The organism is Chryseobacterium soldanellicola (assembly GCF_900100115.1).
GTDB lineage: Bacteria > Bacteroidota > Bacteroidia > Flavobacteriales > Weeksellaceae > Chryseobacterium > Chryseobacterium soldanellicola.
In genome coordinates this window covers 1-57671 of sequence record NZ_FNKL01000003.1, presented here as the reverse complement: position 1 = coordinate 57671, position 57671 = coordinate 1, and the positions used below count along the sequence as shown (strand labels likewise).

At 37.1% G+C, this 57671-nt stretch carries 52 protein-coding genes and 1 pseudogene (1 of these 53 running past the window's edge); 28 read left to right on the top strand and 25 right to left on the bottom strand.

Features of this window, described 5'->3' with window-relative positions; translation table 11 throughout:
* A protein-coding gene (locus BLT04_RS09750) for a hypothetical protein (RefSeq protein ID WP_089755623.1) crosses the window boundary here: on the bottom strand, nucleotides 1-454 show its start. It extends 983 nt beyond the left edge of the window; 454 of the gene's 1437 nt are visible here — the first part of the coding sequence; the start codon lies at nucleotides 452-454; the stop codon falls past the left edge of the window.
* Nucleotides 455-471: 17 nt separating this feature from the next.
* A complete protein-coding gene (locus tag BLT04_RS09745; RefSeq protein ID WP_089755622.1) occupies nucleotides 472-1383 on the bottom strand; it encodes a hypothetical protein in 912 nt (303 codons plus the stop codon).
* Between the two features lie 355 nt (nucleotides 1384-1738).
* Here BLT04_RS09745 and BLT04_RS09740 point away from each other — a divergent pair, with 355 nt between their 5' ends.
* The 3 genes from BLT04_RS09740 (at nucleotide 1739) to BLT04_RS09730 (ending at nucleotide 3905) form a co-directional block, all read left to right on the top strand.
* A complete protein-coding gene (locus BLT04_RS09740; RefSeq protein WP_089755621.1) occupies nucleotides 1739-2125 on the top strand; it encodes a hypothetical protein in 387 nt (128 codons plus the stop codon).
* Between the two features lie 197 nt (nucleotides 2126-2322).
* A complete protein-coding gene (locus BLT04_RS09735; RefSeq protein ID WP_089755620.1) occupies nucleotides 2323-2709 on the top strand; it encodes a hypothetical protein in 387 nt (128 codons plus the stop codon).
* Nucleotides 2710-2783: 74 nt separating this feature from the next.
* Complete coding sequence (locus BLT04_RS09730) at nucleotides 2784-3905, top strand: aspartyl protease family protein (RefSeq protein ID WP_089755619.1); 1122 nt, start codon at nucleotides 2784-2786, stop codon at nucleotides 3903-3905.
* Nucleotides 3906-3909: 4 nt separating this feature from the next.
* Here the strand turns inward: BLT04_RS09730 and BLT04_RS09725 are convergent, their stop codons facing one another.
* Both BLT04_RS09725 and BLT04_RS09720 read right to left on the bottom strand, forming a co-directional pair.
* Nucleotides 3910-4143 carry a hypothetical protein gene (locus tag BLT04_RS09725; RefSeq protein WP_089755618.1) on the bottom strand — a complete coding sequence of 78 codons (234 nt, stop codon included), beginning with the start codon at nucleotides 4141-4143 and terminating at the stop codon, nucleotides 3910-3912.
* Between the two features lie 263 nt (nucleotides 4144-4406).
* A complete protein-coding gene (locus BLT04_RS09720) occupies nucleotides 4407-4763 on the bottom strand; it encodes a winged helix-turn-helix transcriptional regulator (RefSeq protein ID WP_089755617.1) in 357 nt (118 codons plus the stop codon).
* A 105-nt stretch (nucleotides 4764-4868) separates the two neighbouring features.
* Between BLT04_RS09720 and BLT04_RS09715 the strand changes: the two genes are divergently transcribed.
* The gene (locus BLT04_RS09715) at nucleotides 4869-5621 is read left to right on the top strand and encodes an SDR family NAD(P)-dependent oxidoreductase (protein WP_089755616.1); all 753 of its coding nucleotides are present in this window, start codon (nucleotides 4869-4871) and stop codon (nucleotides 5619-5621) included.
* 42 nt (nucleotides 5622-5663) lie between these two features.
* Nucleotides 5664-6422 (top strand): SDR family NAD(P)-dependent oxidoreductase, encoded by a 759-nt coding sequence (locus BLT04_RS09710; protein WP_089755615.1) that lies wholly within the window; start codon nucleotides 5664-5666, stop codon nucleotides 6420-6422.
* Nucleotides 6423-6502: 80 nt separating this feature from the next.
* Here the strand turns inward: BLT04_RS09710 and BLT04_RS09705 are convergent, their stop codons facing one another.
* The 3 genes from BLT04_RS09705 to BLT04_RS09695 form a co-directional block, all read right to left on the bottom strand.
* Complete coding sequence (locus BLT04_RS09705) at nucleotides 6503-7054, bottom strand: antibiotic biosynthesis monooxygenase (protein WP_089755614.1); 552 nt, start codon at nucleotides 7052-7054, stop codon at nucleotides 6503-6505.
* Nucleotides 7055-7349: 295 nt separating this feature from the next.
* Nucleotides 7350-8252 carry a DUF4267 domain-containing protein gene (locus BLT04_RS18905; RefSeq protein ID WP_170828463.1) on the bottom strand — a complete coding sequence of 301 codons (903 nt, stop codon included), beginning with the start codon at nucleotides 8250-8252 and terminating at the stop codon, nucleotides 7350-7352.
* Between the two features lie 72 nt (nucleotides 8253-8324).
* The gene (locus BLT04_RS09695) at nucleotides 8325-8903 is read right to left on the bottom strand and encodes a Crp/Fnr family transcriptional regulator (protein WP_089755613.1); all 579 of its coding nucleotides are present in this window, start codon (nucleotides 8901-8903) and stop codon (nucleotides 8325-8327) included.
* A 352-nt stretch (nucleotides 8904-9255) separates the two neighbouring features.
* On the opposite strand from BLT04_RS09695, the gene BLT04_RS09690 reads away from it, so the two are divergent.
* The 7 genes from BLT04_RS09690 to BLT04_RS09660 all read left to right on the top strand — a co-directional run bounded on the left by BLT04_RS09690 (nucleotide 9256) and on the right by BLT04_RS09660 (nucleotide 20994).
* Nucleotides 9256-9612: a response regulator gene (locus BLT04_RS09690; protein ID WP_089755612.1), complete on the top strand. Its 357-nt coding sequence runs from the start codon at nucleotides 9256-9258 to the stop codon at nucleotides 9610-9612.
* 514 nt (nucleotides 9613-10126) lie between these two features.
* On the top strand, nucleotides 10127-11689 hold the full coding sequence (locus BLT04_RS09685; RefSeq protein WP_089755611.1) for a T9SS type A sorting domain-containing protein: 1563 nt from the start codon (nucleotides 10127-10129) through the stop codon (nucleotides 11687-11689).
* A 5-nt stretch (nucleotides 11690-11694) separates the two neighbouring features.
* The gene (locus tag BLT04_RS09680) at nucleotides 11695-15147 is read left to right on the top strand and encodes an RHS repeat domain-containing protein (protein WP_139166234.1); all 3453 of its coding nucleotides are present in this window, start codon (nucleotides 11695-11697) and stop codon (nucleotides 15145-15147) included.
* A 5-nt stretch (nucleotides 15148-15152) separates the two neighbouring features.
* Nucleotides 15153-18593 carry a DUF6443 domain-containing protein gene (locus tag BLT04_RS09675; RefSeq protein WP_089755609.1) on the top strand — a complete coding sequence of 1147 codons (3441 nt, stop codon included), beginning with the start codon at nucleotides 15153-15155 and terminating at the stop codon, nucleotides 18591-18593.
* Nucleotides 18593-19132 (top strand): hypothetical protein, encoded by a 540-nt coding sequence (locus BLT04_RS09670; protein ID WP_089755608.1) that lies wholly within the window; start codon nucleotides 18593-18595, stop codon nucleotides 19130-19132. The genes BLT04_RS09675 and BLT04_RS09670 overlap by 1 nt, the downstream gene beginning before the upstream one ends.
* 204 nt (nucleotides 19133-19336) lie before the next feature.
* Nucleotides 19337-20419, top strand: coding sequence for an RHS repeat domain-containing protein (locus BLT04_RS19175; protein WP_089755607.1), 1083 nt, complete (start codon nucleotides 19337-19339; stop codon nucleotides 20417-20419).
* 17 nt (nucleotides 20420-20436) lie between these two features.
* Nucleotides 20437-20994 carry a hypothetical protein gene (locus tag BLT04_RS09660; RefSeq protein WP_089755606.1) on the top strand — a complete coding sequence of 186 codons (558 nt, stop codon included), beginning with the start codon at nucleotides 20437-20439 and terminating at the stop codon, nucleotides 20992-20994.
* A 575-nt stretch (nucleotides 20995-21569) separates the two neighbouring features.
* On the opposite strand, the gene BLT04_RS09655 is transcribed toward BLT04_RS09660, so the two are convergent.
* Entirely contained in the window at nucleotides 21570-22694 is a 1125-nt protein-coding gene (locus BLT04_RS09655) for an alkene reductase (protein ID WP_089755605.1), read from the bottom strand.
* Nucleotides 22695-22812: 118 nt separating this feature from the next.
* Between BLT04_RS09655 and BLT04_RS09650 the strand changes: the two genes are divergently transcribed.
* On the top strand, nucleotides 22813-23265 hold the full coding sequence (locus BLT04_RS09650; RefSeq protein ID WP_228421934.1) for a winged helix-turn-helix transcriptional regulator: 453 nt from the start codon (nucleotides 22813-22815) through the stop codon (nucleotides 23263-23265).
* A 192-nt stretch (nucleotides 23266-23457) separates the two neighbouring features.
* Here BLT04_RS09650 and pgl read toward each other — a convergent pair whose 3' ends face one another.
* The 5 genes from pgl to tkt form a co-directional block, all read right to left on the bottom strand.
* On the bottom strand, nucleotides 23458-24180 hold the full coding sequence (gene pgl / locus BLT04_RS09645; RefSeq protein ID WP_089755603.1) for a 6-phosphogluconolactonase: 723 nt from the start codon (nucleotides 24178-24180) through the stop codon (nucleotides 23458-23460).
* Complete coding sequence (gene zwf / locus BLT04_RS09640; protein ID WP_089755602.1) at nucleotides 24177-25700, bottom strand: glucose-6-phosphate dehydrogenase; 1524 nt, start codon at nucleotides 25698-25700, stop codon at nucleotides 24177-24179. Before zwf ends, pgl begins: the two co-directional genes overlap by 4 nt.
* 32 nt (nucleotides 25701-25732) lie before the next feature.
* Nucleotides 25733-27169: an NADP-dependent phosphogluconate dehydrogenase gene (gndA, locus tag BLT04_RS09635; protein ID WP_089755601.1), complete on the bottom strand. Its 1437-nt coding sequence runs from the start codon at nucleotides 27167-27169 to the stop codon at nucleotides 25733-25735.
* A 62-nt stretch (nucleotides 27170-27231) separates the two neighbouring features.
* The gene (locus tag BLT04_RS09630; protein ID WP_089755600.1) at nucleotides 27232-27696 is read right to left on the bottom strand and encodes an RpiB/LacA/LacB family sugar-phosphate isomerase; all 465 of its coding nucleotides are present in this window, start codon (nucleotides 27694-27696) and stop codon (nucleotides 27232-27234) included.
* 67 nt (nucleotides 27697-27763) lie between these two features.
* Nucleotides 27764-29773 carry a transketolase gene (gene tkt, locus BLT04_RS09625; protein WP_089755599.1) on the bottom strand — a complete coding sequence of 670 codons (2010 nt, stop codon included), beginning with the start codon at nucleotides 29771-29773 and terminating at the stop codon, nucleotides 27764-27766.
* Between the two features lie 309 nt (nucleotides 29774-30082).
* Between tkt and BLT04_RS09620 the strand changes: the two genes are divergently transcribed.
* The 3 genes from BLT04_RS09620 to BLT04_RS09610 all read left to right on the top strand — a co-directional run bounded on the left by BLT04_RS09620 (nucleotide 30083) and on the right by BLT04_RS09610 (nucleotide 31393).
* On the top strand, nucleotides 30083-30289 hold the full coding sequence (locus BLT04_RS09620) for a hypervirulence associated TUDOR domain-containing protein (protein WP_089755598.1): 207 nt from the start codon (nucleotides 30083-30085) through the stop codon (nucleotides 30287-30289).
* Nucleotides 30290-30374: 85 nt separating this feature from the next.
* On the top strand, nucleotides 30375-30680 hold the full coding sequence (locus BLT04_RS09615; protein WP_089755597.1) for a hypothetical protein: 306 nt from the start codon (nucleotides 30375-30377) through the stop codon (nucleotides 30678-30680).
* A gap of 233 nt (nucleotides 30681-30913) precedes the next feature.
* On the top strand, nucleotides 30914-31393 hold the full coding sequence (locus BLT04_RS09610) for a hypothetical protein (RefSeq protein WP_139166233.1): 480 nt from the start codon (nucleotides 30914-30916) through the stop codon (nucleotides 31391-31393).
* A 592-nt stretch (nucleotides 31394-31985) separates the two neighbouring features.
* Here the strand turns inward: BLT04_RS09610 and BLT04_RS18900 are convergent.
* Nucleotides 31986-32162, bottom strand: coding sequence for a hypothetical protein (locus tag BLT04_RS18900; RefSeq protein WP_170828462.1), 177 nt, complete (start codon nucleotides 32160-32162; stop codon nucleotides 31986-31988).
* Between the two features lie 284 nt (nucleotides 32163-32446).
* On the opposite strand from BLT04_RS18900, the gene BLT04_RS09595 reads away from it, so the two are divergent.
* The 12 genes from BLT04_RS09595 (at nucleotide 32447) to BLT04_RS09540 (ending at nucleotide 45074) form a co-directional block, all read left to right on the top strand.
* The gene (locus BLT04_RS09595; RefSeq protein WP_089755593.1) at nucleotides 32447-33301 is read left to right on the top strand and encodes an AraC family transcriptional regulator; all 855 of its coding nucleotides are present in this window, start codon (nucleotides 32447-32449) and stop codon (nucleotides 33299-33301) included.
* Between the two features lie 63 nt (nucleotides 33302-33364).
* On the top strand, nucleotides 33365-34192 hold the full coding sequence (locus tag BLT04_RS09590; protein ID WP_089755592.1) for an NAD-dependent epimerase/dehydratase family protein: 828 nt from the start codon (nucleotides 33365-33367) through the stop codon (nucleotides 34190-34192).
* Between the two features lie 83 nt (nucleotides 34193-34275).
* Nucleotides 34276-34845 carry a Crp/Fnr family transcriptional regulator gene (locus BLT04_RS09585; RefSeq protein ID WP_047400685.1) on the top strand — a complete coding sequence of 190 codons (570 nt, stop codon included), beginning with the start codon at nucleotides 34276-34278 and terminating at the stop codon, nucleotides 34843-34845.
* Nucleotides 34846-34922: 77 nt separating this feature from the next.
* Nucleotides 34923-35783, top strand: a complete 861-nt coding sequence (locus tag BLT04_RS09580; protein WP_089755591.1) for an SDR family oxidoreductase — start codon at nucleotides 34923-34925, stop codon at nucleotides 35781-35783.
* Between the two features lie 222 nt (nucleotides 35784-36005).
* Nucleotides 36006-36584: a Crp/Fnr family transcriptional regulator gene (locus BLT04_RS09575; RefSeq protein ID WP_089755590.1), complete on the top strand. Its 579-nt coding sequence runs from the start codon at nucleotides 36006-36008 to the stop codon at nucleotides 36582-36584.
* A gap of 116 nt (nucleotides 36585-36700) precedes the next feature.
* On the top strand, nucleotides 36701-37558 hold the full coding sequence (locus BLT04_RS09570) for an SDR family oxidoreductase (protein WP_089755589.1): 858 nt from the start codon (nucleotides 36701-36703) through the stop codon (nucleotides 37556-37558).
* A 210-nt stretch (nucleotides 37559-37768) separates the two neighbouring features.
* Nucleotides 37769-38773 carry a VOC family protein gene (locus BLT04_RS09565; RefSeq protein ID WP_228421933.1) on the top strand — a complete coding sequence of 335 codons (1005 nt, stop codon included), beginning with the start codon at nucleotides 37769-37771 and terminating at the stop codon, nucleotides 38771-38773.
* Between the two features lie 59 nt (nucleotides 38774-38832).
* Nucleotides 38833-39276 (top strand): nuclear transport factor 2 family protein, encoded by a 444-nt coding sequence (locus BLT04_RS09560; RefSeq protein ID WP_089755587.1) that lies wholly within the window; start codon nucleotides 38833-38835, stop codon nucleotides 39274-39276.
* Nucleotides 39277-39336: 60 nt separating this feature from the next.
* A complete protein-coding gene (locus tag BLT04_RS09555; protein WP_089755586.1) occupies nucleotides 39337-39969 on the top strand; it encodes a nitroreductase family protein in 633 nt (210 codons plus the stop codon).
* A gap of 264 nt (nucleotides 39970-40233) precedes the next feature.
* Complete coding sequence (locus tag BLT04_RS09550) at nucleotides 40234-42738, top strand: PIG-L family deacetylase (protein ID WP_089755585.1); 2505 nt, start codon at nucleotides 40234-40236, stop codon at nucleotides 42736-42738.
* 100 nt (nucleotides 42739-42838) lie between these two features.
* Nucleotides 42839-44530: a sodium:solute symporter family protein gene (locus tag BLT04_RS09545; protein WP_089755584.1), complete on the top strand. Its 1692-nt coding sequence runs from the start codon at nucleotides 42839-42841 to the stop codon at nucleotides 44528-44530.
* Nucleotides 44531-44555: 25 nt separating this feature from the next.
* Nucleotides 44556-45074: a DUF2911 domain-containing protein gene (locus tag BLT04_RS09540; protein WP_089755583.1), complete on the top strand. Its 519-nt coding sequence runs from the start codon at nucleotides 44556-44558 to the stop codon at nucleotides 45072-45074.
* A 283-nt stretch (nucleotides 45075-45357) separates the two neighbouring features.
* On the opposite strand, the gene BLT04_RS09535 is transcribed toward BLT04_RS09540, so the two are convergent.
* The 11 genes and pseudogenes from BLT04_RS09535 to BLT04_RS09485 all read right to left on the bottom strand — a co-directional run.
* Nucleotides 45358-45936 (bottom strand): Crp/Fnr family transcriptional regulator, encoded by a 579-nt coding sequence (locus tag BLT04_RS09535; protein ID WP_089755582.1) that lies wholly within the window; start codon nucleotides 45934-45936, stop codon nucleotides 45358-45360.
* A 244-nt stretch (nucleotides 45937-46180) separates the two neighbouring features.
* Nucleotides 46181-47206 carry an LLM class flavin-dependent oxidoreductase gene (locus BLT04_RS09530; protein ID WP_089755581.1) on the bottom strand — a complete coding sequence of 342 codons (1026 nt, stop codon included), beginning with the start codon at nucleotides 47204-47206 and terminating at the stop codon, nucleotides 46181-46183.
* A gap of 9 nt (nucleotides 47207-47215) precedes the next feature.
* Nucleotides 47216-47584, bottom strand: a complete 369-nt coding sequence (locus BLT04_RS09525) for a glyoxalase (RefSeq protein ID WP_089755580.1) — start codon at nucleotides 47582-47584, stop codon at nucleotides 47216-47218.
* 517 nt (nucleotides 47585-48101) lie between these two features.
* Nucleotides 48102-48749, bottom strand: a complete 648-nt coding sequence (locus tag BLT04_RS09520) for a response regulator (protein WP_089755579.1) — start codon at nucleotides 48747-48749, stop codon at nucleotides 48102-48104.
* Entirely contained in the window at nucleotides 48746-49480 is a 735-nt protein-coding gene (locus tag BLT04_RS09515; protein WP_089755578.1) for a sensor histidine kinase, read from the bottom strand. The genes BLT04_RS09520 and BLT04_RS09515 overlap by 4 nt, the downstream gene beginning before the upstream one ends.
* A 54-nt stretch (nucleotides 49481-49534) precedes the next feature.
* On the bottom strand, nucleotides 49535-51535 hold the full coding sequence (locus tag BLT04_RS09510; RefSeq protein WP_089755577.1) for a response regulator: 2001 nt from the start codon (nucleotides 51533-51535) through the stop codon (nucleotides 49535-49537).
* A gap of 27 nt (nucleotides 51536-51562) precedes the next feature.
* Nucleotides 51563-53002 (bottom strand): hypothetical protein, encoded by a 1440-nt coding sequence (locus BLT04_RS09505; protein WP_089755576.1) that lies wholly within the window; start codon nucleotides 53000-53002, stop codon nucleotides 51563-51565.
* A 10-nt stretch (nucleotides 53003-53012) separates the two neighbouring features.
* Nucleotides 53013-55817 carry a COG1470 family protein gene (locus BLT04_RS09500; RefSeq protein ID WP_228421932.1) on the bottom strand — a complete coding sequence of 935 codons (2805 nt, stop codon included), beginning with the start codon at nucleotides 55815-55817 and terminating at the stop codon, nucleotides 53013-53015.
* A 10-nt stretch (nucleotides 55818-55827) separates the two neighbouring features.
* The gene (locus BLT04_RS09495; protein WP_228421931.1) at nucleotides 55828-56628 is read right to left on the bottom strand and encodes a WxL protein peptidoglycan domain-containing protein; all 801 of its coding nucleotides are present in this window, start codon (nucleotides 56626-56628) and stop codon (nucleotides 55828-55830) included.
* Nucleotides 56629-56709: 81 nt separating this feature from the next.
* Nucleotides 56710-57255, bottom strand: a complete 546-nt coding sequence (locus BLT04_RS09490; protein ID WP_089755574.1) for a peptidoglycan-binding protein LysM — start codon at nucleotides 57253-57255, stop codon at nucleotides 56710-56712.
* A gap of 203 nt (nucleotides 57256-57458) precedes the next feature.
* Nucleotides 57459-57671: pseudogene (locus BLT04_RS09485) on the bottom strand (peptidoglycan-binding protein LysM); the annotation flags it as partial.

The following is a 57671-nucleotide window of genomic DNA, read 5'->3' as shown; positions in this document are numbered from 1 at the left end:
AAGCATCTAGTTTGGCAGCTAACAAATCAGTTCCCCCATGGAATGTAGTTCCAGGGATATTGTTAGATCCGGATCTGCTAACCACGATGCATCCGCCGTCTGAGGTTGCTGTGATGGCAGTTCCTAATTCGATTCCGTTTCCTCCAACAAGTCTCTGCCAGACTATTTTTCCTGTTGTGTCCCATTTTGTCACCCAGTTATCCCTGTTTCCTCCATTTGTTCCGGTGACGTCTCCATTAACGGATGATGTGGAATCTCCTACACCAAAATACCCTCCGTCAGCTGCCAAAGACAGCGCATGGGTCCTTGGGCTGTCTGCCCCGTTGCCTCCGTAAAGAAAACTGAAGGGGATATCGATCATGGGGATATAAGGTGTTCCTACTGCCTGAGCATTACTTGTAATCATTCCTCCCAGTAGAATAATAGGAAGGATTCCTTTTATATAAGCTTTCATGTTTAACCAATTAAAAATTAAACAGCAGTTGCAATATAAACGTAAATGAATGTGCCCATTACCACAAAAGTGTAAAGGGTATGGGTATTGGCGACTGTTGCACGGTTATTAATATATCTGAAAGTGAATCCGGTTGCTGTAAAAACAGATGTTCCGGCTGTTGTTCCGCGTACTGACAATGTGTATGTTCCTCCATCTTTCATATTTTGCAGTGTAAATGCGCCGGCATTAGCAGTAGTGTAAGCCAGATTACTTCTTGAAAAGTCTATTGTTGTTGATGCAACAGCATTATAAGAGGTAGAATTGGTAGAGCTTCCGTTGACTTCCAGCTTTGAAACAGGTGCTGAGACGGTTCCTATCCCTACATTTCCAGCTCCGCTTATGATAAAATTATTTCCGGCGGTTGCGATGTCGGTAGCCTGAGAAAGAGTACCTCCTAATCGGACATCGGTAGCTACGGCAGTAAGACCATTGCTGGCTGTTGTTAAAGGAAAGGTCGCAGATCTGAAACCTGAAAGCTCCCAAGTTGAGGCTGCTCCTGTCTGGCCTGTGCTGATTAATTCTACGCTTTGACCTGCTGGTATTAGTATACTCGCATTTCCGTTGATCGTTTCAGGGGTTGTGGGGCTTACGGTAACCGTAAAGGAAGAATTATTTTTAATTGTATACATCCGGCCTTTAAAATTTCCAGGTCCTGCTACGCTTGCAGGTAGGGTGAAAGAAGAATTTGCGGCTCCGGTATAGGCAACATAAAAATCAGAACCTGTCATTGCATAAGTGGATGCTGAAACTGCTTTGTACTGTGCGGACAGCGAACCGTTAATGTCTAATGTCGAGCCGGGATTAGACATATTAACACCAATATTTCCGGATTGGGCAGTCATAATTCCGAAGATTGGTAAAGAAACAAAGAAGAAGATTTTTTTCATAGTTATAAGATTTTAATTTTTATAAATATAATATAAAAATATAATACACACAGTAATGAATTAACATAAATTAATATAGATTTGTGAATCATAATTAATTATGTTGTTGTAATCGATTGAAATACAATCTTACTTTTTATTACTGTTATTTTTTTTCTCATCAATTCTAAATAAAAATAGGTCTGGGGGTATCAAAGTAGATTATCATTTAAGTCTTGGATATACAGATAAAAAAAAATTATCATTTATTTTAATACGTCGAGTTCTGTCGCCATACGCCGATATCTTTGTATCAGTAAACAAGAAGAGATCTCTAATTACTACTTTATTAACCAATTAACTTAACCAATTTATTATGAAAAAATTTCCATTTACTCCTGAAGGAGTACAGGCAAAACAAAGAGAGCTTAACGCTTTATCAATCGACGAAAGATTACAGATTGCTGAATATGTAGCCAACAAGCCGGTTGAATTTATTTCCGAAAATTTCGAGATGTCAGATGAGCAGCAGTCTTATCTCAGAGAACTTGAATTAGTGGATGTAAGACTAACGGGATTCAGCTTAGCGATTGGGTTTTTAGGGCAGGTTCCTGTTGATATGCAGGATACAACACCTCCTTCCACTTTTGCTGCAAGAGGTAAGAAAAAGAAAGAAGTTTCTACCAATGTAAGCACAACAACCAATCCTCAGACTGGTGCTACAACCGTAACAGGTTCTGTAGGCATCAAATGGTCTTGGTAATCTAAAGACAGTTTATTTTATAAGGCTGTCGATAAGACGGCCTTTATTTTTACTTAAAAATTTTCAAATTTTAACCAAATTAATTTTAACACGACGAGTTCTGTCGCCACCCGAAACTATCTTTGTATGAGTAAGAAAACAGGATAAGAGCTCTGTGATTTTATTAATTATTAACCAATTAACTTAACCAATTTATTATGAAAAAATTTCCATTTACTCCTGAAGGAGTACAGGCAAAACAAAGAGAGCTTAACGCTTTATCAATCGACGAAAGATTACAGGTTGCTGAATATGTAGCCAATAAGCCGGTTGAATTTATTTCCGAAAATTTCGAGATGTCAGATGAGCAGCAGTCTTATCTCAGAGAACTTGAATTAGTGGATGTAAGACTAACGGGATTCAGCTTGGCGATCGGATTTTTAGGACAAGTTCCTGTTAATATGCAGGATACAACACCTCCTTCCACTTTTGCTGCAAGAGGTAAGAAAAAGAAAGAAGTTTCTACCAATGTAAGCACAACAACCAATCCTCAGACCGGTGCTACAACCGTAACAGGTTCTGTAGGCATCAAATGGTCTTGGTAATTAACTCAGAAGACTGCCTCATTGGCAGTCTTTATTTTTTCTTATATTTGTCCGACACCATAAATCAATAGACAATGAGAAATCATAAAAAGCATTTGTTTTTACTTTTATTATTATTGTTTCCTTTCTTTTTTAATGCGGCAACAATACCATTTGAATTCATTGACGGAAAGATCATTGTGAAACTAAATATTAAAAATAATCCGCATAATTTCATTTTTGATTCAGGGGCTTTTACGATTATTTCATCTGAGCTGAAAAATCAGTTGAACGAAAAGAAAAGTACAACTGTTTTTGAAGGAATTGATGCAAACAATGCCAAATCAAAGATGGAAGTTTTTTCTACAGATAATTTACAGGTCGCAGATTTAAACCTCAAAGGCGTCAACTTTTCATTTGCAGATATAAGCTGGATGAGCGGCCGGGCATGTAAAAAAATCAGTGGAATTTTTGGAGCTAATATGATGAAAGGCAAAGTTTGGCGGATTGATTTTAAAAGTAATACGATTACGGTATTTGATAAGCCGCAGAACCTTCCCGATAATGCTGCAACGATTCCTTTTTCTGAAGAAAACTTCACGAGTGTCCCAAGAATTAATGCTAAGATAAGAAATCAAAACATAGAATTTATATTTGATACCGGCTCAGGAATGGGTTTTACGGTAAATCAGAAATCTTATGATCAAATAAAAGATAAAGATTTTTTGACTTTTGAAGGGCTTCTTTCCCAATCTTTAAACAGTATCGTTAAAGGGCAAAGACAGGTTGATTTGATGGATATTGAACTTAATAACACAAAATTAGGTAGCCAAATAGTAGACAGCAGCTCTGATTCACCCAATTTGATTGGCACCAGATTTATAGAAAATTATTTAGTTGACCTTGATTTCATTAATAATAAAATTATTCTTGCCAATACAGGAAAAGCTCCTGAATATCAGAGTTTCGGGGTTGCATTTGCGCCGGTTGATAACAGCCTTGTCATTGTAAATAAGCTGGAAATTCCTCAATTATCGGGATTACAGTTGACGGATAAAATCATTAAAATCAATAATAAAGATGTTTCTAAAATAAATGGTGAAACTTTCTGCGAAATAAAAGCAATGCTTGATAATAGCCAGACGATTACCATAGAAAATAACGCTCATAAAACCTTTACTCTGGAAAAGAAAAATGTATTGCAATATTTGAAATAAAAGTCTACCGGGCAGATTCTGTAATCTCTTTAGGTCCTGTAATCTTCGTGATCGGTATGTCAAAATAAAAAGTGGTCTGTTGTATCACCGGAATTCCAAAACCGTTATTGGCTTTATAGCTGTGAGTAATTTTCCATCCCTTAAAAACTGGTTTGTATGTTTTCTCTACAGTTTTGCATTGAGCTGAATAATAAGAAACACTGTCCTGATAATTTTTTTGCTTTGCAGAGGCCGCCAACAGTTATATGTTCTGTTTTTGATGTCATTTTAAATTATTGCTTTTCAAATACAGTTGATTATTGGTTTCTGCTTCCGACAGGACTGAAACAAAAGTATTATACCTATTAAAAAATGAAATATTTACTCATTATTAATACGTTAACGTGAAAATTTTAAATTTAATACAAATTTCATGAAAACAGCAATTATTTATAGCTATCTTGTTTTCAAAGTATATATATTTCAATAAATCTAAAAAGGGAAACAGATTTAAATTGATGCTTATTTTCCAACAATTTTTTTCCGGTGCGCAATTCCCCAATCTGAAAGATTAGTGATTATGGTTTGCAGCGTATCGCCGTGTTCTGTAAGTTCATACTGAACTGTTATCGGTTGTGTATTCAAAACGGTCCGTTTTATGAGCTGGTTTATTTCCAGTTCCTTTAATTCCTTGCTCAGCATTCTGTTGGAGATTCCGGTGACATCACCCAAAATATCAGAAAACCTTCTTTTGCCGTAACAGCAAATAGAGGAAATTATAGCAATCTTCCATTTCCCATTCAGCGCGTCCATTGCATCCTGAACAGATCTCATTCTTTTCTTTTGTTCCTGCTGGAACTCTTCTATTTTACACCCCATAATGTTACTCAGTTACATCTGTGTTACTGTTATTTTTCAGTACAAAGTTACTTAAAATAACTTAGTTGATCTAACTTTGCCGCTTAATCATTAAAAAAAGAAATAATGGATAAATTAAAAAACAAAGTAGCGGTTATCACAGGGGGAAATAGCGGCATTGGATTCGGTATTGCGCAGGAGCTAAAAAATGAAGGCGCCAGAGGAGTTATTGTCGGGCGAAATCAGGAAACTTTAGACCGTTCCGTAGCTCAGCTTGGAGATAATTTTAAAGCTATAAATGCTGATGTGACCAATCTTGACGATCTTGAAAGACTGTTTAAGGAGACATCTGAAAAGTTTGGTAAAATTGATGTAATTGTCGCCAATGCAGGTGGTGGAGCTGTCGGAACCGTGGAAACTATCGGTGAAGCCGATTATGACAAAACAATGGATTTAAACCTGAAAAGTGTTTATTTCACAGTTCATAAAGCGCTGCCTTATATGAATGATGGCGGCTCAATTATTCTGATCGGTTCAAACGCGGCACATCGCGCATATCCGAATTTTACGCTTTACGGTGCTGCAAAGGCTGCTGTTATCTTTTTTGCAAAAGCATTTTCAAGCGATCTTTTAGGGAGAAAAATCAGGGTAAATGTAATAACACCAGGTACAACAGATACACCTGCATTTGAAAAATTTGTCCCTTTGGAACAGATTGAAGCCATAAAAAAACATTTCGCAGGTGAAATGCCGACAGGCAGAATCGGTCAACCGTCAGACATTGGTAAAACCACAGTTTTTCTGGCCTCTGATGATTCCTCATTTTTACTTGGTGCCGAAATACTCGTTGATGGTGGTATGACTTATCTGGCTAAATAATTAGAATCTGGGATCATAAAAACAATTAAAATAATTTTTAAAATGAATAAATTAAAAAATAAAGTAGCTGTAGTTACCGGCGCTGCGAAGGGAATAGGCGCATCGATCGCAAAGCATTTTGCCGCTGAAGGAGCAAGGGTAGTGGTAAATTATGCCTCAAGTAAAGAGGATGCGGATAAAGTCGTTAAAGAAATAACCGACAATGGAGGAATTGCTCTTTCGGTACAGGCCGATATATCGAAAGAAGCCGATGTTACCAGGCTGTTTGAAGAAACTAAGGCTGCTTTCGGCGCATTGGATATTTTGGTGAATAACGCGGTCTATCAGCAGTTTTTACCTGTTGAGCAGGCATCGGCGGAAGCTTTTTACAAGCATTTCAATGTTAATGTTTTAGGTCCTGTACTTACCATTCAGGCGGCTTTGAAGTTGTTTGGCGTCAAGGGCGGAAATATTATCAATATAAGCTCCGGCGCAAGCAAATCGCCAATGGCGGGGGTCTCCTTATATTCTGCAACTAAAGCGGCATTGGATGCCATAACAATCTCTTTATCAAAAGAATTGGGTTCAAAAAACGTCCGGATCAACTCTATTTTACCAGGCGCTACGGAAACAGAAGGTGCAGCGAGTGCGGGTGTCACTGCCGGAAGTGAATATGAGAAAATGTTTATAGCCAATACGCCGCTTGGCCGCAGAGGTAAGCCCGAAGATATTGCAAAAGCTGCCGTTTTTCTTGCTTCAGACGATGCAGCCTGGATTACAGGTGAGCAAATTTCCGTGTCGGGCGGTATGTACGGATTTTAAGCTTTTATAATTATAATTTTCTTTTAAATCCCTGTTTCTTTAATGAGCCAGGGATTTTTGAGGCTTCAGATAATCTGTTTTTACTTATAAAGCCATTTCCGGATAAGAAATGTATATTTTGGCATAACTATAAATACCATTAGCAAAACAATTATTCCTGAGCTGAAAAAAGCATCTGAATAATGATATTCAGGGATATTCAAGAATCTCAGAACAGGAAATAAGATTACCGGCATTAATAAAGACAGCGGATAAATCGCCGACCAGGTTATCAGGAATTGTTTCCAGCGCACGGGTACTTTATTTCCTTCATTTTCTGAGTTAAAAAGAAAATCCAAACCGGAACTTATCTTGTATCTGTCATTTTTTCTAAAAAGAGGCATTGCTTTTTCGATCAGCTTTTTACGACTGTCGGATTCCATCCAGTTTTTAAGGTTATCAATCGTATCAAACCTGATAATTACAGTATAAACAAAGGTCAGCTTAGGAATCGGCCGTACAAACTGAAGATCGATAAAGCCTTCTGAATGTTTAGTTATAGGAACTATTTCATCAAGCCATTTTTCATATTCCTGCTGTTTCCCATCTATTATATGATGGGTAATAACTACAGATGCACCGGTATTTTCCATATTGTGTATTCTTGGGTAAATTTTTCATTATTATTTGTGGATGAGCGCAAAAAAAACAACCAAATGTGTTATTTACAGACTAAATTAAAAAAATCAAAGGTAAAAGGAATAAAAAACAGATTAAATTATCATGCAGGATTATCATATTATGACATTTAATATTAAAAATCATGACTTTAATATAAATTATTTAATTAATATTTAAACCTGATTTAATTCCTTTTTGTTGAAATAATTGAAATTTTTCACCTTTTAATCAACTTGTACCAATCATTTCTATCTTAATTTTTACGTCTCAGATATAGTATTTGTTTACGAGGTCATCCAAATATCCTTTCTTAAACGCTGAATGCGCAATATAATTAAATAAGGGTTCTGCAACTTTTTGGAATCCGAGCATTCTTGAGTTGCTTAAGTAAACGAAAACGGCCAGATCAATAAATTTTTTAGGCACCCCGGTATTGCTCGACAAGCCATCTTTTGCCAGCCCTTTCAGTAAAAAAAGCGATTTTTCAAAATTTTTATTTCCGGGATTAACAGTTACTTTTATTACGCATTCTTCTTGTGATCTATTGTGATAATAGTGTTTTTCGTTTGGCTCAATGGTAGCGGCTTCACCCTGTTTTAAATTGACTACGGATTTTCCTTTACCGACTTCCAGTGTGCCTTTTATGATTTCGAATGTCTCGGAAAAAAGAGTATGATAATGCCACGGCGTCTTTTCACCGGGAAGAATATTCAGCTCCATTATGCTTATCCCATCATTGTCATAACTGTTGAGCAGCCTGATGTAATTTTGTTCTTTGCGGGTATTTTTGATTGAAGGTTTATGAAGCATGATAATTATACCGGTAACGGCACAAATTATTATTGCAGAGATATGTGGGATGGCCTGTACGATGTCGTTATAATCTTTACTCAGCACGATAAACATATCCATCAACGGGATCATCGTTCCTGTCAGCAGTATTATGCCTAATGCTTTTCTTTGTTTGCTTAAAACGAGAAGACAGATGATGAGACCTGAAAACAGATCACGAATACCTTTGATATAGTGGAACGAATAATCTCCCTGCTCATTAAAATGTAAGCCATATCCTGTTTCGGCTATTTCCGGAGACAGGAGAAATCTTGCTCCTAAGAAGATCATTCCCAAGCCTGTTAGAAATGCAATTGCGGTTGCGGTTTTTTGTATCATGATTTTTTATTTAAAATTATAATACAAAGCTCGGTAACCGGAATACCAAATTCATGCACCTGGGTTAATAAATCAATTTTTGTCGTACATTCTTTTACGGATCCGGCTTAGCGACTGTGGCTTTACTCCTACATAGGATGCAATGTGGTACTGGGACAGCCTTTGCTGCAATTGGGGGTGTTTTTTTACGAACTCCTTATACCTTAATTCTGGTGTGTCGGTATAAAATGAGCTTAAGCCCAGTAATGTGTGTATAAATACTTGTTCAATAACCAGTCTTCCTAACCGCTCACCCTGTTGTAGGGCAGTATACATGGTTTGCAGGTCATCATAAGAGATCTGTAATATTTCGCAGTCTTCCAAAGCCTGAATAATTTTTGTTGAAGGTATTTTAGGGATAAAGCTTTCGTAATTGCAGATGAAATCGTTTTCCTGGGCAAAATCGTAAGTCTGCTCTTCTCCATCATGATTAATATAATACCGCATTAATCCTTTGGTAATAAATCCTGCGTGTTTACAAACCTGGCCTTCATCCAGAAAAAAATCACCTTTTTTCAGAAATTTAGGCTTAAATAGAGCTTGCAGGCAATCTGCCTCTTTTGAATCTATCTCAATAATAGAGCGTATTTTAATAAGCAGCTTTTCTATCATACTATTCAAATAATTTTAGTGATTGTATTGTGCTTTCCTGTATGGATCAATAGATGTCGATTTGATCTCTATTGAGATTAAGGGCTTTAAAAAAGAACAAAGGAATTATTATTTTTTTTGTCATAAACTTAAATCATCGGGATATTATTCGTTGTTAATTTACAAATTATTTACGTAGCCAAACAAACAGCACTTTTATTTTGGAAGATAAAACAAACAATAAATTATTGAAAATTAAAGATTTATACTTTACAATTTAAATTGATTTGAATTATATAATTCTGATTGAAAATCCTGCGAATATTTAAAGTCATAATGTTTTTTTCATTATTTTTATATAAAATTAATTCTTATGAAAAAGAAGGTTGTCCTTATCCAAGACAATGAAGAAATCTTGGATATTATGGATCAGGTATTGGAGGATGAAGGTTTTGCCGTTACTCCATCATTAAATACCGAAACCGTAGAAAAAATTGAAGAAATTGATCCGGATGTAGTCATCATAGATGATCACATCCAAGGTGGCAAAAAAGGGTCAAAAGTGATTGAAGAATTAAAATCTGATCCTAACACCGAGGAAATCGGTGCTATACTTACTTCCACTTCAAATGACCTGCCCCAAACAGCTAAAGAATGCAAAGCGGATGATTACCTCCAAAAGCCTTTCGATATTGATCATATGATAGATGTCGTCAAAAAGAATTCCTAATTTTTTGATAATGGCTACCGCTAAGTTTGAAGTTATTATTGAACCTTAACAAATCACTAATCCATCTTCTCAGGCATCATCGTTTCTCTATTAAATGATGGTACAGATTGCTATTTCAGGCTTTTCAGATTTCTATCTTCTCCAGAAAGCAGCTTCAATAATTTCTTTGGGTTCCTATACCTATTTGTGATTCCTGCATTTTTACTGATAAGAATAGCATTTTTAGTTAAAAATCTATACTATTGAATCCCATAATAAAATTAAAATAGTCTCGTTTATATTTGTCTTCCAACCAAAAAGAATAAAAATACATCTATAATATAATACGACATGGTTTGTCGCGTTCTAGAAATATCTTTGCAGAGAATAAAAAACATTAGAAAGACTATAAACAGTAAAATAATAAACCGGAATGAATTAAATCATTGTAATATGAACGTATAACTCGCTGTAAAATAATAAATTTGCACGATTTTAAAAAAAAATAAACTATTAACACTACATAAACACGGGAATGAAAAAACTCTCTATGAGTGCACTTACCATGTGCGCATTTTTGAGCCTATCAGCTCAGGAAGTGGTCTGGCAGAAAGACATCAAATCCAGTACCCAGGATTTTCTTTCACAGGTAACCACCACCATTGACGGGCAATACTTAATCACAGGAAGCTCAATTCAGAGCAGTAAGCTTCAGGCAGCAGGCAGTAAGCAGAATAACGGCTACGATTTCCATTTGGTAAAATTAAATCAGCAAGGCGAAGAAGTCTGGGAGAAATATTTCTCAGGACAGAACCATGATTTTCTCTCTGCTACGGTAAATACCCAGGAAGGCGGATTTTTGATCTCAGGAACGTCATTTTCGGGTAAATTTTTAGATAAAAAAGAAGATTCCAAAGGAGGATCAGATATTTGGCTTATCAGAATCAATGAATTTGGAGATGAATTATGGCAGAAAACTCTTGGCGGAACTTCAGATGAAGAAGCAAGATCTGTCATTCAGACCACAGATCTAGGATTTTTTGTGGCTGGGAATGTACAAAACTCTCCGAAAGGTTATGGTTCCAAGGATGTTTTAATTGTAAAATTAGATAAAAACGGAGGCATAGCCTCTCAAATTGTATTGGGAGGAAAAGGTTTGGATGAAGTTGAGAAAATGATTCCCACAAAAGATGGCGGGGCTTTACTCGGCGTTTATTCAAGAAGCAGCGCTAATGGTTCCAAGAAAACGGAAAACTTTGGCGAAGGTGATTACTGGATCATTAAGCTTTCAAAAGACGGAAAAGTAGAATGGGAAAAGAATTTTGGAGGAAAAGGAGACGATCATTTAAGAACTTTAGCGTTAACATCAACTGGATTTTTAATTGGTGGCGAAAGTCGCTCAGAAAGATCAGGAAATAAAACCGTTGGAATCGAAGAAGGAACAGACCTTTGGTTACTCTCACTCAATGAAAGAGGCGAAGAAATCTGGCAGAAATCTTACAATTTCAAAAACAGGGATGTCTTAATGGGAATGAGCGTTATCAATCAGAGCCAGGAACAAAGAGAAAAGAATAAAGATATTACAACAGGAATTTTGCTCGGAGGTTACACTCAGGCGGAAGAAAGAATAGAGAGTGACGATGAAACTTTCTGGATGTTGTATTTGGATGAAAATGGTGATGAGCAGTGGAGAAAGCACGTGAAAGGAGAATCAAGGAAGAAGGAGGAGAGATTATCTGATATTAAGCTCAACAGAGACGGTTCGATCATTTTAGCCGGAACCAGCGCAGAAGAGCTCGGAAAAGAGAACTGGAAAATTGTAAAGCTGGGCGATAAACAAATTGATCAGCTGATCGTAAAACAGGATATTAAAATTTATCCGAATCCTGTTTCGGATTATGCGTATGTAGAAATCGGCTTTGATTTTAAGGATGCTGAAATCATCCTTTACGATATGTCAGGAAGACAATTACAAAGCTTAAACACCAAGAATAAAGTCACAAAGATCAATACGCAAAATTTAATTCAGGGAGCTTATTTAATTACCATAAAAACTGATACGAACAAAACCGCTAACGCGAAACTTATTAAGAAATAATTGAGATGAAGAAAACCACAATAGCTATAATTCTATTATTAGCTTCATTCAACAATACTTTTCAGTCACAAACATCGGCCGTAAATGATCCCAAAAGCTATACGGATGGTATTAATAAAATGTTTGCAGCAGCACCTACAACTAGTAACCTGATGAAATTTGAAGAGGTTCCTGTAAGTTATTATACAGGTATTCCAGATATCAGCATTCCGATGATCAGTATTCCTACAATTAACCCTAATGTGGCGATTAATGTTCAGTTGAAATACCACCCGTTGAATGCTAAACCAGATGATAGAGCTGGGGAGACCGGTCTTGGTTGGAGCTTAATAGCTGGAGGTACAATTTCAAGAACGGTAAAAGGAGGACTTCCTGATGAAAAAGATGCATCCATAATCGGTTCTGTTCCTCTAAGGAAAAAATTTGGAATATATAATGAAGCTTATAACCCTACCGGTTTATTGATCAGAGACGAAGTTCAAAATGTTGATATGACTAGGTATAGGTTTTATACTGGATTAGGAAGATATGATACGGAGTATGATTTGTATCAATATAATTTCATAGGGCAATCCGGAAGATTCTACGTGTCAAAAGATGAAACAGGTGCTTTAAAAGTTCAGAAATTGGATAAAAATAATCTACAGATTAATATAGGTACGGATAGTTCTGGAATTATTAATTCCTATACCATTATTGATGATAAAGGAATCAAGTACATTTTTGAAGCGATGGAAACGTCTCAAAAGACCAATAGCAGTACTAAAGTTGGAATGACTACTGCAAATCAATATTTTGATGTAGGTTTTGATGTTTCTACATATTGGACAGCATTTCATCTAACGACTATTAAAGATCAAAATAATATTATACTCGCAACTTTCACCTACGGCCTTAGTTCAGAAGTTAAATACGATGAATCCGTTGTTTCGACACAAAGAATTGCAAAAGACGTCAATTATCAGAATACTACAGTGGGAAATGGTAGTGGAAATTTTCAAATTCCTGATGGAAGTATGTTGGGAATGTTTGATACACAAAAGACATTCAATGACTCCATGACACGCCTTCTGACAGGTATTAACGTAACGGGGAAAGGAACGATAACATTTACCTATGAACAGGGCAGACAAGATTCCAATTACTTTCTACCATCACAACTGTATAAATTAAAATCTGTAAAATCAGACTTTATTGGGCAGAATGATCCATCTAAATATATAGACAAATATATTTTTGATTATGATTATTCGAATACAGCATTTAAGCCTAAATGGGGCAGTATGGAAACTCTTAGTAAAATGCTTCTTACAAAAGTCACAAAAGTTAGTCCTGATCCTACTATCCAAAACCAAGAATATGACATGAATTATAGTGGCGGATTGGGTACGGTTTCAAAAGATGGTTGGGGTTATTACACTGGGGAAACAAATGCGGTTAAAACAGATGTTCTGGAAACACTTACTTATCCTACCAAGGGTAAAACAAAGTTTGATTTTGGAACTAATACATATAGTTATTTTGCGGGAATCAATCAAGGAAATCCCGTTGAACAGGTAACCGGACATTGGGAGCCTCAGGGAAATATTGAAAATGTAAATTTTGGACAGCTTAGTGATACGAAAAAATACTTCTTTACTGTAATTACAGCTCAGAATGTTCACCTGCATTATACTTTAGGAAATTTAATCAATTTCAACTGGAAACTTCATATTTATAAAAAAAATGCAGATAATACATTTACCGAAGTACATACTTATTCAAGAGGGAATCAGACCTGTAACAGACCACAACCTCCTGTATGTCCGATAACGGGACTAAATGCCAGCGGAGAAATTGAAGCTGATATAAATGATGAAGTATCTCTTCAGCCGGGTGTTTATTATGCTTCTTTAACAGGAAGCTACTCACCGTCGAATCCTGATGATACACTTGACTATTTTGAGGCTACCACAAACGAAAATGTCTATATTGATGAAAAAATACGTGGTGGAGGCGGATTAAGAATCAATGGTATTTCCTATTTTGCAGATGAGAATTCACCAGATCCTGCAAAAAAATATATTTATGATTATCGTCAAATCGATGACCTTCAGAAAAGCAGTGGAATGTTGGTATTTCCAGTGCCGGTTCTAAATTATTCTGATGTTTCCTATGAATATAAAAACAATGAGCTCAATACTACTATAATTTATAGTGCTAAACTTGATATTAGCTCAGATACCAATGTCATTTATTCAGATACTACACAGGGTTCACCTGTGGGATATAAGTATGTGACAGTAAAACAGGTGGACAAGGATGGGAATTCAAAAGGAAAGACGGAATATACTTTCAGATCTCCTATTGATTATCCTAATTCAGGGATTCTTTCTACTCAACAGCCTTTTTACCAGATTCCTAATGAGGATTACAGAAGAGGGCAAGTAACTTCAGAAAAGGTTTATAGCGAGAGCGGGCAACTTCTTACAGAAACTAATACTGATTACGTCACTACGGAATTTGAAAAAAATCCTGTAATGAAAATTATTGATAATTTTCAGTATAATCAGACATCACAATATTATGCTTATGGTACATATGAGGAGTTTGCCAGCCACATACTCATTGATGTTTTCCTTACAACTCCTTATAAAGGTTTTGAAAAATTCGGAGTTACACTTCCTACAGAAAAGAAAACAACCGATTATTTTTATAAAAACGGAATCCAGAATTCAGTTGTTACTAATAATAGTACAATTTACAATCCGGATGATTATCCTACGCTTATAACCCAAAGCATTCAGGGCGGAGATACTTATACGTCATCATATAAATATGCTAAGGAGAAAAATAATCAACAACTGATTAATGCTAATATGATTGGAATTCCTTTGGAAACAGAAACCAAAAAAAATGGTCAGACAAAGAACAAAGTAGAAACATTATATTCTAATCCAAATCTGTTACCAAGCTCTGTAAAATCTACAGGATTGACGGGTACTGAATATACAGAATTGACTTATGAAAAATACGATTCGAATGGTAATCTTCAGCAGTATAAAACAAAGGATGGAACGCCAGTGTCAATCGTATGGGGATATAACAGTACCCAGCCTATTGCCAAGATAGAAGGTATTGATTATACTACATTAATGCAAATTGCGGGCTCACAGCTTACGGCGGCTATTACAGCTTCTGATGCAGATGCAGCAGCAGGACCTACAGGAAATGAAGCCAGTTTGCTTTCGACGCTAGATGCACTTAGAACTGCATTAGGAGCACGTGAGAATATGGTGACAACATACACATATGATCCTCTTGTAGGAGTAAGAACTATTACCCAGCCTACCGGAATAAAAGAACTGTATTTCTACGATTCTGTTAACAGACTTAAAGAAATCAAACAGAGAGATGCCAATGCTGTTGCAGGTAGCGAGAAAACGGTAAAACAGTTCCAATATAACTATAAAAACTAAGAATCGTGAAAAAAATAATTATACCTATCATTATATCATTATTAGCATCGGGAATCATGAATGCCCAAACCAGCACGAATGAAAATTATGTGCAAAGCACAACCTATCTTGATTATCCTTCAAGCGGAAGTCCTAAAACGGCTGTAAGTGTACAATACCTTGATGGATTAGCAAGACCTAAACAAACGATAAATATTAAAGCCTCACCACAAGCAAATGATGTGGTATCCCACGTAGAATATGATGCTTTTGGGAGACAGGTTAAGGAATACCTTCCTGCTCCTCAACATGGAACTTTAAATGGAGCTATTTATACAAACCCTTTAAGTTATCCTACTACAAATCCTAATATTTACGGACCGGAGAAAATTTATACAGAAAAAATATTGGAAAGTTCTCCCTTAGATAGAGTTCTTGAACAGAGGCAAGTGGGAAATGCATGGAATGATAAACCAATGACTATGGAATATGGAACCAATGTATCTGGAGATGTAAATAAATATGTAGTTGTAACCAGCTGGGCAAGCGGAGCCACTTCTTCTGCAATAAATCTTTCAGGAACATACGGAACAGGACTTTTATATTCAACTACAGTGACTGATGAAGATGGAAACAAGACTATAGAATTTAAAAACAGTCAAGGACAAGTCATCTTAGTAAGAAAAGCATTGAATGCAACGCAAAATGCAGATACCTATTATGTTTACAATGAATATGATCAGTTAGCTTTTGTTATTCCACCATTGGCAGCTACAGCATCTAATGTGAATTCTGTATTGGATACACTGTGTTATGCGTACAAATATGATGACAGAAACAGAATGGTTGCCAAAAAACTTCCGGGAAAAAGCTGGGAATATGTAGTGTATGACAAACAGGACAGAATAGTACTGAGCCAGGATGCAGAATTGGGGAAAAATAATCAGTGGCAGTTCACAAAATATGATTCATTCGGGAGGGTAGCTTATACAGGAATCTATACCAGCACTGTAGCTTATGGAATGGAAGGCAGACAGACGGAGCAAAATAATGTCAATGCTTTAGGAAGTAATAATGAAACAAGAGGAGGCTCGTCTCCTGACAGTAGTGTAACTTCACTTAATTATTCAAATACAGCATATCCTACGGCATCGATTAAGATATTTACCATTAGTTATTATGACAGTTTTCCAAGAGATCCTTGGTTTCCTAGTGACCTTCCGGGAACTATACTTAATCAGAATGTAATTCTTAATACTCAAACAGGCAGTGCGAAAGGTTTGCTTTTAGCTTCATACATCAAAAATATTGAAAGCGATGACTGGACAAGAAGCTTTATGCTGTATGATACCAAAGGACGCCTTATCGGGACCAGAGAAACAAACCATTTAGGTGGATACACCAAAACAGATACAGAGCTTAACTTTACAGGTCTTCCGAATCAAACTATAACAAAGCATAAGAGACTAATTGGCGACACAGAAAGAATGATTACAGAAACATTCACGTATGATCACCAAAACAGACCTTTGACGCATAAACATAAAATTGATAGTAACCCTGAAGAATACTTATCGCAGAACGAGTATAACGAACTCTCTCAATTAAGCAGTAAAAAAGTAGGTGGAACAAATCCGGCACAGCCACTGCAAACGGTTGATTACAAATATAACATCCGAGGTTGGATGACTAAAATTAATGATCCCGTAAACCTTAATGGAAAACTGTTTGGATATGAAGTGAAATACACAAACCCTGTCTATTCATCTTTAGCATCGGGTAAGTTTAACGGAAATATCGCAGAGATAGACTGGAAGACTTCCAATGACGGAGTGCTGAGAAGATATGACTATCAGTATGATCTTTTCAATAGGTTACAGAAAGGTTTGTACTCAGAGCCGGGCTCATCGGTTCCTCAAAATAATTTCTTTAATGAGGAATTGATTTATGACATTAACGGAAATATAACCAACCTGAAAAGAAACAGTAAAAGCCTTTCAGGATCAGCGGAATTAATTGATAACCTGAACTACAATTATACCGGAAACAGATTGACTTCCGTTAATGAGACACAACTGAATTACAGAGGTTATCCCGATGTTTCAGGAAATACCATTGCGTATGATGATAACGGAAATATGAAAGACCAGAAGGACAAAGGTATTCTACAGATTCGGTACAATCATTTAAATTTACCTAATTATTTAGAATTTGACAGGCAGTATTTTACCCGAAATCAGTGGCAAAACGAGAATGTTTACAATTTTTACAGAGCAGACGGCGTAAAGTTCAGGAAAGAACACCGATACAGTGAAAACTCTGTCTACAAAAAAAAGACAACAGAGTATCTGGATGGTTTTCAGTATGAAATAATTGCAACAAGCGGAGATCCTACAATTAAATTTGTCCCAACTTCAGAGGGCTATTTTAATTTTGAAAATAATAAGTATATTTACAATTATGTTGACCATTTAGGAAATGTGCGCGTAAGCTACTTTAACAATGGTTCCAGCGCAGAAGTTCTTGAAGAAAACAACTATTATCCGTTTGGTTTAAAGCATGAAGGCTATAATGCTTTAGCCGGAAATCCTACATACAATTACAAGTATAATGGCAAGGAATTGCAGCAGGAATCCGGGATGTATGATTATGGGGCGAGATTTTATATGCCGGATATTGGGAGATGGGGAAAGGTGGACCCGCTCGCGGAAACCTCTCGTCGTTGGTCGCCTTATACCTATGCTTTTAATAATCCTATCCGTTTTATAGATCCTGATGGAATGCAAAATAAGGATATAACGTTTGGAAAAAGTGTTTCAGTAGATACACAAAATAAAATTGTAGGTGATTTAGAGAAAGAAACTGGTTTAACTTTATCTGTTGGAGATGATGGTAAATTAAGTTATAAAGAATCTGCTGATGCAGGAGGAAGTAAAACAGCTCGTGATATGCTGAAAGGAGCCATTGATAACCATAGAACAGATTATCAGGTTAATTCTGATAACACAAAAAGTACATCAATTGATACTGTCGGTTCTCGTGGAGAAACAATTGATGGGGTTTATGGAGCAACTATAACATATGATTTAAATATTAATACTAATCAAATTGATAAATTTGTTGCAGGAACTAGCGAGGCTCTAAATCCATTAACTATGGGATATGGCATGTCTACTTTACATGAAATAAGTCATAAATATAATAACTTGGAAGATCAAAATATAATTTATGGTTCAGCTGGTCCGAATGAAAAAGTTATTAATACTATTAGAAGAGAGCTAGACGCTTCTGGGCAATTTAATTTACCATTCGGCCAAAGAAATTCATATAGTCCAATAGATGTCTTATATAAAGGAAAGGTGCATAATTTTACACCTTTTGAAAGAGCGCCTGCTGTTATGGATGGTAATTTTAATAAAATTAATGTAAAGAAAAATTTATTTATGCTAACACCAAAAACTAAATAATGAAATATTTAATGATCATTTTATTCTTATGCTTTAATCTTTTAACATATGGACAATGTGTATGTGAGAGATATGAAAAAGGGATTGAATATATAAAACAAGATTTTAAAAATAAAGGGACGGAAAAGTATTATGAAGATATTTTAAATTCCGGAGCTTATGGAATATCCATTTATGAAAGTATTTTTCCATTATATAAGTCTGATAATTATTTTAGTTGGTTAAATATTGAAAAAACTAAGCCGATAAAAAAAAGTAACTGCTTATCTAAATTAAATAAAAAATATTGGGGTAAATCATGGAAATCATCAGATTACTACAAAAACCAAAATGTTTTTACTAAGGATAAATTTAAAGGACCTTCCCATATAGCATTTTTTAATGAATTCAAAAATGATTCTTTAAGAGTTGATGTTATATCAAATTCGCGTGAAGGTTTAAAATATTGTGGTAGTATTAATAAATACCTATTGATTTTTGATAAAGAGAATAATATCAAAGAAACCAAAACCTGGACTGATCATTACGAGTGTCTGTAACCCACTCACTACGCAAAGTCTGTGACTTTGCGTAGATAAAAATAAACCATCGCAATTGCAGTGGGTTTTGTGTTATACGTAGTTTCGTTTTCTAATGGAAAACGAATGTTATACTATTTGTGATAGCTTGATTTAAAGAAAAGTAGAGAATATAAAGCAATGATTATAAACAAACCAAAGCTTACATACCGGGACTAACAATACATCGTTTCACAGGTTCTTAAATTTGTCCCAACTTCAGAAGGATATTTTAATTTTGAAAATAATAAGTATATTTACAATTATGTTGACCATTTAGGAAATGTACGTATCAGCTACTTTAACAATGGTTCGGGCGCAGAAGTTCTTGAAGAAAACAACTATTATCCGTTTGGTTTAAAGCATGAAGGCTATAATGCTTTAGCCGGAAATCCTACATATAATTACAAGTATAATGGCAAGGAATTGCAACAAGAATCCGGGATGTATGATTATGGAGCAAGATTTTATATGCCGGATATTGGAAGATGGGGTGTTGTGGATCCAAGAAGTCAATATACTCATGAAGCTTACAATTACGTTTGGAATAATCCTATAAGTTTTAATGATCCTACCGGTATGGAGGGAGAATTGGGTTTTCCAATACGTGATGGTTTAAAAGATGGAGAAGTATGGCATGATTCGGACGGTTTATTTACTTGGAATGCAAAAAAAGGTACTTGGATTGACGCCAATAACAAAAGCGCAGTAATAACGCAAGTGTCAATACTAAATACTAAAAATAGTAACAATAATAATGGTCAATATGCAACTGCAACGGCTTTAGGATTGGCCAATGGAGAAAACCCTGGAGGCTGGGCTATATTGGTTGCCGTAGGAGCCCTTTGGTTTATAGATCAAGCTACAAAACCTTCTTATGAATGGTTTACACCTGCCCATACAACCATTGCTGATCCAGGAGCGGGAATGAGAAATCTCAATTCTGATTCTGAATCGGAAGAAGATAAGGATGTAAATGGTGTGAAAGTACCACAAGAAGGAAAGCCAGATGCAAGATATGAGCCAAAAGATTTACAAGAGCAGTTATCTATTGAGGAAGCAGAATCAGGTGAAGGAGATACAATTATGACTGGAAAACTGAAAGACCCAAAGTATAATCATAATACAAAAATGAAACACACTCATGATCATGGTGATGGTACCAAAACAGAGGTTCATTACGATATAAATAATCAAACTGGAAAGCGATCAGGATTTAAAATAAAAGATGGAACTAATGCTAAAAGTAGGGGACATCGCTATCCATAACATATAAAAAATATTTAATGAGAGTAAAATATATAAAAATAGACAATCCAGAAAAGGTAAAATATAAAATAAATTGGCAAATACCTTATGAACGCTTCCCTCTAATTATAGGAAAAGAGTATACTGTTTATGCAATAGAATACACTGAAGAAGGGGAAATAAATTTTTTTATTTTAGATGAAGGAGGTAATACTTATCCATATAATTATCCTTCCGAATTTTTTCTTGTTACAGACAAGAGAATGTCAAAATATTGGGAAGGCTTTACTGGTAAAGAAAGTTATCCTATAGATCCTATTTTTCCAAGTATGATTACCTTTAAAGAATGGAGACATAATAAATACTTTGAAGAAGAAATGATGGATAATGTAGGAAATGCTAATGCTATTTTTGAAAAATATCAAAATTTAATTAATAATGAATTTCCTGACAAGCAACTACAGAGTGCAATTTCTGTTGGAGATAATTGGGTAATGTGTTGTAATTGTGATAATTCTTGGAAGCTAACAAATGAAGAAAATGGGATAATTGAATGTTCCAAATGTCATACTAGACAAAACAATCCATATAGTTAATCTGCTGTATAGTCTTTGACTTTGCCTAAAAATAACCCACTGCAATTGCAGTGGGTTTTGTGTTATACGTAGTTTCGTTTTCTAATGGAAAACGAATATTATACTATTTTTTGATAGTGTGATTTAAAGAAAAATAAAGAATATAAAGCAATGGCGATAAACAAACCGAAACTTACAGACCGGGACTACCAATACCATCGTTTCACCGGTTCTTAAATTTGTACCAACTTCAGAAGGTTATTTCAATTTTGAAAATAATAATTATATTTACAGCTATACGGACCAGCTGAAAATATGCGTGTAAGCTACTTCAACAATGATTCGGGAGCAGAAGTTCTTGAAGAAAACAAACTACTATCCTTTCGGATTAAAGCATGAAGGCTACAATACTTTGGCGGGAAAGCCAGAAGTTTATTATTATATATAAAAGAATTTAACAGCAGATTCTCAGTTAACTAGCTTATAAAAAACTCAAATGCATTTGAATTAATCAATGAGATACCAAGAAAAAGAGATCCCTTCAAAAGAAAAGAATCTCTTTTGTATTTACGATTTTTAAGATTTCTTTATCAATTTTATTTGTAAGATTCAGAGTATACTGCTTTAGGATAAGTGATATATCCGTTATCTTCTCCCGAGTAATAGGTATTTCGGTCACTTTCCGATAAAGGCAAATTGTATTTGAACCTTTCAACCAAATCAGGATTAGCAATAAAAGGCTCGCCGAAAGATACTAAATCTGCATTACCTTCTTTCAGGATTACGTTGGCGCTTTCTTTAGAAAAGCCTAAGTTAGCCAGGATTCTTCCTCGGTAATTATTGCGAAAATGAGCAAAATAATTTTCTTGCAATTCTTCTACAGGAGTTCCTGATAAGTCTTCTGACGGTCCTACGATATGCACAAAAGCTAAGTTGTAATGATCCAGCTTATTTAAGATATATTTAAATAAAGGAATTGTTTCTTCATCCGGCTTCACAATTCCAACACTGCTTAACATGACCGGACTAAATTTTATGGCAACACGGCCACTTTCCCAAACTTCTGCAACGGCATCCAATATTTCAAAAATAATGCGAGAACGGTTTTCAATACTTCCGCCATATTCATCGGTGCGCTGATTAGCAGCTGTACTAAGAAATTGTGGAATGAGCATGCCCGCTATTGCATGTATTTCAATGCCGTCAAAACCAGCATCCTTTGCATTTTGAGCAGCTTTTTTATAATCCTGTACCGTTTTGTGAATTTCAGCAACTGTCATTTCACGCGGTGTTACAGTTTCCTTAAAACCTTCCGGAGTAAAAGATTGTGATTGTATATTAACTGCTGATGGGGCGACAGGAAGCTCTCCATTCTGCAAATCCGGATGTGCTCCTGCGCCAATGTGTCCCAATTGTGAAAAAATCAAACCGCCATTGTCATGTACAGCCTTAGTTACGCTTTTCCATCCTTCTACCTGCTCTTGGGTGTAAATACCCGGAACATTAATAAAACCAATGGATTGCGGATTCACCCAGGTACCTTCTGATAAGATCAGTCCGGCAGAGGCACGCTGTGCGTAGTATTCTGCCATTACAGCTGTAGGCACCAAGCCGGGATTAGCCGCTCTGGCACGGGTTAATGAGGCCATTACCACCCGGTTTTTTAATTTCAAATCTCCTAATTGATACTCCTCTAAAAGAGGTTGTGATATATTTTTCATTGTTGTTTATTTAAATTTTAACCTTGACAAAGTTCATACAATAACAATAAAAGAACAATATAGGAGAAATTAAGACTATAGGGATAAATTTATCCCTATGCCCCTTTTAGGTAATATAATGTATATTTGTTTAAATTTCAATTTTATGTACGAAAGAAAGATTCCTCTTACTATTGATTGTGGACTGCACCTGACGAGAGAAATACTCAACGGAAAATGGAAACCGGCGTTACTCAATGCAATTTCGATGGATGTGAAACGGCCAAGTGAAATTTTGAGAATACTTCCGGATGCCACGCGCCGTGTTTTAAATGTACAGCTGAAAGAACTCGAAGAGCATGGAATGATCCAAAAAAAAGTCTACCATCAGCTACCTCCTAAGGTGGAATACTCACTTACCGAGATGGGCTGGTCATTGATGCCCATTATCGATGCCATGAATGTCTGGGGTGATGAAAATCGGGATTTTTTAGAGAAAGTTATTGCTCAAAATCCAAAAATTATGAAAATATCAAAATCTCCTTGTGAGCTCATACAGCCCATGCCAAAAAGTGAAATAAAGAATATTTAGAGTTAGATTATCAAAACATTGTCTAAAATGGTTGGACAGAATTCTGTTGAGGTCATAACTGGAATTATTTATTTAAAACTAAAATTTTAACTACAATCGAAAAACACACGGATTTTTTAAAAATAGAAACAAAATATCCTCTATAGTCAACATTCGCTGAATCATATGTTGGCTATAGAGGATATGTGAATTTCAGAGTTTTGAAGCTGCAGAAGCATCCAAAAACCATTCTACTTTTTTATCTGATTTAATTAAACGTGCAGGATATTGATGGATTGAGCCTGATTTATCTTTCAAAATATGAAATACGGCTTCAGATTTTCCTTCTCCAAAAACTAAAAATGCAATGTTTCTTGCCTGATTAATCAAAGGTGCGGTCATCGTAATGCGAAACATATCAACCTCTTCCACAAAAATTGATTTTACAGTAGCTTCTGTCTCTTCCAGCACTGAAGTATCTGGAAAGAGTGAGGCTGTATGAGAATTATCACCAAGACCCAAAAGAATAAAATCAAATTCAACAGGCTTTCCTGAAAAATGTTTTGAAATAGAGTCCCAATACCATTGTGCCGATTCTTCCGGTGTCCCTGAAGTATTTACTTCAAAAATATTCGATGCATTGATTTTTAAAGGATTAAATAAGGCTTCTTTAACCATCACAGAATTCCTTTGAGCATCATCTGCGGGAACAAATCTTTCATCACCATAGAAAAAATAGGTCTTTTCCCAGTCGATTTTATTGTTAAACTTTTCGGATGCCAGCAATTCATATAATTTCTTAGGTGAACTTCCACCGGAAAGCACAAAATTAAATTGCCCGCGCTCTTCAATTGCTTTTTTTGATATCTCGCAAATGGTTTCTGCCAGTGCATTTATTACCTCTTCAACATCGTTAAATATTTTTAACTCAATCATACGTTTTTCTTTTTTTTAGGCACATTGATCCAGTGAAAGCCATCTTTTGCGATGAGTGCTTCTGCATTTTCAGGTCCCCAGGAATTTGCGGGATAATTCGGAAAATTGGTCATTTTATTATCTTCCCAATAGTTAATGATTGGCATCACCACTTCCCAGGCGGCCTCTACCTGATCTGCGCGCATAAATAAAGTCTGATCTCCGGAAATTACATCAAGCAAAAGCGTTTCATAAGCTTCCGGTGAATCTATTTTTGTTTTTCCTGAATAATCAAATACCATATCTACCGTGTTCAAAGTCATCTCAAGACCGGGTGTTTTGCTTTCCAGCTGGAATCTGATCGCCATATCGGGCTGTATACTGATGATAAGCCTGTTTGGTTTAGGCAGATTTCTTTCATCATTGTTAAAAATATTATGCGGGACTTCCCGGAACTGTATGATGATGTGCGAAGCCGATTCAAAAAGCCGCTTGCCTGTACGCAAATAAAACGGTACCCCCTGCCAACGCCAGTTATCTACATAAAACTTCATCGCAGCGTAGGTTTCAGTATTAGAATCTCCGGCTACATCCACTTCTTCACGATAACCCGGCACTTCTTTTCCTTCTACCCATCCGGCACCATATTGCCCTCTCACAGCAACACTGTCAATCATTCCCGGTACAATTTTTCGCATTGCTTTCAAAACCTCAACTTTACGGTCCCGCACAAGGTCTGCGTCAAAATTCACAGGGGGTTCCATAGCAATGATGCACAATAATTGCAGCAGGTGATTTTGGATCATGTCACGTAAAATTCCGGCATTGTCGAAATAGCTTCCCCTGTCTTCCACCCCAATTTGCTCGGTCACCGAAATCTGGACGTGCTCGATATGCGTACGGTTCCATAGCGGTTCCATAATTGTATTGGCAAAACGGAAAGCCATTACATTCTGAACAACTTCTTTTCCAAGATAATGGTCTATCCTGTAGATCTGCTTTTCATCAAAAATAGTAAGTAAATTAGCATTTAAAGCTTTTGCAGATTCCAGATCCCTTCCAAAAGGCTTCTCAATGATGATGCGGGTCGTTTCTTTATTATTTTCAAGCTTACTTTTTGAAATATTTTCTGCGATGGTGCAGAACAGATCAGGCGAAACAGCACAATAATACAGTACTGAGGGATCCTGCTTCCATTCTTCTTTTAATGTATTTACTTTCAAATAGAATTCATTATAGGAAGCGACATCCTTTATATTCGCTGCCTGATAAGATATATTTGAGGAAAATTTATCCCAATCTTCTTTTTTGGCCTTACCGGTTCGAGAAAATTCATTGATTCCTGTCAATAGAGAATCACGATACTTCTCGTCTGTGAATTCCGTTCTTGAAGTCCCTATTATAGCAAATTTTTCAGGAAGCCGGTTTTCAAGAAACAGATTATATAACGCAGGAATAATTTTTCTTTTGGTTAAATCACCATTTGCCCCGAAAATAATTATAATGGTCGGGTTTACTTTTGTATCTGTAGTGTTTGACATATTTAATTCTTAAAATATTGATCTTAAAATAATTATTGCTTAATATTTTCCATTATCCATTTGGTATGAAAGACGCCTTCTTTGGCTTTCAGTTCGTAGGTATGCGAACCGAAATAATCGCGTTGTGCCTGAATAAGGTTGGTCGGCATACTTTCAGAACGGAAATTATCAAAATACGTTAATGCTGCAGAAAATGCAGGAGTTGAAATACCGTGGATTGCCGCATCTGAAACGATCGTGCGAGCACTTGGAATGCTTTGAATAAGATTTCCCGCAACGGTTTTATCCAGAAGTAAATGCTGCAGCTCAGGATCTTTATTAAAAGCTGCATAAATATCTTCCAGGAATTCGGACCGGATGATGCATCCTCCGCGCCATATTTTTGCAATCAGATCCAATTTCAGATCATATTTAAATTCTATATTCGCCTGGTAGAGCAAATGCATTCCTTGGGCATACGCAGAAACCATGGCAAAATAAAAAGCTTCCTCCAGCTGATCACAATAATCATTTACGTTTTTCCCATAATGCATTTCTGTTAAATCCGGATATATTTTTGAAGCCTGAACTCTCAGATTTTTTAAGGAAGAAAGGTCTCTCATAGAAACAGAAATATCAATAACTGGAGTTGGCAGATGCAGATCCATTGCTCCCTGGGAAGTCCATTTTCCGGTACCTTTTGCCTTTGCTTCATCTCTGATATTATCCAGCAAAAGACCTTCTTCGCCTTCGTTTTTAAAAGCAAAAATATCAGTGGTAATTTCGAGGAGATAAGATTTCAGGCGGCCCTGATTCCATTTTTTATACACTTCATGAATTTGGTCATTCTCCATTTGAAGGCCTCTTTTCATAATTTCATAAGATTCCGAGATCAATTGCATGATCGCATATTCAATGCCGTTGTGTACCATTTTCACGAAATGTCCTGCAGAACGGTTTCCCATAAAGGCAACGGTAGGCTCACCATTAACCTGGGCTGCAATTTTTTCCAGAACAGGCTTTATGGCTTCATAGGCTTCTTTGTCACCGCCAGGCATCATACTTGGCCCTCTTCTTGCGCCTTCTTCTCCGCCAGAAACACCCATTCCTACAAAATGAAGACCTTTGCCTTCTAATTCCAGATATCGTCGTTCGGTGTCTGTATAATGTGAATTTCCTCCATCAATAATGATATCTCCTTTGTCTAAAACAGCCAATAATTCATCGATTACATTGTCGACTATTTCACCGGCAGGAACAAGCATCATAACGATTTTCGGACTTTTAAGACTGTCTGTAAATTCCTTTAAATTTGAAAAGCCCTGAATATTTTCACTATCCAAAGCATTAAGGGCATTTACTTTCTCGGCACTGTTATCATATCCGGCACAGCTATATCCGTGGTCTGCAATATTTTGTAAAAGGTTGGAGCCCATTGTTCCCAACCCGATCATTCCGAATGAATTTTGATTTTGATTTTCTTGTTTCATGATGCTACTTACTTGTAGAATTTTTTAGTTTACTATATTTTAATAGATGGAAAACCAGAACGCTAAGAACGGTCTTCCAAGTTCTGAATTTTTTTAAGGCGTCTCAGATGCCTTTCAGCGCCAATAAATCTGGCATTAAGAAAAGCCAAAATTAGCTCCTGTGCACTTGCATAACCTGTCACACGGCCGCCGAGACAGAGTAAATTCATATCATCGTCTTCCACTCCCTGGTGTGCCGAGAAATGATCTGTTATTAATGCTGCTCTGACATCGGGGACTTTATTGGCTGCAATGCAGGCGCCAACGCCACTGCCACAAATTGCGATACCGCGAAAAACCTCTTTTGAAGCCACTGCCTGCGCAAGTGGAATTACAAAATCCGGAAAATCATCAGAGTCATTGAGCTCTGTTGCGCCATAATCTACCGGTTCAAATTGATTTTCAATTAAAAAAGATTTTATTTTTTCTTTAAGTTCAAAACCGCCGTGATCTGCACAGATTCCAATTTTTTTTATGAATGCTGACATTCCAATTTTTATTTAATTCAAGATGATATTTAACCGCAAAGAAGATATACTAAGTTCGTAAAAAAAATTATATGTTTTTCAAAAATAAAGCAGTTGCTTTTTTTACCACATTTTCAATGCTGAACCCATATTCTTTCATTACTTCTTCTCCGGGTGCAGATTCTCCGAATTGATCTATTCCGATGACATCACCGTCGTCGGTGGTGTATTTTATCCAGCCGACCGATGAACCTGCTTCTACAGCCAGTCGCTTGCGGATGTTTTTAGGTAAAACTTTTTCCTTATACTCAGCATCTTGCTTATCAAATAAATTCCAGGAAGGCATGCTTACCACACGGGCATTGATCTTATTTTTCTTTAATTCTTCCTGTGCTTTCAAAATTAAATGAACTTCCGATCCACTCGCAATAAGAATTATATCAGGCTCTCCATCGGAATCCGACAGAATATAAGCCCCTTTTTCAAGGTTTTGTGCCCCGGTGTATTTTTTTTGATCGATAACCGGAATTTCCTGTCGGGTCAATGCAAGTGCAACGGGCCCATCCTTATGTTCAATGGCAACGCGCCATGCTTGAGCGGTTTCATTGGCATCTGCCGGGCGAATTACCGTCATATTGGGTACGGTACGCAATCCTATGAGCTGTTCTACGGGCTGATGGGTCGTTCCGTCTTCACCAAGACCAATACTGTCGTGTGTAAAAACCATGATCTGACGTATTTTCATAATGGCAGCGAGCCTAAGTGGAGGTCGCATATAATCTGAAAATATTAAAAATGTTGCGCCATATGGAATTAAATAATTGCTTAAAGCCATTCCGTTAAGAACAGCTCCCATCGCATGTTCCCGTATTCCAAAATGGAAATTACGCCCGTCACGCTGCTTTGCTGAAAATGATTTATAGGCTTCAAGAACTGTATTTGTGGAAGGTGACAAATCTGCTGAACCACCGATCAGCTGAGGTAAATATTCGGCAATAGCGTTCAGCGTTTGACCAGATGCTTTTCTGGTCGCGATATCTTTACCAGGCTCAAAAACCGGCAGTTTTTCTTCCCAGCCCTGAGGTAATTTCCCGGAAATGACAGACTCATATTCTTCGGCAAGATCGGGATGTCTTTTTTTATAATTTTTAAATAATTCATTCCACTCTTCTTCTTTTTTAGAAGATTTTCTGCCCGCTTTACGATAAAAATCTAAGACCTCATCAGGAATGATGAAATTTTTTTCAGGATCAAATCCGAAATTTTCTTTAACTAAACGCACTTCATCTTCGCCTAAGGGTGAGCCGTGTGCCGACGCAGAATCATGTTTGTTGGGACTTCCGTAACCGATATGGCTGCGAACTTTAATCAACGAGGGACGTGCAGTTTCTCTCTGGGCATTGGTAATCGCCCCGGATATTGCTTCAAGATCATTGATATCAGGCAGATCCTGAACATGCCATCCGTAAGCCTGAAACCTTTTAGATACCTCTTCATCAAAAGCCAGATCGGTATCACCTTCAATGGTAATATGGTTGCTGTCGTAAAAATAAATCAGATTTCCCAATCCCAGATGTCCTGCAAGAGATGCAGCTTCAGCAGAAACACCTTCCATAAGATCGCCATCGCTGCAGATCGCATAAATTTTATAATCGAAAATATTAAAATCCGGCTGGTTGTAACGTTCTGCCATATATTGCTGAGCAATGGCCATTCCTACGCCATTTGCAAAACCTTGTCCTAATGGGCCGGTCGTGACTTCAATTCCCGGGGTGAGCCCATATTCCGGATGGCCGGCAGTAATGCTGTGTAATTGCCTGAAATTTTCGATATCACTGAGCGTAACCTTATATCCGGTAAGGTACAGAAAGCTGTATTGAAGCATACATGCGTGACCGCAGGAGAGAACAAATCTATCGCGATTTGCCCAATGCGGATTTTCGGGATTGTAATTCATAATTTCAGACCACAATATGTGACCTAATGGGGCTAAAGCCATTGGTGTTCCGGGATGTCCGGAATTTGCTTTTTGTACTGCATCTGCCGCTAAAACCCGTACTGTATCAATGCTTTTCTGGATGATATTTTTATTTTCCATAGTTATATTTCTGCTTTAACTATTATTTTAATCGATTTTTATTTTGAAGGAATGATTCTATTCGTTACTGTTATATTTTAAAATCTTTTTAGCTAAAATTTTTTATTATCATATGGCTTTTACAACACATCAAAACTGTGACCATTTTAAAGAGTTTTCATCAGTTTTATTGAAAGCGGTAACCTTTTTTACAATAATAAATATTTTTACGTTCCTGAAATGTATAAATTTCACATAGTAATGATAGCAGGTATGATATTTGATATTTTAAACAACCTTCAATGAATATTATTAATTATAAACAAGCATATGCTGAAAAAAGGAGATAAGGTCAAATGGAAATTCCGATATGGCGAGACTTATGGGATAGTGACAAAAATCCATACCCGTGATTTTGTTTTTATGGATAAACAAAGAAGGGCATCCGAAGAGAGCCCACAATATGAGGTGATGAGCGAAAAGACGGGTAAAACTGCCGTTCATAAATCCCAGGCTTTAAAAAAGATAGGTTCATAAAAGCTGAAAGTTTAGATACTGATATAATTTAATGCCCTTTTTGTAAATTGCCCGGAAATAAAAGGCGGATTTAGAGAGTTTAATCATGAAAAAAAACGTACACTTTAAAGCATTAATCAATTATTATGATTCTGAAAGAGGCGGGCTCGTTTCTCCAATATCATCGGGTTTCCGGTCAACCCTTACATTTCCTTTAGAATCAAAATCTTATTTGGGAATTCAGACATTTTCGGATGATGAACTTATTTTTCCCGGAGATTCCGCTACTGTAGACATCACTTTAATTAATGCTGAGCCTTTTCTTGAAAAATTATATGAAGGAATGGATTTTGAGCTCTCAAATAATTCACAAACCATAGGGTATGGAGTTATTACTGGTATTTTGTTCTGACAAATGGATGGATATTGTGCAAAGGGAATCTTTTACCTGTTTAATATAATCCATAATATTATTTAGCCGTTTCCTCCATCCATTATTGGAAAGATACTATTGATTGCGAATATTAATATTCTAAAAACAAAGGAATGACTCAAAACAGTAATAATTATTATGTAGCACACAAAAAAAGTAACAAGGGATATAAAGTGCATTCCAGGATAACATCATTAAAAAACAAAATTAATATGAAAACTCAAACATTATTGACCGCAGCAGTTGCAGGAACACTTTTAGCAATTACGTCGTGCTCTTATTTTGAAAGCGGTAAAAACCGTGAAAAAGGCACGCCTATGGAATCCTCAAAAGCTGCAGTAAAAAAGATCGTAGACAACAAAGAGGCGAATGAAGGGAAACGTTTTTCCATCACCGGCTATTTGAATTATTCGGCTGGAATGACCGTTTATGTTGACAGGCCACAAACGGTCTACGTAAATACATTGCCAGGCGATGACGGAGAAACAATAACCCCTGTAGAGATGAAATGGGCGGAAAACGGTCATAACAGCGTTTTTGTTCCCGAAAGTGCAGGACGAGGATCTGATAAGACCATATTTTATGATAACGAGGGCAAGCCAATTTCAACAAATGACAAAGTTGAAGTGTCATTTGAGGTCGGGAAGGCATCAATTTATCCTTTTGAAGTAAGAATTGACAAAGTAAAATAGTACAGATGGATCAAAACATTTGCTGGTAAACCTGAAAACAGTGTCAAATTAAAAATATAATATGCAGGTAAATTATTTCATACTCTTATTTACGGGGCTTTTTTTGATAGGTTCCTACATCAATTACAGATATACGCAGAAGAAAGGGATGGTTTTCAGGTATAAGCCTGTTTTTTTAATCATAATAACAGTTTTATTTGCTGTTTCATTATATGGAATTATTTCCGGAAAACCTTACAATGAAATTCTGCCTTTTATACGGTAAAGTAATTGCCGATTGTTGCTTGATTTAAAGATCACTAAAAGTTGGGTGGTGAATAAGGCATGCTTTTGGAATTGCTCATTTGATCTTTACAAATAAAATAGTATTTAAGTTTTGCCCTGACAGAGAGAATCCGGTGATCTTTTCTTTTATATTTTTCTGGACGACAAGCTTTCCAAAAAATCCCTCATCCGAATAAAAGCTGTTTTTGGCAAATGGATGTAAAATGATGTCGTTATTCGAGCTGTGCCTGGCGACCAGTTCATTATTATTAACTATTAGCTCATATTGTGTATTGAATTCTTCATGAGATTACTGCTTAATTGATGTTTACAACAACTCGGGAACATGTCCCGGTTTTAATATCAATAGCTTATTCATGAATTTTCCGGATAATGGCACTACCAAGACTGTACTTTCTGATATTCCAACCACTTGCGGAATTCCTTTTAGATATACAGCACAATGGCTAACAACCATTACCATACCTTCTGGAGGACAAAGCATGGATCTCCGCTTGGGACGTGGCGGAAACGGTGATCGTTATGGAATCGTATATATATCTTCAAACTCTAAAATAGTATTCAGAAAAATTAAATAAGCTTTTCCATACTTTAATCAATATTTAGCTCCCCCTAAATCTTTGGTTAGCGGGAAATCGTTTGCAAAGGCTCATTTTCTTATACAAATCAGAGTAAGAAGCCTTCAAAGAGTAGGGAAGTTCCAATCTCATTTAAAATAGATAATAGAAATTAATTGGTAACTTTGCTTAATAATAAGCATCAGAAGTTATGCGCAGTAAGACTTTTCCCGAAAATCTGAGTCAAAACAAAGGGCTGTCTATACGTATTGTTTCTCCGGAGTTCGGGCATGTATCGCCTGAGTCCGCGGTTCAGTATGGTGCTGCGCAACGGTTGCCTTATTATTTCTTCCTTTTCGTGCTGCATGGGAACAGTCAGGAGTTTATCGACGGAGAAACTATAGAAGTTGGTAAACATGAACTTTTTTTTGCATTACCCCACCAGCTTAGGCATTTGGCCACAACTCGTCACAGCGCAGATTACTATAAACTGGGGTTTGACGATGAGTGTCTTTCGCGATTGCCGAGAAAATTCCCTTTTTTGCTCAACCCCCTCAACCAGCAGAAAATAAGCTTTATGCCTGATGCTGCACATAGGCTTTGTACTACATTTAAAACTTTAAATGACCTGTTGCGTACTGCCGATACTGATCCGGACCTGATCCTGGCTTACCTGAACAGCCTGCTTACAGAAATAAATGCCGCTTATTTTGTAATGCATAAAAAGCAAACGACAGGAAACATTGATAAGTTTTTAGGGTTTAAGCTATTTGTAGAAGATCATCTTACTGATCAGCCAACTATAACAGAGATCGCAGAAAAGCTGGCCTTAAGCACAGATTGTTTGTATAGGATTGTCAAACAGCATTCCGGCGTTTCACCAAAGGAATTTATTACAGACCGTTTGATCATCGAGGCAAGGCGTAGGATATATAATAACCAACTTACGTCGGTAAAGGAACTGGCATTTGAGCTCGGCTTTAATGATCCGGGTTATTTTTCACGTTTGTTTAAAAAAGTAACCGGCAAAACGATAGCTGACTTTTACCAGGATTTGTCCCTATAAAAACGGGTTTTGTCCGAATCATCCGATTATATTACCACCACCTTTGTCTAAAATAAATAAATTATGGACAGACAATTTGGTAAAATATTGGTAACCGGTGCAACCGGCTTAGTAGGTTCAAGGCTTTTGCCCCGCCTTGTTGAAGCTGGATACGATTGTTTCGCTCTGGTACGTGGCAAAGAAGTTGCATCCGGAGTAACGGCGATAGACGGGGACTTGTTTGATCCCGCCACGCTGGAAAAAGCGGTAAAAGACGCAAAAGCCATCATTCACCTGGCAGCCGTATTCCGTTCACCGGACACAGAACTGATCTGGAAAAGTAACCTCGAAGGTACGCGCAACCTCATTGATGCCGTAAAACGCAACTCCCCGGATGCCCGCTTCATTTTTGCAAGTACCAGCCACGTTTACGATATCAACAATCCACATCCCGGCCGGGAGGATGATGCACTTAACCCGCAACATGCCTATCCGGCAAGCAAAGTGGCTGCGGAAAAGGAGTTACGTGAAAGCGGATTGAACTGGTCAGTTCTTCGTTTCCCATTTGTTTATGGAGATGGAGATGGACACCTGGAAGAATTGCCTAAACATGTAGTTGCTGCCAAATTTCATCCGGCGATGCGCATGAGTACCATTCACCATCGCGATATATATACGGCTATCATAATGGCTTTACAAGGAATCATGGACAGGCGGGTGGTCAATATTGCAGATGAAGCACCAACAACACTTTACGAATTACTTCAGCTAGTTGGAGAACCGATGACTTCATCCGCAGAGCCGCTGGTCAATCCCTGGTATCTGCATGCTGATGCCTCTCTGGCCCGCAGTTTGGGCTTTCAGGCATCGGTAAGAACTGTCTATCAGGCGGAGCAGGAAGACCTGCTCTGACAACTTACTCGATTTATCCTGCTCACCTCATTTTTTACCATATGGTAAGTGACTGTTTTTAAGATGTGTACTATCTTTACGTGATGGAAGCGCTAATAAATCTTATCCTGCAATTTGGTGACCTGAACAAACAGCAGATCGAATTTTTGCTGAGTAAGGTTGAAATTCTTGAATTCAAAAAACACGACTACCTGTCGGAAGCCGGGAAGGTGCCCCGCTATGTGGCATTCGTGTTGGAAGGTGTGTTTCGCTTTTGTTATTATAACAACAAGAGCGAAGAGGTTACCAATTATTTTGTGGACGAAGGCAATTTTGTAGTCGATAACGAAAAGTTCGAATCGCAGATCGCTGCTTCGGAATATGTACAGGCTGTAACCGACTGCAAAGTGCTTGTTTTTAATAAAAAGGATTGGGACGATATATCTAATACCATTGTGGGCTGGGAAATGATGAAGGCAAAGATGGTAAAAAAGTGTCTGACGCTGGCCATGGAGCGGCGTAGTCCGCTGGTCTCAGAAGATGCCACCACACGTTACCTGTCGTTTATTGAGGCTTTCCCTAATCTCATCAACCGTATTCCGCTGTCATACGTGGCTTCATACCTGGGTGTCACCCAGCAATCGTTAAGTCGTATACGCCGGAATATTCGTTAACGACACTTTTTACCATTTGGTAAATGTTTTTTTGTTGTAATTTTCAATATTTGCATATTCATTTAAATAATAAAAAGATGAGCAAAAAGATTGTATTAATAACTGGAACAAATAGTGGTTTTGGCTGGCTTACCGCCCACAGCGTAGCTGCTTTAGGACATAAGGTGTACGCTACGATGCGCGATACTCACGGCCGTAATGCTGATAAAGCCGCAGAGCTTTCGGCTATAGATAACGTGACCGTTTTAGATGTTACCTTAACAGACGATGAAAGCGTAAAAAAGGCAGTTGACACTATTTTGGAGAAAGAAGGCACTATTGATGTGCTGGTGAACAATGCCGGTTACGGTATGACCGGTGTTGCGGAGAGCTTTACCGTGGCCGATGTGCACACTACCTTTGATATCAATGTTTATGCCCCTTGGCGGCTGATGAAACAGGTATTGCCTGCCATGCGCAAGCAGTCCGATGGGCTGATCATTAACGTAACCAGTGGCTTTGGAAGGGTGTCATTTCCGTTCGCTACCATTTATGCAGCCTCAAAATTTGCGCTTGAAGGAATAAGTGAGGGTCTGCATTACGAGGTAAAACGATTAGGTATTGATGTAGCCATTGTGGAGCCGGGTGCCTTCCCTACAGAAATGCAGCAGAAGAATAACCCCGCATCTGATCAGGCAGTATTTGAGGGCTACAGTGCTATTGCTGATATTCCCAATAAAATGGTAGCCGCGTTGGGTGGAGAGATGCAGGCTAAAAATCCTAACCCGCAGGATGTTGCCGATGCTATTGTAAAACTTATCGGTACTCCAAAAGGCACCCGCCCATTACGGACCGTGGTTGACCCCATAACCGGAAAATACATTGACGCCGCCAACCAGGCCGTGGCCGAACAATTTGCCAAAGGATTGAAGGTATTCGGCATGGGTGAGCTATTGTAAACGAAACAGATTTAATGGGAATGGCAGTGGTATAGCCACTGCCTTTTTTTTAAAATCTTCCAATCTGTTATTTTTGTGGTTGGGATGAGCTTGATACATACGGTCAGGTAAAAAAAATTTATAACTAAGAAAAAATCTAGCTTTAACAAATTATATTTTAGAAAAAATTTAAATAATTTAATTATTTTAAATTTCTAACTTTGTTCTATAACTATGAAATAAATGTTCGATATTTTCCTAAAATACCTTACCGACAAAATAGAAATTTCTAGCCAGGAAATACAATTAATAGAATCTGTATGTAAACCAAAAAAGCTTCGTAAAAAACAATTCCTTCTTCAGGAAGGAGACGTTTGGCATTATAACGCTTTTATTTGTCGAGGATTGGTAAAAACCTTTTCTATCGCTGAAAATGGAACCGAACATATCATCAGCTTTGCCCCGGAAAATTATTGGACGGGAGATCGTGAGAGTCTTCACAGTGGAAATCCCTCACGTCTAAACATCGATGCAATCGAACCTACAGAATTGATTTTAATTGAAAAATCAGATTTTGAAAAGCTATGTGCAGAAATCCCTCGGCTCAATCAATTGGTTAATCAGATTATTCAGAAAAGTTTTATTGTTTCCCAAGGGAGAATTTTAGCTAATATCAGTTTTACCGCGGAAGAAAAATATCAGAATTTCCTTGAAAAATATCCTCATATCGTCAACAGAATTCCTCAGCATATGATTGCTTCGTATATTGGCATTACTCCCGAAACCCTTACCAGACTGCGTAAAAATATGGTTAAGAAATAAAAACCATTCATTTCATTGATATTTGTTTGCTTTATTTTCAAGCTTTTGTCAATGGAAAATAATCCTTTATGACTGCATCTTTGCCTTATTAAAATAACAATTAAAAATAAGACAAAATGAATAAGACAGTTTTTATCACAGGAACAAGCACAGGCTTTGGAAAATTAACAGCAACTACTCTTGCAAAAGCAGGGTACACAGTCATTGCAGGAATGCGAGGCATCAACGGTAAAAATGAAACAGTAGCCAAAGAATTGGGAGCTCTCCCCAATATAGAAGTCGTTGAAATTGATGTAACGGATGATCTTTCGGTAAATAATGCTTTCGAAAAAGTACTTCAAAAATATGGTAAAATCGATGTATTGGTCAACAATGCCGCCGTTTCAGGTTTCGGATTATTGGAATCATATAGCCTGGACAAAATCCGCCAAATGTTTGAAGTGAATTTCTATGGCGTGATCCGTACTTATCAGGCTGTACTGCCTTCTATGAGAGCACATAAAAGTGGTTTGATCATCAATATAAGTTCCGGAGCAAGCGCCCATACTTCTCCTTTTATGATTCCTTATTTTGCGTCCAAGTTTGGAGTAGAAAGTATTACCGAAGGCTTGCAGGATGAATTAAAACAATTCAATATCGACAACGTTTCTATCCAGCCCGGAGTTTACCCCACAGAAATGAATACGGGTGAAAAAGCCGGCGTTAATTCAGATAAACCTGAAATTTCTGAAGCCTATAATCCGGTTGCAACAGAGCAGTTTAATGCAATAGGTGCTGCATTATTTGGAAAAATGAAAGAATTTAATATGAATCCGCAAACCATTGCAGACGGAATTTTGGAATTGATTCAAATGAAAGCCGGTTCTCGTCCGTTACGTTTTCCATTGGATGCTGTCGCTCAGGGAACAGATTTGGAATTTATTAATGCCAGAGCCGAAATGAAAGCCAAATGGCTTGCAAAATATAATGATTAACTAATTTCGAATAAATAGATAAAGGTTGAAGAATTTACACTTCGACCTTTTTTTTATGTCTCAATATTAAATCCAAATATCGATTTGAATCTTAAATAAAGTTCAATTTCATTGACATTTGTTTGCTTTTTTTTCAAGCTTTTGTCAATGGAAGAAGGCTGTTGAATGTTGGAAATTTGCTTCATAAAATAACAATAAAAAATGATCATAATGAGCAATTTAAAAAAACAAATCAAAGCCAACGCAGCAGCTGTAGCAAGTGCACTTTTATTATCAACAGCAGTTTCACAAACTGCGGCACAGGAAAAAACAGGAATTCTTGGAATCGACCATGTGGGAATCAACGTTCCGGATATGAAACAAGCGGTAAGCTTTTTCACTGATGTTTTAGGATTTTCGGCGGTAACAACTTTAGGACCGATTCCTTTAGATGATACGTGGAAAAAGAACAATCATATGAATGCTAAAACCGGTCCGGTAACCATCAAAATGGTAAAAGCAGGCACGGGAGCCAACATCGAACTATTCGAATATCAGGATAACAAAGGAAATTCCCAACAACCGGGAAGTGATGATATCGGAGCCAGCCACATCGCTTTTTATACCAATGATATCAGCAAAAGTGTAGCTTATCTGAAAAGCAAAGGCGTACAATTCTTGGGAGAACCATTTTTAATGCCATCGGGAGATACGGAAGGCGAAACCTGGGTCTATTTTGTAACACCTTGGGGTTCTAAAATGGAATTGGTTTCTTATCCGAACGGAAAAGGCTATGAGAAAAAAAATCCTGCAACCATCTTATGGTCTCCTAAAGATGCTGTGAAAAATGAAAGTAAAAAATCAGATTCAAAACCACTTTCTGAAGCGGAGATTCGTTCTTTGGTAGAAGGACATTTAGCCATCTGGAACGAAAAAGACCTTAAAAAGCGTGAAGCTTTAATGGCAAAAATCTATGCTGATGATATTGAAATGGTAGACAGTCACTTTATCGCAGTCGGTCACAAAGAAATCAATGGTTTTGTGGATGGATTGCAACAGAAAAGTCCTCAGTCTAAATTTTCCCATATCAAAGCGATAGACGTTAATCACAACATTGCAAGACTCTACTGGCAAAACGGGACTCCTGAAAAACCGGATGCCGTAACAGGAATGGATCTCTTCGTTTTCGAAAACGGAAAAGCAGCCAAATTATATGTCTTTGTGGACAACAAATAATCAATTCGCAATTAAAGTTTACATCAAAATAAAAATTAACAATTTTAAAATAATCAATTATGAAAGCATCAGTAATCAATCAAAATTCAGAAAACGAAAAATTAATCCGTGAGTTATACAGAATCGCAGAAGAACAGGATACACAAGGTTTTGTTGGCCTTTTTGCAGAAGACGGATACTTTTGGGATGTATCTGCGGGAACCAAGTATTATGGGCAGGACATCGGGAAAACAGTAGATGTTTATGCAACAGCTTTTCCGGATATGCACAGAGAATTGTATGACTTGTACGTTTTGGAAAATGAGAATACCGTTGTTGTGGAATTATCTCTAAACGGAACTCATAACGGCCCGCTTCAGCTACCTTCAGGAACGATTCCGGCGACAAATAAAACAATGCAGACCCCTTGTTGTGATGTTTTTAAAATCGAGAACGGGAAAATAAAATCATTCCATTGTTACACTGCAGCAACTATACTTTTGGGTCAGTTAGGTGTTTTTTAATGTAAAATAAATCAAGGTGATTAAATATTTAATTGCCTTGATTTTAATAATTTATAAATAATGGAAAATATATTAGATCTTCTCAATTGGCGATATGCGACCAAAAGAATGACCGGTGAGAAAGTAGAAGATGAAAAAATCAATGCTATTTTGAAAGCGGCTCATTTGGCTCCATCAGGAATTGGATTACAGCCTTACGAAATCATCGTTATCAGCAATCCTGAAATTAAAAAGAAAATATTACCCATCGCAATGAATCAGCCTCAGGTTGTAGAATCTTCACATCTTTTGGTTTTTGCAGTCTGGGATGAATATTCTAAAGAAAGGATAGATAAAGTCTTTGATTATCTGACAGAAAAACGCAACGTTGATTCTACTAAGTATCATAAACAAAGAGAATTTTCGAAACGGTTTTTCGGAAATATGAGTATCGAAGAAAACTTTCATCACGCAGCTAAGCAGGCAAATATAGCACTAGGTTTAGCGATTGTTGAGGCCGCTTCTGCAGGAATAGATTCTACGCCAATGGAAGGGTTTGACCCGATAGCACTGGACGAATTTTTGAAGCTTCCATCCAAAGGTTTAAGAAGCTCAATGCTGTTGGCTTTGGGATATAGAGACGAAGAAAATGACTGGAATCTAAAACTAAAAAAAGTACGCAAACCATTTGAAGAGTTTGTAACATTCATTTAGACGATCCGCGTGGAAAAGTATGATAATTAATTTCTAAATTCAATAAAAAAAACAGCAACAAGATTGGGTTTGGTAATATTCCGAAAAGAAATTTATTCCGTTAAAGTTGAGAGTTGATCTTTAGTTTGCTTTGATTGTTTTTTCTAACTTCGCACAAAGATTTTATAAAGAATATAATAGAATATTTGGAGTCATTAACTGCTTTTTCTTTTAAGGTTGAAAGAAAAACGATTTACTTATATTTGCCCCGCAAAGCAAATTCAAATGTTCAAAAAAGTAATCATTGTATTTATTCTTGGCTTTTATTCGGTTTTTTGTTCGGCCCAACAGGTTCGGCCCTCCAAATCATCTGAAATTTACCGTGAAATCAAAACCCTTAAAAATATTCCTAAAGTTTTATATCTGGCGGCTCATCCCGATGATGAAAATACAGGATTGCTCTCCTGGCTAATCAACGACCAAAATGTAGAAACCGGTTATTTATCATTAACAAGAGGTGATGGTGGTCAGAATTTATTGGGAACAGAGCAGGGGGCTGCATTGGGCTTAATCAGAACACATGAGCTTTTAGAAGCAAGAAAATTAGACGGTGCCCAGCAATTCTTTACCCGGGCGATTGATTTCGGGTTCTCTAAAAATACGACCGACACCTTTAAACAATGGAATGAAGACAGCATTATCGCTGATGTCGTTTGGGTCATCCGTAAATTTCGTCCTGATGTTATCATTTGTCGTTTTCCGCCTACTGCCGCGGCAGGTCACGGACAACATGCGGCTTCGGCTGTGGTTGCTGAAAAAGCCTTTAAATTGGCAGGCGATAAAAATGCTTTCCCAAATCAACTAAAATATGTCAATGTATGGCAGCCAAAACGTGTATTGTGGAATACATTCCGATTTGGTGGGATCAATACCACTGCTGAAAATCAACTGAAAGTTACCGTTGGGCAATATGATGCGCAATTGGGAATGGGCTATGGTGAATTGGCGGGATTAAGCAGAAGCTTACATAAAAGCCAGGGTGCAGGAACGCAGTCTGTAGCCGGCATCAAAACTGAATATTTTGCCCACGTTGCAGGTGAGCCTGCCAAAGCAACACTTTTTGATGGAATAGTTAAAACCTGGACCGCAAAAGGAAATGCTGACATTGACCAGGAATTAAATAAAATTATTTTCGCTTTCAATTTTAATAAACCAGACCAGAGCTTGCCTGCTTTGCTTGCTTTAAGAAAAAAAGTAATGGTGTTGCAAGATTCAGATCTGAAAAAAGATAAAATTAAATCTATTGACAATATTATTTTAAGCTGTGCCGGATTTATGGGCGAGGTAGTTACCAGTCAGGCTGAGGCTGTTGCCGGAGATAACTACAATTTCAGGTTAAATCTGATTTCAAGAGCTGAAAATCCTGTTATTTTAGAAAATGTAAAATGGCTGAGTCAGTCAGAAAGCTTTACCAGAAAATTATCAAAAGATTCTTTAATCACCATTCAGCATGACATTCAGATTCCTGGGGATACAGCGCTCACAGAACCTTATTGGTTGGCAAAACCTTCTATCAATGCGGCAACTTTCTCTGTTCCGAATGATACTTTAATCGGTTTGCCCGAAGCAGATTCACCATTAAATGTTTTGCTTGATTTAAAAATAGGATCGGAAAAGTTTCAGGTTAAACTTCCTTTATCATTCAAAAAATTAGATCCTGTGCGTGGTGATGTGGTTGAATCCCTGCGCATCGTTCCTGCATTGGAACTGAAGTTTACACAACCTCTTTATTTAGTTAAAGAAAATGAAGATTTACATTTGAGTTTAAATGTTAAGGTTAATTCCAATAAAAAGTTCAGTAATGGTAAAATAAACCTGATCTATAACGGAGAAACATTGGGGGGCGGCGAATTAAAGTCAATCAATGGGAAAGATTTTACCGTTGATTATGTTATTCCAAAGGCTAAACTTGCCTCAATTAATTCAAATCGTTTGCAGTTGGATGCCAATTTTATTGCAGACGGAGTCACTTATAATAAAAAACAGGTATTAATTCAGTACCCGCATTTACCTTCTTTACAATATTTTGTGCCTGCAACGGTAACGGTGATGAAAGGTGATATTCAGACCAAGGTTAAAAAAGTGGGTTATGTACAAGGTGCGGGCGATTTCATCCCTGAGTTTCTGCGCATTGCAGGTATTCAGGTAGAAGTCCTGAAAGACGAAGATTTTTATGGCAACCTAGATGAATCAGGCGGAAATGGAAGTCAGAACAAACTGTCACAATATGATGCCATAGTTCTTGGTGTTCGTGTCAATAATACGGAGAAAAAGCTGGGTCGATGGATGCCTTTTTTATGGTCTTATGTAAAATCCGGAGGTAATCTGGTGATGCAGTATAACACTAATCAGGACACAACCGTTAACCAATTGGGAATGTACAATTTCAGTATTGCTAATAAGCGCGTGACAGAAGAAAACGCTGAGGTTAAATTTTTAAATCCAAATCATAAATTACTGAATTTTCCAAACAAAATTACTGCTGATGACTTTAAAGGCTGGGTACAGGAGCGTGGAGCCTATTTCCCTGATCAATGGGATGCAGCGTATGAACCGCTTTTTGAAATGCACGATACCGGTGAAGAGCCTCTGCAGGGATCAACTTTATATGCCAAATACGGGAAAGGTAATTTTATTTATACTCCGTTAGCATTTTTCAGACAGCTGCCTGCGGGAAATGTAGGGGCGGCACGTTTATTTTTAAACTTTTTATCTGCACAGAAAAACTGATGAACAAGCAACTTAAAAACTGGAACATCTGGTACATATTATTAGCCGTTGCATTGGTATGTCAGATCGTATTTTATTATCTGTTTACTAAATTCTGGGCATGAGCAATATAGATTGGACCGTTCTTATTTTTACACTGGTTGCAGTGGTTGTTTACGGCGTTTTTATCGGTCGTGGCCAAAAAAGCAATGCTTCATACCTGAAGGCAGATAATAAAATGCCGTGGTATATTGTGCTGATCGGTATTATGGCTACGCAGGCCAGTGCCATTACGTTTCTTTCAGCGCCGGGTCAGGCGTATACAGACGGGATGCGTTTTGTACAGTATTATTTTGGTCTGCCATTGGCGATGATTGTGATTTGCATTACTTTCATTCCGATTTTTCAGCGTTTGAATGTTTATACGGCCTATGAATATCTGGAAAACCGTTTTGATAAAAAAACAAGAGTGCTCACGTCACTGCTTTTTCTTTTTTCCAGAGGCTTATCAACAGGAATCAGCATTTATGCTCCAAGTATTATCTTGTCAAGCGTTTTAAACTGGAATATTTACTTAACCAATGTTTTAACAGGTGGCATTCTGTTGATTTACACCTATGTTGGCGGTGCAAAAGCGATCGCGCATACCCAAAAACTACAGTTTCTCATTATCCTGGGAACCATGGCTTTTGCCGGGTATCTGCTTATTCAAAATATGCCGAACGGAATTGGTTTTAAGGATGCACTTTATCTGGCGGGAAAATCCGGAAAGCTCAATGTCATCACCACAGAATTTGACTGGAAAGATAAATACAATATCTGGAGCGGCTTAATTGGTGGTTTTTTTCTGGCACTTTCTTACTTCGGAACCGACCAGAGTCAGGTTGGGAGGTATATTACGGCGAAAGACAATACCAACGCAAAAATGGGCTTGCTACTTAACGGATTGGTTAAAATTCCGATGCAGTTTGCTATTCTTTTGATTGGTGCGTTGCTTTTCGCTTTCTTTTCTCTAAAACCGGCTCCGATTTATTTTAATGAAAGATCTTATCAGCATTTAAAGGAAACAAAACCCGAACAGGCAGCGGTTTTTGAAAAAGAGCATCAGGATTTACAACTAAAATTTAATGCAGAATCGAAAGAAATTCTACAATTGAAAGAAACTCATTCTCCACAACTTAACAAAACAATTCAGGATTTTAAAAACACGCAAACCCAGGTAAAAGCTCTTCACGGAAGGGTAGAGGAAGCAATCAATCATTCAAACTATAACGCAGAGAAAACAGATACAAACTATATTTTCCTGTATTTCGTGAAAAATACATTGCCTGTCGGGATGATCGGTTTACTGTTTACCGTCATTTTTCTGGCCAGCTGGGGCTCAATTTCTGCAGCACTGAATTCCCTTGCCGCCTGCTCATTAAAAGATATTCATTTGATATTTAAAAAAGAAATTCCTGATGATGCAACTGAGCTGAAATACAGTCGTCTACATACGTTAGCCTGGGGAATTTTCTCAATCGGTGTAGCTATGTTTGCCACGCAGATGGGTTCCCTTATTGAAGCGGTTAATGTATTGGGTTCTCTTTTCTACGGCCCGATACTGGGGATTTTTCTTGTTGCCTTTTACTTTAAGAAAATCACAGGTTCCAATGTATTTATTTCTGCAATTTTATCAGAAATTACGGTTATTGCCGTTTATCAATTCGATATTGTTTCTTTCCTTTGGCTCAATGTAATCGGAGCCGCGGCAGTCATCATATTTTCAGCAATCGGATTACTGTTTTATAAACCGAAAGCCGTAAATTCGTAATCAATAAACAAACAAATAAAATAGTATGAAAACAATGATTAAATCTGCTACCATGCTTTTTGCTGCAATGACGATTTCAGTAAATGCATTTGCACAGGAAACAAAAAAACCAGCGAGCCCTCCGGCTACTGCAACAGGAAAAATTAAAGATGCTACCATTACAATAGCTTATAGCAGTCCTTCTGTAAAAGGGCGTACAATATGGGGTGGTCTAGAAGCTTATGGTAAAGTTTGGCGTGCGGGAGCCAATGAAGCAACCACTTTCGAAACGGATAAAGATATTACCGTTCAGGGTAAAAAGCTGCCTAAAGGTAAATATAGTTTTTTCTTGATTCCAAAAGAATCCGGAACCTGGACTGCGATTTTTAACAAAGAACCAAAACAATGGGGAGCTTATAAATACGAAGAATCTAAAGATGCTTTACGTGTTGATGTGAAAACAAAAGCTTTACCGGCAACACAGGAAACTTTAGTTTATAAAATAAACAATAATGGATTCACAATGGATTGGGATAAAATCTCAGTTCCCGTAGAGATCAAATAAATGTAAATATGATAAATTAAAATCCCGTTAATCCGGGATTTTTTTTGTTTAAAAAAAGATAATCATCATTATTATCCTTTTTTCGAAATCATTCTCTGATTACTGGTTTATCATGTAGTGCCATTTCCGCAATCTCGTCCTTACGTTTAAAAAGAAACCCCTTGTCGGTAGCAACTTATATAATATTAATTGAAATAGCTGGAAAAAATTGCCTGTAAAAATAAAATATAATCTAAGATAGCTAACTTAGAATGAAGCAAAATAATTTACAAAACTTCTGAATTTAGATATTGGTCTGGCGACGAATGCGGCTTAGCGTTTCTTTTGTGATACCCAGATAAGAAGCAATAATCCACAATGGAAAACGCTTCACAAGGTCAGGATGCATTTTTAAAAAGTTTTCATATCGTTTTTCAGCTGAATATCCTATAAGCAACAATTTGTTTCTTTCATTTGCTATAGCATGATTTTCATCCAACTTTAGTCTCATTTCAACGAAAGCTGGAATTTCTTGTAGTCTTGGATAATCTTTTTTGCTAAATAGGAGTGTATCACAATTCTCGTAAGCCTGAATATTATAAATTGTAGGAATTTCGCGAAAATAGCTATCTCTATCACCAACCCACCAGTTTTCAATTGATAAAGCGACAATATTTTCTATACCTTTTTCATTGACAGCAAACTTGTGAGTTGCACCTTTGCAAATGAACGCATAATTTTTGCATACATCACCATTCTGTAACAAAAACTGCCCTTTTAAATACTTTCGAGGTATAAAAATTTCCTGAAGTATTGCAATTTCTTTATCAGTCAATGGACTACTTGCATGAGCTTTTATGTATGATATAAGTGTTGTATGCATTAATGCAAATATACAGCAATTACATCGTTTAGAAATTAACCGGCAATAAAATATTGCATACCAGTCCTTTAAAATTATTAATGGCAAATTTACAAGAAAATTTATGGGATGAAGATGATATTTGTTAAAGCAAGTTGATAATTATTTTAGATATTTAAAAAATGGACATTATACTTATTACTGAAGTAAAAAGTCATTCTCTGAATGAAAATGACCTTGTGAATTAATTTAATGACTTTACTATTTAATCCTTTCTATCTTTTAAAAGCGGTATTACTTTGGAGCCTATAAGCTCAATTGAACTAAGAAGTTGCTTATGATTAAGTCCTGCATTATCCATTTGAAATGTAAACCGATCCACTCCGCCAAGCGATTTACTGTGCCTCAGCAGCTTTTCTGCGATTTCTTCCGGTCCGCCTACCAGTAATGCCCCTTTTGCTCCGTTTTGAGCGTCAAATCGACTACGTGTTACGGGCGGCCATCCACGCTCTTTTCCTAATTTTGTCCAAAGTTCCTGATAGCCTGGATAATAATCGGCAACTGCTTTTTCGCTAGTCTCTGCGACATAACCCGGTGAGTGCAATCCAACTTTTAGATCCTCGGGAGCAAATCCAGCCCTGTGACCTGCTTCTCTATACAAGTCTATGAGAGGAGCAAATCGCTCAGTTTCTCCACCAATTACAGCCACCATTAGAGGTAATCCCAATTTTCCGGCTCGTTGAAAGGATTCTGGTGTTCCGCCTACTCCTAGCCATACTGGCAATTTGGATTGTAACGACCTTGGATAAATCGGCTGGTTGTGAAGAGGCGGCCTATATTTACCTTTCCAGTTTACAAATTCTTGATTTTGAATCTGTAAAAATAATTCCAATTTTTCCTTGAACAACTCATCGTAGTCTTTCAATTCAAATCCAAATAAAGGATAAGATTCTACTGCTGATCCGCGACCAACTACTACTTCAGCTCGTCCTTTAGATATCAGGTCAAGTGTGGCAAACTGCTGGTAAATACGAACAGGATCAGATGTACTTAACACAGTAACGGCACTTGTTAATCGAATATTTTTGGTTCTTGTTGCAGCTGCAGCAAGAATTACAGCAGGTGCTGAATCTAAAAATTCTTTTTTATGATGTTCACCAATACCAAAAACATCAAGCCCAACTTGATCGGCGCGTTCAATTCGTTCCAGAAGCTGCTCCATTGCATCAGCGCTATTGAGGCTTGTGCTGCCATACATAGCTGATGCGAAACTATCAATTCCTACTTCCATCTATTTATTTTAAATTTCATTGATATGGGCGTTGGTTTGTTCTGGGCTCATGAATGCATAGTAATGTTTAGCCTTGCCATTTTCCAGAATAAAAAAATCCATGCTGTTAAGCATTGGTCCGCTGGTTTGTATTTTGCCATAGAGCCTGGCACTGTTTTGCAATCCTTCTATTTCTCCGGTAGACGAAAAAAAGAATTGAGGATCACTCTGTAATTTTTCTATGAAATCAGAGATCTCCTTTATGCCAGTAAGTATAAAGTCTTTGTCATACATCCTGATATCAGCATCATAAATGCTATTAAGCAATTTTAGCCGTTCAGCAGCATCTTTTTCATTCCAGGCGGCAACATGCACATTTTGTAATTTTTCGAGTTCCATGATATGATTTACTTTTAATTGTTATAGAATTCGTTCTTCGAACCCTTCTTGGATAAAGGTACAATATCTTCCAAGTTGCAATTGTTGATAAATGTCAACAAATGATAAAAAAGATTATAAAAACTACAGAACACTCAATCGGGTTGCTAACTTTTTTAGGACACAATACTGCTCATAAATACAATTATAGCGGGAAGGAAGATTCGGGAATGTATAATTGCAGAGCGGGGATATATGTCAGATTTATAAAAGGGATGTTATTTAATAATTCCGAATGACGGTTGCTGCAAAAGTTCAGACAAAAACAAAAAAAGCTGATTTCTGGGAAGTAGTTATTTTATCTGGAACAGTGAGCAATTGAAAAATCTGAGAAAATTTGATTTAACAATTTATTCACTTATTATAATTAGTATATTTAATGGAGCTTACTAATATTTTTTTTGCACTATTTTTTACTATATGGCTTTTACTTTTAAAAGATTCCTTGGGATAATAAAGCGGAAAAATAATAGATTATTTACGTATTATACAACCTGAGAATCTCCACCAATTCGGGTATGGACCGTATTTTCAGCTTTTCAAACAACCTGTTTTTGTAAGTGCTGATCGTCGATGAATGGAGATTTAGTTGATTAGAAATTTCTTTGAGGGGAAGGCCTTCTGCCAGCTTATTGGCAATTTGCAGTTCGCGGTCTGACAGCACTTCAAAGGGTGAGTTGCTTGTAGCACCATTTAATGATTCTAAAAACATCGCCTCTTTTAGGTCTTCACTTGCATATCGGCCAGTGCTAAGCATCGCCGTTAAAGCAGTTTCGATTACTGCAGTGGAGCTTTGCTTGTTTAGATAGCCACCGGCACCCATCTTTAAATAACGCATTGCATACAGCTCTTCATCCTGAGAAGAAAATATAAGAATTCTTAAGCTGGGTTGGTGTATTTTTATGTAATCGATCGCTTCCTGAACAGAACCATTGGGCATATTGACGTCCATAATGGCCAGATCCAATTTTTCCTTCAAAACTACTTTGTACAGTGATTTAAAATCCTCTACTTCAGAGATTATAGCATCAGGGAAGAGGCGTTTGATGGTTTGTAGTAAACCCATCCGGACGATACCATGATCGTCTGCTACAATAATATGAACGTTTAGTTTTAAACCCATCATTCTATAAATTTATGTAAAAAAAGGGAAACCGTAGTGCCTGTATTTTCAGACGAAAAGATTTCGATGTTTCCATGCATCAAGGATACAAAATTTTTTACAATTTTCAAACTCAATCCAGCTCCTTTCTCACCAGCAGTACCATGGAATATGGGATTACCGTAAGTGAAGACCGTAGATAAATATTTTTCATCCATTCCTGTTCCGAAGTCGATCACAGAAATTATCACCTGATGATCTTCTGTAACTTCCTGCAGGTGAATATCGTGCCCGGAAAAACTGTATTTCAGTGCATTATTGAGAATCTTGTCTAAAACATATTCCAGCAACAAACGATCGGTTGTAACAAATGCATTGGGATCTCCTTTAAAATGAAATTTAATGTTTTTTTCTTTTAATTTTACAGCATATTTTTCTTCAAAATGGTGAAAAAGATCCATCACCATGATTTTTTCAGGTTTAATTTTAAATTCCCCGTATTGTGTTTTTAACCAGGCAGTGCTGTCCTGAACGATTTGAAGATTCTTTTGGGCATCGCTTTTTACCTGCGGCAACAACTTAAAAAAATCTTCCTCACTTATGGTCTTTTCTTCCACGGCTTCGATAAGCCAGAGAAAATTTCCAAACAGTTCTTTTGAATCATGAGATAATATCGAGATCAGTCCGTTTTTAAAACTGATTTCGTTTTCCAGTTTTTCGATTTTTAATTGTAGTTCCTTGATAAGGTCTTTCATAAATTCAGTATCATGGCTTTAAAAAATTCTTCAGTATTTTTAAAGCATAGTTTATTATTTATTTTTTACGATTTCTATACCAATCCACTTTTGAATCATATCAGACAGGGTTTGTTTTAATAAAGGTTTGGTTAAAAAATCTGACATTCCGGCTTGAAGACACTTTTCTTTCTCACCAGGAAGACTTCCTGCCGTTAGTGCAATAATAGGTATTTCGATATTTTTTTCCAAGGATCTTATTTTTTTTGTTGCTTCAATGCCATTGAGATGGGGCATCTGAATATCCATTAAAATAAGATCAGGGCTCTCTTTTTCGTATTTTTCAACCGCTTCAGTACCATCTTTTGCCTCGATGATCAAAGCTTGAGGAATAATATCCTTTAAATAAGTTTCGGTAAGAAGTAAATTAATAGCATTATCCTCAGCAATTAAAATTTTTATTTCGTGCTTGCTCCCTTCACTTGCGACATTTTTCATTTGCTCCGGCTTTTTCTTTTCAGAACTCTTTAAGGTGGATAAAACCTGGTACATCTGCTTCATGCGAATCGGTTTTACGAGCCGGTTTTCTATTTCTAATTCGTCACATGCATCCTGTAAATCAGGGTCATCGGACGAGCTGTATAAAACAACATATGGCGCTACGTGGTTGGCGTCGGGAATAATATTTTTCATTTTCCTAATGGTTTCAATGCCATCCATAATGGGCATATGATAATCTATAATGATGACATCGAATTCGGACTTGTCCATGATCAAAAGCAAAGCCTTCAACCCGCTGTCGCATTCTATTACTTCGATATTTTTCCGTTCCAGCATCCTTTTCAGGATTTTCCGGTTGTTTTCATTATCATCCACAATCAAAACCCTCTTAATATCAGTTAAGCTTAAATCATATTCCTCTTCTTCCGTATCAAACTGAATATCAAAGAAAAAATCGCTGCCCTTTCCCTGATCGCTTTCGACCTGTAAAACACTGCCGGCAAGCGCCAAGATTTGGTTCGAAATGGTGAGTCCCAGGCCAGTACCCGCATATCTTTTAGTAATGCTGCCATCTTCCTGTGAAAATGCGTTGAAAATTTCCGCCTGTTTTTCGCTGTTAATTCCAATACCGGTATCGCGAACTCCAAATCGGATTCTTTTTTTTCCTTCTCCTAAATCATCTAAAACTTTAACATATAAAACAATCTCGCCTTCTTCGGTAAATTTTAAAGCATTGCTCAAAAGGTTGACGAAAACCTGCTTTAAGCGCATCTCATCAGTCCATATATACCTGGGCATAGTGTCGTCAATATCGATGAGCATTTCTAGCTGCTTTTTGGTAGTACTGTACGCAAGAATATTGAAGGCTTCTGAAACCAGTTCTTCGATCTCTACTTTATCAAGGTTTAGCTTAAGATTTTCCTTTTCTAATTTTGAGAAATCCAGAATATCGTTGATGATGCTGTATAAGGAAACTCCGGATTGATTGATAATTTCTAAATACTGTCTCTGTGTTTCGTTCAGATTGGTGTCTAAAAGAAGCTCTGTAAAGCCGATTATACCATTTAATGGGGTTCTGATTTCATGGTTCATATTGGCCACAAACTCCGATTTTAAAACATAGGCTTTTTCTGCCACCTCTTTTTCTTTACCCAAATACCATTTTGACGCTTGGTTTACGATCTTATTGACGAACTCTTCCTCTGCTTTATCTAAATTTTTCTCTTCCCTGTCAAATAAATTTAAATGAGCAATAAGATTGTCCTCAAGACCCGGGATGGGATAACTTTTATGAAATTTAAATTCTGAGTTTTTAAATTCATAAACTGAAGTCTGATTATCCAAAAGAAAATGAGGATTCTGAGGATAAATCTGATTGAGGGATGCATCACTGGAAGCAATAACGTAAACTTGCCCTTCCGATGTAATACTCATGGTACAAAGCTCCGTCTTGGTCATTTTAGCAGCCGCGAACACTAAGAAATCAAAAACATCGGCATATTTTTTTTCGAATGCATTTAATTTATCATGATAGTGCTGATCCGGCGATTGATTATTGCTGTTAAAATGGTCCATAAGGAAGAATTGTTTTAGAAAGTATTGTTAAATTGCCGTAAAGCTGTAATAAACATTGATAGAGTAAGTGGTATTTTCCTTTCCTACCAAGCTTTGGGCACCTGCAGCTGGTATGGTATATCTTATGTTCAGTTGCCGGTCCAAAACCGGTGTTCCGTTAAAAAGTATTTTTTGGGGAGTTTTGGATAATGGAGCAGTTACAGAATTTCCATCCACGCCAATTTGTAATATGTTGGAATTGATGTCCGTCTGCAGACCGCCTTTCTTAAAATAATTTTCATCCGATTTTACATAGAGCTCAAAATTTTCATTATTGGACAATACAATTTGGTTTGGGATCACTTGTGACTGACCATTGGTGTACTGGGCAGCTGTATTAAAATTGAAGTTTACATTTCGCCCGGAACTTGGGATGGTGATTTCCGACAGAGGAAGCACCTTTAACTGAACAGCCGTATTTTGCAAACTGTTAATTGAATTATCTGTACTTTTAGCATTGAAGTTTAATTCAAACGTATAAGTTCCGGCTTCAAAAAAAAGGTTTTTAAAATCCTCTGCAGACAGATAAAGCTCTGGACTGAAATTGTTTCTGTTTCCCGCAACAACACTGAAATTAGCAGCGGAAAAATTCTGAAAATCCGCAGATAAGGCTTTAGTCGTAAGTACAGATCCACTGCTGCTGCCCAATTTAATGCTTGCTATATTTCTGGTTCCCGGAACACCTTTTGAAGAAGTGAACTGAATATTGGTGGAAGCAGCTTTCGCCCATAAATTAAAATCAACCGTATGCGCAATTTCTGCATTATCTAAACTGAATACCCGCGTGCCTGTGCTTCGGTAGTCATTTAAAGAAGATATTTCTATGTATTTTGTTAAAGATGAGGTGAGCCATCTGATGGATGAAGGAATGACTAAAATTGTTTTAAAATTATGTGGCGTGAAATCGTTATAATTCTGAGTGATATCCATGGAATAATTCCCGGCTCGGTAGGCATTAGCAGCAAACTGTGCGGCAGGAATTTTAAATATGAAATTGATATTTCCCCGGTTGAATCCTCCTCCAAAAATAATGGACGCTGGCGGTTCAAACCATTTTATAGCGCTTGTACTGAACGACTGGAAACCAGGTAAAGAACCCGAATATCCAGTAGAGGGCAGCTGACCGCCCATACTTTCTAACTGCCACAGAAGAGTGGAGCTGGGTAAAGTAAATGAGGAAGACGAGTGAGTAAAAGTAAGTCCGGAAACAGAGGTAAATGTAGGAGCCGTTGGCAGTAAGCCCAAAAAGGCATAATCCCAGTTTGTTCTGTTGGCGTTCGTCATTACCCTTGTAGGGACTGAGGTAAATTCGCTTCTGTTAAAAATATTATTTTCAGGAATCGACAGGTACACATCCTGAGCTTTCATGACTGTTGACCCGCAGCATACAGTGAAAATTCCTATTAAAAAAGCTCTCATCGTTTTCATATCATCTAAATTAAAACTTTTTCACCTTTATCGTGGTGTCTTTCTTTTTATATTCAAAAACCACAGTTTCTGAAAAACCTTCTTTTGTCACCTTTATAGTTTGGATGGGTTTTGTATAGCTGTATTTATCATTTTCAATATAAAGGTCGTATTGTCCATCTTTCAGGAAAAACTCAAACTCATTTTTTTGATTAACCACAGCGGTATAGATCTTACCGTCTTCACTTTTTGCATACACTACGATTCCGGTTACATCCGTTTCCAAAACATCGTAGGCTTGTTTGATCTCTGTTAATTTCCCACTTACCCTGATGTTTTTTACCAAGCCTACTTTGCGGTTGATGTTGTTATTGACCATAATTGCAGGATCCATCATCAATCGGGCACCCGCACTTTCGTTCACCTTCAGGGTGTACATACCTTCAGGCACATTCTGAAAAACTACTTTTCCGTTCTTATCCGTCATCGCTACATAATTGTCCAGTTTTACTATTTCATTTGCAAGTACCGATTCACCGGCCTCCAGGAGTCCATCGAAATTTTTATCTTCAAATAACTGGAACGTCACTTTATGATTTCCAAGGGCTGTAGCTGCAGCAAAATATTTTTTAATTCCCACTCTGAACTGGTAATAACTGCCACTGCTTGCATAATCAGCCGTAGATTTATAACCGGAAAAATTAAAATAACCTGTGGTGGACCAGGAAGGTGAAATCTTATATTCCAGATTACCGCTCACATTGCTGTTTAAATTTTTATAAAGCTCCGAATAGGAAGTTCCTGCTGAAAAAGATCCTGTCAGATTATTATTCATCATCTGGAAATTATACGAAGCATATACATTGTAGTTGGCAAAATTACGGTCTGTATTGTAATAAGAATTTAAATCAAAGACACTCGTTGCGTTCCATTGGGCGGTTCCGTTTAATGAGAAGGATTTATATCTGTAAGACAAGGTTGTTTTCAGACTGTTGAACCAATCGTCTCTATTCTTTGCTTTTGAATAAGAATATTCCGCCGTCCAATTCAATCCGTGGGCACCAAATGTAGCACTTACGTTGGTTTCCAGCCGGTAAGAAAAAAGTTCCTGCGATGTATAAAAATTGGCTGTTTTTTGCCTTTCAACCTTCGGAGCCAGTAGAAAATTCCAATTTTTTAAAGAAAACTGGTAACCTGTTCCCAAAACTTCTGTGCTGTTGAAATAATAACGCAGATTAGCGGTATTCCCAGGTTGGATGGGTGCACTCTGGAAACTCAGGAACTCGGGGTCTGTCTGCGAATTCTGATATTGTATAAAAGCGCGCTGAGAATCAGAAAATTGGCGGCCGATCCGTTGATTTGAGAGGAAAGATCCCCGTTTGATCCCTGCATAACTTTTGGTGGCAAAGGAATTAACAGATTGGACATCCCATTTCCCTATTTTTCCCTCGTAATTGGCTCCCATTAAAGCTCCTGCGTTTTCATCTCTGTTTGAAAGGCCTTTTTCGTGGCTCAGACCAACCTCCGTGCGGATGGTATTTTTATCATTAATTAAAAATGATGTTACCGCATTCGCGACCTGTGTATCTACGTTAAAGTGCGGATCATGGTCGAATATATAGGACAATTTTCCATTGAAAGATTTAGCATTTCCAAAACCATATTTTGCACCCACCATGGTAGACCCTTCTGTTTGTTTGAAATAAGTACCGTACAGATTATAATTATTTTCCAGCGCAAGAATTTCAATCTGATTATTTTCACCAAATTTGGTAGAAATTTTCCCACCTCTTCCGAAAACCGGGTAATCGTAATCGTTACTATTCACATTTCCCACCCGTAATACCGTATTTTTTCTTTCCAGTTCCAACCAGGTATCATACAGATTATAACGGCCGTCTTCAAGATAGTAATCTGCTCCCATGTTGAAGCGCGATTTCAAATTTTCAGTCACACGAAACGCTGTGTTTCCTCTCAATTGAAGATAATTGAAACCTGAACTGTTTTCATTATAGCTAAATTCAGCAAAATTACTTCCGCTCACCGCTTCGTTTCCACGGGCAATTTGTCTGTTGTGCGATAAAATAACTAAATAAAGGGTATTGCTCCCAACGATTTTATTATCAAGCAGGTCAGTTGCGATTGCATTAATATTAAATTCCGGATATAGCGTATTCTGTTGTCTGACTCTAATTTTGATCTCTACCGTTTGTTTCTCTAAACCTTCCAGAGATACGGTTTGTTGTTTGGGCATCATTTCCAAGCCATCAGGAATGGATTGTAAATCAATCTTAACGGTTCGTTTACTATAGCCCTGGTTTTCTACAATCAGCAGAATTGAGGATTCAGGAACAGCAGGGTTAATGAAATTTTCGTATGTGGCCGTATAAATTGCGATGTTTTTGTTCTCGTCTTTGCCAACGAAGAATGAGGCGCTTTCAGTGTTGGTGATCGTTGGGGTAGTGTATGAAACCTTGAATTTGATCTCATTGGATCTAAGTTTCATAAAATCCACGTTGGCGATCAGTTTTACAGGAAGATTTTTAGACTGACCCGCACCCAAGGTAAAGTCATTTTTGGGATAGAAAAGCAATCCCGGATATTTTTCCTCAGGTATGATATTCTGAATGGTAATCTCTTCAGAACTTTTATTCTCAATGACAAGGAAATTAGTAAAAGTAGAACCCTTCTCAACAGCTACACTGTCATTTTCAAAATGGATTTGGACATCCTTTTTTTCCTGCGCAAAGGCCAACGAAAAGTGCAGAAGAGCCAATGCAAAAAATAAGATTGTTCTTCTTACGATTGATATCGATATTCCATTCTGTGGTTTCAAGACTTGATTTTTAAAATTTAAAGTTTTTTTCGCCTACGCGTAAATCATTGGATTCTGCCATTTTGATAATTGCCACGCCAAGGAAGTTCCCTGAAATGTTCTCTGGTAAAGAAAATTGAACGACCTGATTGGTATCGGGAAGCATGGAGATGGAAATTGCGGGTAATTTTATTTCCTTGCCAGTATCTGTATTGGTCAGTTCAAATTCAACAGTGGCATCATTGATGGTGTTTCCATCATTATGAATGCTTACTGCGACTTTTCTGTTCGATGTATTCCCAGTGCTCATCTCTGAAATATTGGTAATATCCAGACTTTTTACATGGTTCCCCGGTGGGGTATAAAAGATGTGAAGTCCCACCTCAAATAAGGTGATAATACCAATACCATTCTGAATACGTGCCTTATCTGCCTGCTGAGGAAGTTGGGTGAAAAACAACATGCTGTTCGTAACGGCAGATTTTGATGCGTTTGCCGGAATCTGCATGGTTACTGCAATCTCCTTTGTGCTTTTCGCAGGAACTGTTACAGCGTTTTCTAAGGTGGACATCCAGGAAGCATTGGAAGTTTTTGAACTGCCTGCATCAAGATAAACCTTATTTCCGTCTTCTTCTCTAACCCAATCTTTATAGTTGAGATTAAAAACATAATCCTTATCCGAGCTGTTTTGAAGCGTGACTGTCTTTGTCACTTTTTCTCCTGGATTACCGGTAAAAAACAAGCGTGTTGGCGACATAGAGATGCTTTGTGCCAGAATTGAAGAAGACCCTGTGAGGATAAAGAAAATGAAAAGGTAAATAAACTTGCGCATGGTGTAAATTGTTTAAAAATAAAGATTCCCAAAACTACTGAAAACGTAACAAAAGGAACCTTTATAAACTAAAAAATTTTATTATAAAGCTGTTGCAGTATAAGTTACTGTTTGCGTATAAGTTCCGGCCGGTTTACCTAAAATATCAGAAGAAGATGATTTTGCCGCTGGAATCGTGTAGTCTAAATTCAGTGTTAATGCGCTTCCAAGCGGAGCGTTTGCTACTAAGGTTTGATCCGTTGCAGATAAAACTACAGGTGTTTTTGTTCCACCCATTGTTCCGGCCGCTGTAGCAGCTTTGATTGTCAAAACATTGACAGGGATTAGGTTGGTTCCATTCATAAAATTAGCACCTCCTGCTTTTACTTTAACATTAAAGTTCTTTGTTGAAGTCACTTTTAAAGAGTTGGCTTTCGTAACCGTTTGATCAGAGTTATAATCTGCTGCAGTAGCATAGTTGAAATCAACTGTATTACCGATTGCAGTACTTCCCGCATCGATAGAGATTACATCGTTCAGGGTAATGTTTACGGTTGTTGTTGCGGTAGTATTTTGAGCTTGAACATTGTTAGTTCCTACTATGATTGCTCCGATAGTTAAGGCTGCGATTACAATTTGTTTTGTCATGATAATATTATTTAATTTTTATTCTTGTTTAATTGTTCTCTTTTGAACATTACAAATCTACGGCGGCAATAAAAGTTTCTTTGTAGTGGAAACTGGAAGTTGATGTAGTAAAATAACTACACGGTTTATTCATTTGATTTAAATAGAAAAGCCCTTAACACTTAGAAAGTGCTGAGGGCTTATATAAAATTTCCTTATTTTTATTATAAAGCAGTTGCAGTATACGTAACTGTCTGCGTATAAGTTCCGGCTGGTTTACCTAAAATATCAGAAGATGATGATTTCGCAGCTGGAATCGTGTAGTCTAAATTCAGTGTTAAAGCGCTTCCAAGCGGAGCGTTTGCTACTAAAGTCTGATCCGTTGCAGATAAAACGACAGGTGTTTTTGTTCCGCCCATTGTTCCGGCAGCTGTAGC

Coding starts and splice junctions, on each gene's coding strand:
- BLT04_RS09745 (WP_089755622.1), bottom strand. CDS start 1,383: ATGAAAAAAATCTTCTTCTTTGTTTCTTTACCAATCTTCGGAATTATG.
- BLT04_RS09740 (WP_089755621.1), top strand. CDS start 1,739: ATGAAAAAATTTCCATTTACTCCTGAAGGAGTACAGGCAAAACAAAGA.
- BLT04_RS09735 (WP_089755620.1), top strand. CDS start 2,323: ATGAAAAAATTTCCATTTACTCCTGAAGGAGTACAGGCAAAACAAAGA.
- BLT04_RS09730 (WP_089755619.1), top strand. CDS start 2,784: ATGAGAAATCATAAAAAGCATTTGTTTTTACTTTTATTATTATTGTTT.
- BLT04_RS09720 (WP_089755617.1), bottom strand. CDS start 4,763: ATGGGGTGTAAAATAGAAGAGTTCCAGCAGGAACAAAAGAAAAGAATG.
- BLT04_RS09715 (WP_089755616.1), top strand. CDS start 4,869: ATGGATAAATTAAAAAACAAAGTAGCGGTTATCACAGGGGGAAATAGC.
- BLT04_RS09710 (WP_089755615.1), top strand. CDS start 5,664: ATGAATAAATTAAAAAATAAAGTAGCTGTAGTTACCGGCGCTGCGAAG.
- BLT04_RS09705 (WP_089755614.1), bottom strand. CDS start 7,054: ATGGAAAATACCGGTGCATCTGTAGTTATTACCCATCATATAATAGAT.
- BLT04_RS18905 (WP_170828463.1), bottom strand. CDS start 8,252: ATGATACAAAAAACCGCAACCGCAATTGCATTTCTAACAGGCTTGGGA.
- BLT04_RS09695 (WP_089755613.1), bottom strand. CDS start 8,903: ATGATAGAAAAGCTGCTTATTAAAATACGCTCTATTATTGAGATAGAT.
- BLT04_RS09690 (WP_089755612.1), top strand. CDS start 9,256: ATGAAAAAGAAGGTTGTCCTTATCCAAGACAATGAAGAAATCTTGGAT.
- BLT04_RS09685 (WP_089755611.1), top strand. CDS start 10,127: ATGAAAAAACTCTCTATGAGTGCACTTACCATGTGCGCATTTTTGAGC.
- BLT04_RS09680 (WP_139166234.1), top strand. CDS start 11,695: ATGAAGAAAACCACAATAGCTATAATTCTATTATTAGCTTCATTCAAC.
- BLT04_RS09670 (WP_089755608.1), top strand. CDS start 18,593: ATGAAATATTTAATGATCATTTTATTCTTATGCTTTAATCTTTTAACA.
- BLT04_RS09660 (WP_089755606.1), top strand. CDS start 20,437: ATGAGAGTAAAATATATAAAAATAGACAATCCAGAAAAGGTAAAATAT.
- BLT04_RS09655 (WP_089755605.1), bottom strand. CDS start 22,694: ATGAAAAATATATCACAACCTCTTTTAGAGGAGTATCAATTAGGAGAT.
- BLT04_RS09650 (WP_228421934.1), top strand. CDS start 22,813: ATGTATATTTGTTTAAATTTCAATTTTATGTACGAAAGAAAGATTCCT.
- pgl (WP_089755603.1), bottom strand. CDS start 24,180: ATGATTGAGTTAAAAATATTTAACGATGTTGAAGAGGTAATAAATGCA.
- zwf (WP_089755602.1), bottom strand. CDS start 25,700: ATGTCAAACACTACAGATACAAAAGTAAACCCGACCATTATAATTATT.
- gndA (WP_089755601.1), bottom strand. CDS start 27,169: ATGAAACAAGAAAATCAAAATCAAAATTCATTCGGAATGATCGGGTTG.
- BLT04_RS09630 (WP_089755600.1), bottom strand. CDS start 27,696: ATGTCAGCATTCATAAAAAAAATTGGAATCTGTGCAGATCACGGCGGT.
- tkt (WP_089755599.1), bottom strand. CDS start 29,773: ATGGAAAATAAAAATATCATCCAGAAAAGCATTGATACAGTACGGGTT.
- BLT04_RS09620 (WP_089755598.1), top strand. CDS start 30,083: ATGCTGAAAAAAGGAGATAAGGTCAAATGGAAATTCCGATATGGCGAG.
- BLT04_RS09615 (WP_089755597.1), top strand. CDS start 30,375: ATGAAAAAAAACGTACACTTTAAAGCATTAATCAATTATTATGATTCT.
- BLT04_RS09610 (WP_139166233.1), top strand. CDS start 30,914: ATGAAAACTCAAACATTATTGACCGCAGCAGTTGCAGGAACACTTTTA.
- BLT04_RS18900 (WP_170828462.1), bottom strand. CDS start 32,162: ATGCTTTGTCCTCCAGAAGGTATGGTAATGGTTGTTAGCCATTGTGCT.
- BLT04_RS09595 (WP_089755593.1), top strand. CDS start 32,447: ATGCGCAGTAAGACTTTTCCCGAAAATCTGAGTCAAAACAAAGGGCTG.
- BLT04_RS09590 (WP_089755592.1), top strand. CDS start 33,365: ATGGACAGACAATTTGGTAAAATATTGGTAACCGGTGCAACCGGCTTA.
- BLT04_RS09585 (WP_047400685.1), top strand. CDS start 34,276: ATGGAAGCGCTAATAAATCTTATCCTGCAATTTGGTGACCTGAACAAA.
- BLT04_RS09580 (WP_089755591.1), top strand. CDS start 34,923: ATGAGCAAAAAGATTGTATTAATAACTGGAACAAATAGTGGTTTTGGC.
- BLT04_RS09575 (WP_089755590.1), top strand. CDS start 36,006: ATGTTCGATATTTTCCTAAAATACCTTACCGACAAAATAGAAATTTCT.
- BLT04_RS09570 (WP_089755589.1), top strand. CDS start 36,701: ATGAATAAGACAGTTTTTATCACAGGAACAAGCACAGGCTTTGGAAAA.
- BLT04_RS09565 (WP_228421933.1), top strand. CDS start 37,769: ATGAGCAATTTAAAAAAACAAATCAAAGCCAACGCAGCAGCTGTAGCA.
- BLT04_RS09560 (WP_089755587.1), top strand. CDS start 38,833: ATGAAAGCATCAGTAATCAATCAAAATTCAGAAAACGAAAAATTAATC.
- BLT04_RS09555 (WP_089755586.1), top strand. CDS start 39,337: ATGGAAAATATATTAGATCTTCTCAATTGGCGATATGCGACCAAAAGA.
- BLT04_RS09550 (WP_089755585.1), top strand. CDS start 40,234: ATGTTCAAAAAAGTAATCATTGTATTTATTCTTGGCTTTTATTCGGTT.
- BLT04_RS09545 (WP_089755584.1), top strand. CDS start 42,839: ATGAGCAATATAGATTGGACCGTTCTTATTTTTACACTGGTTGCAGTG.
- BLT04_RS09540 (WP_089755583.1), top strand. CDS start 44,556: ATGAAAACAATGATTAAATCTGCTACCATGCTTTTTGCTGCAATGACG.
- BLT04_RS09535 (WP_089755582.1), bottom strand. CDS start 45,936: ATGCATACAACACTTATATCATACATAAAAGCTCATGCAAGTAGTCCA.
- BLT04_RS09530 (WP_089755581.1), bottom strand. CDS start 47,206: ATGGAAGTAGGAATTGATAGTTTCGCATCAGCTATGTATGGCAGCACA.
- BLT04_RS09525 (WP_089755580.1), bottom strand. CDS start 47,584: ATGGAACTCGAAAAATTACAAAATGTGCATGTTGCCGCCTGGAATGAA.
- BLT04_RS09520 (WP_089755579.1), bottom strand. CDS start 48,749: ATGATGGGTTTAAAACTAAACGTTCATATTATTGTAGCAGACGATCAT.
- BLT04_RS09515 (WP_089755578.1), bottom strand. CDS start 49,480: ATGAAAGACCTTATCAAGGAACTACAATTAAAAATCGAAAAACTGGAA.
- BLT04_RS09510 (WP_089755577.1), bottom strand. CDS start 51,535: ATGGACCATTTTAACAGCAATAATCAATCGCCGGATCAGCACTATCAT.
- BLT04_RS09505 (WP_089755576.1), bottom strand. CDS start 53,002: ATGAAAACGATGAGAGCTTTTTTAATAGGAATTTTCACTGTATGCTGC.
- BLT04_RS09495 (WP_228421931.1), bottom strand. CDS start 56,628: ATGCGCAAGTTTATTTACCTTTTCATTTTCTTTATCCTCACAGGGTCT.
- BLT04_RS09490 (WP_089755574.1), bottom strand. CDS start 57,255: ATGACAAAACAAATTGTAATCGCAGCCTTAACTATCGGAGCAATCATA.